At 42.3% G+C, this 45,866-nt stretch carries 35 protein-coding genes and 2 tRNA genes; 12 read left to right on the plus strand and 25 right to left on the minus strand.

All coding sequences use genetic code 11. From position 1 onward, the window contains the following. Nucleotides 1–185 precede the first annotated feature (185 nt). The 4 genes from BLQ87_RS32155 to BLQ87_RS32170 all read right to left on the minus strand — a co-directional run bounded on the left by BLQ87_RS32155 (nucleotide 186) and on the right by BLQ87_RS32170 (nucleotide 2,464). Nucleotides 186–259 (minus strand) — tRNA-Asp (locus BLQ87_RS32155). Nucleotides 260–336: 77 nt separating this feature from the next. Beyond that, nucleotides 337–410, minus strand: a tRNA-Asp gene (locus BLQ87_RS32160). A 77-nt stretch (nucleotides 411–487) separates the two neighbouring features. Then, nucleotides 488–1,561: a peptide chain release factor 1 gene (gene prfA / locus BLQ87_RS32165; RefSeq protein WP_074613012.1), complete on the minus strand. Its 1,074-nt coding sequence runs from the start codon at nucleotides 1,559–1,561 to the stop codon at nucleotides 488–490. 159 nt (nucleotides 1,562–1,720) lie between these two features. Then, nucleotides 1,721–2,464 (minus strand): UDP-2,3-diacylglucosamine diphosphatase, encoded by a 744-nt coding sequence (locus tag BLQ87_RS32170; protein WP_074613013.1) that lies wholly within the window; start codon nucleotides 2,462–2,464, stop codon nucleotides 1,721–1,723. Between the two features lie 129 nt (nucleotides 2,465–2,593). Between BLQ87_RS32170 and BLQ87_RS32175 the strand changes: the two genes are divergently transcribed. Both BLQ87_RS32175 and BLQ87_RS32180 read left to right on the plus strand, forming a co-directional pair. Then, nucleotides 2,594–3,604, plus strand: a complete 1,011-nt coding sequence (locus tag BLQ87_RS32175) for an NAD(P)/FAD-dependent oxidoreductase (protein ID WP_074613014.1) — start codon at nucleotides 2,594–2,596, stop codon at nucleotides 3,602–3,604. 2 nt (nucleotides 3,605–3,606) lie between these two features. Next, on the plus strand, nucleotides 3,607–3,936 hold the full coding sequence (locus BLQ87_RS32180; RefSeq protein WP_073238544.1) for a 2Fe-2S iron-sulfur cluster-binding protein: 330 nt from the start codon (nucleotides 3,607–3,609) through the stop codon (nucleotides 3,934–3,936). Nucleotides 3,937–3,939: 3 nt separating this feature from the next. On the opposite strand, the gene BLQ87_RS32185 is transcribed toward BLQ87_RS32180, so the two are convergent. The 5 genes from BLQ87_RS32185 to BLQ87_RS32205 form a co-directional block, all read right to left on the minus strand. Then, nucleotides 3,940–5,640: a S41 family peptidase gene (locus BLQ87_RS32185; protein WP_074613043.1), complete on the minus strand. Its 1,701-nt coding sequence runs from the start codon at nucleotides 5,638–5,640 to the stop codon at nucleotides 3,940–3,942. 64 nt (nucleotides 5,641–5,704) lie between these two features. Further along, the gene (locus BLQ87_RS32190) at nucleotides 5,705–5,920 is read right to left on the minus strand and encodes a hypothetical protein (RefSeq protein ID WP_074613015.1); all 216 of its coding nucleotides are present in this window, start codon (nucleotides 5,918–5,920) and stop codon (nucleotides 5,705–5,707) included. A gap of 116 nt (nucleotides 5,921–6,036) precedes the next feature. Continuing rightward, nucleotides 6,037–6,819 (minus strand): DUF4397 domain-containing protein, encoded by a 783-nt coding sequence (locus tag BLQ87_RS32195; RefSeq protein ID WP_074613016.1) that lies wholly within the window; start codon nucleotides 6,817–6,819, stop codon nucleotides 6,037–6,039. A 4-nt stretch (nucleotides 6,820–6,823) separates the two neighbouring features. Then, the gene (locus BLQ87_RS32200; RefSeq protein ID WP_074613017.1) at nucleotides 6,824–8,392 is read right to left on the minus strand and encodes a SusD/RagB family nutrient-binding outer membrane lipoprotein; all 1,569 of its coding nucleotides are present in this window, start codon (nucleotides 8,390–8,392) and stop codon (nucleotides 6,824–6,826) included. A gap of 12 nt (nucleotides 8,393–8,404) precedes the next feature. Further along, entirely contained in the window at nucleotides 8,405–11,497 is a 3,093-nt protein-coding gene (locus tag BLQ87_RS32205) for a SusC/RagA family TonB-linked outer membrane protein (RefSeq protein ID WP_074613018.1), read from the minus strand. Nucleotides 11,498–11,729: 232 nt separating this feature from the next. On the opposite strand from BLQ87_RS32205, the gene BLQ87_RS32210 reads away from it, so the two are divergent. Next, the gene (locus tag BLQ87_RS32210) at nucleotides 11,730–12,476 is read left to right on the plus strand and encodes a DeoR/GlpR family DNA-binding transcription regulator (protein WP_074613019.1); all 747 of its coding nucleotides are present in this window, start codon (nucleotides 11,730–11,732) and stop codon (nucleotides 12,474–12,476) included. Between the two features lie 76 nt (nucleotides 12,477–12,552). Here the strand turns inward: BLQ87_RS32210 and BLQ87_RS32215 are convergent, their stop codons facing one another. From BLQ87_RS32215 to BLQ87_RS32225, 3 genes are all read right to left on the minus strand, one after another. Beyond that, entirely contained in the window at nucleotides 12,553–13,860 is a 1,308-nt protein-coding gene (locus BLQ87_RS32215; RefSeq protein ID WP_074613020.1) for a RagB/SusD family nutrient uptake outer membrane protein, read from the minus strand. A 17-nt stretch (nucleotides 13,861–13,877) separates the two neighbouring features. After that, nucleotides 13,878–17,048 (minus strand): SusC/RagA family TonB-linked outer membrane protein, encoded by a 3,171-nt coding sequence (locus tag BLQ87_RS32220; RefSeq protein WP_074613021.1) that lies wholly within the window; start codon nucleotides 17,046–17,048, stop codon nucleotides 13,878–13,880. A gap of 79 nt (nucleotides 17,049–17,127) precedes the next feature. Next, on the minus strand, nucleotides 17,128–18,327 hold the full coding sequence (locus BLQ87_RS32225) for an anhydro-N-acetylmuramic acid kinase (protein ID WP_074613022.1): 1,200 nt from the start codon (nucleotides 18,325–18,327) through the stop codon (nucleotides 17,128–17,130). A gap of 258 nt (nucleotides 18,328–18,585) precedes the next feature. Here BLQ87_RS32225 and nagB point away from each other — a divergent pair, with 258 nt between their 5' ends. The 3 genes from nagB (at nucleotide 18,586) to BLQ87_RS32240 (ending at nucleotide 24,697) form a co-directional block, all read left to right on the plus strand. Then, entirely contained in the window at nucleotides 18,586–20,505 is a 1,920-nt protein-coding gene (gene nagB / locus BLQ87_RS32230) for a glucosamine-6-phosphate deaminase (RefSeq protein ID WP_074613023.1), read from the plus strand. A 61-nt stretch (nucleotides 20,506–20,566) separates the two neighbouring features. Next, entirely contained in the window at nucleotides 20,567–21,724 is a 1,158-nt protein-coding gene (locus BLQ87_RS32235; RefSeq protein ID WP_074613024.1) for an acyltransferase family protein, read from the plus strand. Nucleotides 21,725–21,838: 114 nt separating this feature from the next. Further along, the gene (locus BLQ87_RS32240; protein ID WP_074613025.1) at nucleotides 21,839–24,697 is read left to right on the plus strand and encodes a M16 family metallopeptidase; all 2,859 of its coding nucleotides are present in this window, start codon (nucleotides 21,839–21,841) and stop codon (nucleotides 24,695–24,697) included. A 74-nt stretch (nucleotides 24,698–24,771) separates the two neighbouring features. Here BLQ87_RS32240 and BLQ87_RS32245 read toward each other — a convergent pair whose 3' ends face one another. Continuing rightward, nucleotides 24,772–26,328, minus strand: coding sequence for a glycoside hydrolase family 10-like protein (locus BLQ87_RS32245; RefSeq protein ID WP_074613026.1), 1,557 nt, complete (start codon nucleotides 26,326–26,328; stop codon nucleotides 24,772–24,774). 186 nt (nucleotides 26,329–26,514) lie between these two features. On the opposite strand from BLQ87_RS32245, the gene BLQ87_RS32250 reads away from it, so the two are divergent. Then, on the plus strand, nucleotides 26,515–27,423 hold the full coding sequence (locus BLQ87_RS32250) for a hypothetical protein (protein WP_074613027.1): 909 nt from the start codon (nucleotides 26,515–26,517) through the stop codon (nucleotides 27,421–27,423). Here BLQ87_RS32250 and BLQ87_RS32255 read toward each other — a convergent pair. The 4 genes from BLQ87_RS32255 to BLQ87_RS32270 are packed head-to-tail and all read right to left on the minus strand — an operon-like array spanning nucleotide 27,415 to nucleotide 33,115. Then, nucleotides 27,415–31,131 (minus strand): sensor histidine kinase, encoded by a 3,717-nt coding sequence (locus BLQ87_RS32255; protein ID WP_245723974.1) that lies wholly within the window; start codon nucleotides 31,129–31,131, stop codon nucleotides 27,415–27,417. The genes BLQ87_RS32250 and BLQ87_RS32255 overlap by 9 nt on opposite strands. 7 nt (nucleotides 31,132–31,138) lie before the next feature. Continuing rightward, the gene (gene fabD / locus BLQ87_RS32260) at nucleotides 31,139–32,035 is read right to left on the minus strand and encodes an ACP S-malonyltransferase (RefSeq protein WP_074613028.1); all 897 of its coding nucleotides are present in this window, start codon (nucleotides 32,033–32,035) and stop codon (nucleotides 31,139–31,141) included. Between the two features lie 21 nt (nucleotides 32,036–32,056). After that, entirely contained in the window at nucleotides 32,057–32,692 is a 636-nt protein-coding gene (gene folE, locus BLQ87_RS32265) for a GTP cyclohydrolase I FolE (RefSeq protein WP_074613029.1), read from the minus strand. Nucleotides 32,693–32,704: 12 nt separating this feature from the next. Next, on the minus strand, nucleotides 32,705–33,115 hold the full coding sequence (locus tag BLQ87_RS32270) for a 6-pyruvoyl trahydropterin synthase family protein (protein WP_074613030.1): 411 nt from the start codon (nucleotides 33,113–33,115) through the stop codon (nucleotides 32,705–32,707). 72 nt (nucleotides 33,116–33,187) lie between these two features. On the opposite strand from BLQ87_RS32270, the gene mqnB reads away from it, so the two are divergent. Next, nucleotides 33,188–33,820 (plus strand): futalosine hydrolase, encoded by a 633-nt coding sequence (mqnB, locus tag BLQ87_RS32275; protein WP_074613031.1) that lies wholly within the window; start codon nucleotides 33,188–33,190, stop codon nucleotides 33,818–33,820. 51 nt (nucleotides 33,821–33,871) lie between these two features. After that, entirely contained in the window at nucleotides 33,872–34,717 is an 846-nt protein-coding gene (locus BLQ87_RS32280) for a menaquinone biosynthesis family protein (RefSeq protein ID WP_074613032.1), read from the plus strand. A 5-nt stretch (nucleotides 34,718–34,722) separates the two neighbouring features. Here the strand turns inward: BLQ87_RS32280 and BLQ87_RS32285 are convergent, their stop codons facing one another. From BLQ87_RS32285 to BLQ87_RS32315, 7 genes are all read right to left on the minus strand, one after another. Further along, nucleotides 34,723–35,100: a hypothetical protein gene (locus BLQ87_RS32285; RefSeq protein ID WP_074613033.1), complete on the minus strand. Its 378-nt coding sequence runs from the start codon at nucleotides 35,098–35,100 to the stop codon at nucleotides 34,723–34,725. Nucleotides 35,101–35,104: 4 nt separating this feature from the next. Then, nucleotides 35,105–36,337 carry an ABC transporter permease gene (locus tag BLQ87_RS32290; RefSeq protein WP_074613034.1) on the minus strand — a complete coding sequence of 411 codons (1,233 nt, stop codon included), beginning with the start codon at nucleotides 36,335–36,337 and terminating at the stop codon, nucleotides 35,105–35,107. Nucleotides 36,338–36,351: 14 nt separating this feature from the next. Continuing rightward, nucleotides 36,352–36,993 carry an MBL fold metallo-hydrolase gene (locus BLQ87_RS32295; RefSeq protein WP_074613035.1) on the minus strand — a complete coding sequence of 214 codons (642 nt, stop codon included), beginning with the start codon at nucleotides 36,991–36,993 and terminating at the stop codon, nucleotides 36,352–36,354. Nucleotides 36,994–37,015: 22 nt separating this feature from the next. Then, complete coding sequence (gldD, locus tag BLQ87_RS32300; RefSeq protein WP_074613036.1) at nucleotides 37,016–37,600, minus strand: gliding motility lipoprotein GldD; 585 nt, start codon at nucleotides 37,598–37,600, stop codon at nucleotides 37,016–37,018. A gap of 1 nt (nucleotide 37,601) precedes the next feature. After that, nucleotides 37,602–38,345: a shikimate dehydrogenase family protein gene (locus BLQ87_RS32305; RefSeq protein WP_074613037.1), complete on the minus strand. Its 744-nt coding sequence runs from the start codon at nucleotides 38,343–38,345 to the stop codon at nucleotides 37,602–37,604. Nucleotides 38,346–38,361: 16 nt separating this feature from the next. Then, a complete protein-coding gene (locus BLQ87_RS32310; protein WP_073238473.1) occupies nucleotides 38,362–39,132 on the minus strand; it encodes a phosphosulfolactate synthase in 771 nt (256 codons plus the stop codon). A 67-nt stretch (nucleotides 39,133–39,199) separates the two neighbouring features. Beyond that, a complete protein-coding gene (locus BLQ87_RS32315) occupies nucleotides 39,200–40,603 on the minus strand; it encodes a tetratricopeptide repeat protein (protein ID WP_074613038.1) in 1,404 nt (467 codons plus the stop codon). A 246-nt stretch (nucleotides 40,604–40,849) separates the two neighbouring features. Here BLQ87_RS32315 and BLQ87_RS32320 point away from each other — a divergent pair, with 246 nt between their 5' ends. Both BLQ87_RS32320 and amaB read left to right on the plus strand, forming a co-directional pair. Next, nucleotides 40,850–41,317, plus strand: a complete 468-nt coding sequence (locus tag BLQ87_RS32320) for a hypothetical protein (protein WP_074613039.1) — start codon at nucleotides 40,850–40,852, stop codon at nucleotides 41,315–41,317. Nucleotides 41,318–41,406: 89 nt separating this feature from the next. Continuing rightward, a complete protein-coding gene (gene amaB / locus BLQ87_RS32325; protein ID WP_074613040.1) occupies nucleotides 41,407–42,945 on the plus strand; it encodes an L-piperidine-6-carboxylate dehydrogenase in 1,539 nt (512 codons plus the stop codon). A 345-nt stretch (nucleotides 42,946–43,290) separates the two neighbouring features. On the opposite strand, the gene BLQ87_RS32330 is transcribed toward amaB, so the two are convergent. Beyond that, nucleotides 43,291–44,115 (minus strand): DUF6266 family protein, encoded by an 825-nt coding sequence (locus BLQ87_RS32330; protein WP_074613041.1) that lies wholly within the window; start codon nucleotides 44,113–44,115, stop codon nucleotides 43,291–43,293. A gap of 410 nt (nucleotides 44,116–44,525) precedes the next feature. On the opposite strand from BLQ87_RS32330, the gene BLQ87_RS32335 reads away from it, so the two are divergent. Beyond that, nucleotides 44,526–45,746 carry a peroxiredoxin family protein gene (locus BLQ87_RS32335; RefSeq protein ID WP_074613042.1) on the plus strand — a complete coding sequence of 407 codons (1,221 nt, stop codon included), beginning with the start codon at nucleotides 44,526–44,528 and terminating at the stop codon, nucleotides 45,744–45,746. Nucleotides 45,747–45,866 lie beyond the last annotated feature (120 nt).

Raw genomic sequence — 45,866 nt, forward strand, 5'->3', positions numbered from 1 at the left:
TCAAAAACATTGAATTCTTCCTTTTCAGACTTACTCAACTATATGCTTAAAATCGGAAAAACATATTACTGCTCCACAACATTTGGCATTGATCCGAAAATTTGAATATTTCGGCGGGTCGGTAAAACGAAAAAGCCTGCTATCGTGTGATTTGCAGGCTTTTCAATGTTTTGATCTAAGATTTGCGGACCGGACGGGACTCGAACCCGCGACCTCCGCCGTGACAGGGCGGCATTCTAACCAGCTGAACTACCGGTCCGTGTTTCCCTCTCGGGTGGCCTTTTATAGTAGCGCCTCTACTTATTAAAAATAAAAGCACTCTTCTGAGTGCTTTTGCGGACCGGACGGGACTCGAACCCGCGACCTCCGCCGTGACAGGGCGGCATTCTAACCAGCTGAACTACCGGTCCGTTGTTCCCTTTCGGGATTGCAAATATAGAGCCTTTATTTATATTCACAAACTATTTTTTAAAATAATCGTAAGTCCTTATGCTACAGAACCTTCTTTCATTTTCTCTGCGTTTTCAGCAAACTGTAATGCATCAATCAGCTCCTGAACACCACCATCCATCACGCCACTTAGGTTATAAAGTGTCAATCCGATACGGTGATCTGTTACCCTACCTTGTGGATAATTGTAAGTTCTGATCTTTGCAGAGCGGTCACCGGTAGAAACCATAGTCTTACGTCTTGCCGCAATGTCTCCATTTTTCTTCTGCAATTCGATATCATATAACTTACTACGTAGCATCTCCATCGCAATCACCCTGTTTCCTAGCTGAGAGCGCTCCTGCTGACATACAACCACAATACCCGAAGGTCTGTGTGTCAACTGAACTTTCGTCTCCACCTTGTTCACATTCTGACCACCGGCACCACCCGAACGGGAAGTCTGTAAGTCAATATCTGCAGGGTTCACATAAAGGTCAATCTCTTCCGCTTCCGGTAATACCGCTACTGAAGCTGCCGAAGTATGTACACGTCCCTGAGTTTCGGTATCCGGCACACGTTGTACACGGTGAACACCTGATTCATATTTCAATTGTCCGTAAACATCTTCTCCGCTCACCTTCAGGATCACCTCTTTGTAACCACCGGCGGTACCTTCAGTCACATCAACAGTTTCTACCTTCCAGCCTTTTTGCTCAAAGAAACGGCTGTACATACGGTATAAATCGCCGGCAAATAAAGCTGCCTCGTCACCACCAGTACCACCTCTGATCTCAAACACTGCATTTTTAGCATCCTCAGGATCTACCGGAATCAGCATCAAACGCACCTTTTCTTCCAGCTCGTCCTGTTGCTTCAACAGCAGGTCAAGTTCTTCTTTAGCCATCTCGCGCATCTCAGCGTCCTTCTCGGTTGCCAGGATCTCCTTATTTGCGTCGATATTGCTCATTACATTCTTGTAGATCTTATATTCATCTACAATCTTGCCTAAATCTTTGTACTCTTTATTTAAAGCCGCAAAACGCTTCATATCCTGCATCGTATCAGGATTACTCAACTGCTCTTCTACATCTTCCCAGCGCAGCTTAATTGCTTCTAATTTCTCTAACATATTCTTTTTTCAGAAAATTAAAACTTGTTGCCTTTTCAATTAAAATCCGTCCTGCGGAGATCTATCCTGGCAATTGATTTATTTGGGCAGCAAAAATACGGCTTTTTCAGTTAATGATACTAAAAATTTATTCGTTGCCGGATTCTTTTCCCCCGTTCATTACTTTTCGAAATAGTTCAGTGTTAAATCTTTGCCGTCAAATACTGCATAAGAACTAAAATTAATCCATTCCCCGATGTTTATATACCTGCTTTTATCGGTCAGCTGAATATCCAAAGGCAGGTGACGATGTCCAAAAATAAAATAATCAAAATGCGCTTTTTGCAATTGTTCCTTCGCATAAACAGCCAGCCATTCATTTTCTACACCATTAAAAACCTCTTCAGTGCTATGTGCTAACCGGCTGTTGCCCGACCACCAGTTCGCAATTCCCAATCCAATTCTCGGAGGAACGAGTGCAAACAACCACTGACATACCGGATTTCTAAAAATCTTCCGCAGCACTTTATATTTTTGATCTCCCGGACCAAGCCCATCTCCATGATGAAGATAAAACCGCTTGCCGGCTCTCTCTATTACCAACTCATCACTGATGATCTCAATACCCATCTCTTTTGTGAAATAGTCATTTACCCACATATCGTGGTTCCCCTTGAAAAAATAAATTTTTATTCCCGCATCGCTCATCATCCCCAGTTTACCCTGCAAACGAACAAAGCCTTTTGGAACAACCTCGCGGTATTCAAACCAGAAATCAAAAATATCACCCATCAAAAAAAGCTCACTGCAAGTGCTTTCTATGGCATTTAACCAGCGAATGATCCGATCTTCGCGCTTCCTGCTTTCGGAATGGCTCGGAGAGCCCAGGTGGAAATCAGAAGCAAAATATATGTTTTTTGTCATCAGTATGAACAAAGATAAGTAAAAAAATTATCCGAGTTTTGTCAGAAGTTCTACCAATTATCTAGAATATATCTAAACTACCGCTGTTATTAAAACAAAAGTTCGTAAATTCGCCAAAAATTTAAACACATGATTTCTACTGATATAGCCATTATTGGCGCCGGACCCGTTGGTTTATTTGCAATTTTTGAAGCAGGACTCCTTAAAATGCGTTGTCATCTGATCGATTACTTACCCCAGGTAGGTGGTCAATTGTCGGAAATATATCCTAAGAAACCTATTTATGATATTCCAGGATACCCAACAGTATTGGCTCAGGAGCTCATAGACAATCTGATGGAACAGGGAAAACCTTTCCACCCAGGCTTCACTTTAGGAGAAAGAATCGAAGGTTTAGAGAAACGTGGGGAAGGTGATTTTGTATTGACTACCAATATGGGTACCATCATAGAATCAAAAGTGGTTGTTATTGCCGGTGGATTGGGATGTTTCGAACCTCGTAAACCAGCAGTAGCAGGATTAGAACAATTTGAAAACGGAAGAGGTGTCAACTATATGATCCTTGATCCTGAACAATACCGCGGACAAAAAATGGTAATCGCAGGTGGTGGTGACTCTGCCTTAGACTGGACCATCTTCCTGGCTGACATCGTTGACGAACTGACATTGGTTCACCGCAGCGAAAGTTTCCGTGGTGCTCCGGACTCTGTAAATAAAGTAATGGCTTTGGCAGAAAGCGGAAAAATCAATCTGGTATTAAACAGCAACCTAAGCTCCGTAACCGGAAACGGGAAACTGGAAAATGTAGAATTGGTACACAACCGCAGCCTGGAGAAAAGCAATATCGCTGCAGATCATTTAATTCCTCTATTTGGTTTAAGCCCTAAATTAGGCCCGATCGAACAATGGAACCTAAACATCAACAAAAGTGCAATTGAAGTAAATACTGATGATTATTCAACGAATATCCCGGGTATCTACGCTATTGGCGATATCAATACTTACACGAATAAATTAAAACTAATTCTTTGCGGTTTCCATGAAGCAGCCTTGATGAGCCATAGTGCATATCAATACATGAACCCGGGAATTAAATATACCATGAAATATACTACCGTTAACGGCGTATCAGAATTTTAAGCATGGAAGAAAATAACATTACCCTGCACGTAGAAAATCCGGACGGTAGCAGAACGACACTTGAGGCCCCTGTAGATATGGGCCTCAGCTTAATGGAATACTTAAAAGCATGTGAATATGACATCCTTGCCACCTGTGGTGGGATGGCACTTTGTGCAACCTGCTGTGTAGATGTCCTGGAAGGTGAAGACAAATTAAAAGAAATGAGCGATGACGAATATGCCATGCTCGATACTTTGCCAGATTTGCTTCCAAACTCCAGACTGGCCTGCCAGCTACAGCTAAACCACGAAATGGATGGCCTTGTGGTTAAACTTCATGGCGTAAACTAATTACTAATTTTCTATAGGAGCAGCCGCAATTGTCTTGATTGGGCTGCCTATAGTTTTATATTCGCCCTCCCCTTTCAATATTGCCAGCATCTTGGCACTACTGTTTAAAACAGCTTTTGCTGCCGTCAATTCCTTATCATATTGAAACGCCTGGATCACTTTCCCTTTTTCATAATAATAACGGCTCACAATCTGTGTTTCCAGCACTTTTTTGATCTCTGATTTAAAAGTAATCAGATCCGTTTTCTTCGCCCCCAGCATCTTCGCTTTCAGGTCCTCCAGATCGGCCTTTACCGCAGGAAGTTTATTTTCTTTTTCCGCTTCAGCACGCAGGTCTGACAAGAGTCGCTCGGTACTGGAAGTATAAGAATAATCTTTCCCTTCCAGTGAATTTACAAAAGCAGCATAATCCTGATCCGTTAGCCGGAAACTGGCAGCCGGAGCAATGGTTTTATTGTTCTTTTTATAGCTGTTCGCATAATCAAAAAATAAGCTTTTATTCAATAAGGAGATGGTAATCGGACTAAACTTCGAGGCCTCCACCACAACATCGGGAAACACCCCATTTCCATCATATACATTTCTGCCCATTTTGGTACTGAATCTCGCCATTACCGAATCTGCCACCTTAGGTGTCTTTCCATTTGCATCTTTATGGGCATAATCCAGCGCCTGGATGCACCTTCCTGAAGGCGTAAAGTATTTAGCCACGGTTACTTTAACCAGGCTGTTATAGGGCAGATTAAAGGTTTGTTGTACCAGACCTTTCCCATAACTCCGCTGACCGACAATAATCGCCCTGTCGAGGTCCTGTAAAGCACCTGCAACAATTTCTGAAGCAGAGGCTGAAGAACCTCCAACCAGGATCACCAATGGAATCTGAGGAAGAATAGGCTCGGCCTGAGTTTTATAGGTAATCGTCTTCTGTGGATTCCGGCCTTTCTGAGTTACAACCAGAACGTCTTTATTCACAAAGAGGTTTACAATCTTTACCGCCTCCTGCAAAATTCCACCACCATTATACCTTAAATCAATGATTAAACCTTTTGGCTGCTGTTTGTTTAAATTCAACGCCGCCTCTTTTACCTCCTGGGCCGCATTTTCCAGAAACTTATCCAGACGGATATAGCCAATCTGATCGTCAGTCATCCCGGAATAAGGGACATTAGGCTGTTTAATTTCATCCCTGGTGATGCTTTTGGTAATCACCGAACCATTTCTGATCAACAACAACTCAGCTGTAGAACCTTTTGGCCCTCTCAACAACTGGCTCACCTGTGCCCGCTCTTTTCCTTTCACCTCCACATTATTGATTTTCAGGACCTGATCGCCTGGCTTCAGGTCCTGCTTATCTGCAGGGTAACCTTCAGAAACCTCATTCACGAACAATTTGCCCTCAATAAAAAGCGTGGTTGCGCCTATACCCCCGTATTGAGTACTGACATATTTTAGTTTATAGTCTTCAATCTCAGACTCTGGAATATATTCTGTGTAAGGGTCAAGTTTTTCCAACATGGCATCAATGCTGCTGCGCATCAGATCTGATGGATTGGTTTCCTCGACATAATTGATATTCACTTCCTTATATAGAGAAGCGAAAATATCCAGGTTCTTGGAAACCTGAAACAAATCCTCCTTAAAAGACCAGCTTAAAGAAGCAAAAACAATAAGGGAGAAGGCTGCGGCAAGTTTGTAGTTTTTCATTTTACCCATCTGTTGAAAGGTAAATTTACAAAAAAGCCTTGTAACTCAATAGGCTAATGAAGATTTATAGCCTGTTGCCATCAGGATCAGCCAAAGCCTTCTCGATGGTAAACTCAATATACTTACGGTCCCTTTTCACTAAGTCCATCAATCGCTCCACCAACTGGTCCTCTTGTCCGGGAACAAAAGAAATTTCTACGCTTGCCAAATCACGATATTTTCTAAGAAATTTGATTTTAACCTTTTTCCAGGTCTCAGGAGTAAGTGAAAAACTTGCCATAATATATACTTTGACGCAAAAATAGGAAAATAACTAATAGGACGTGCGCATTAAAATAAAGACGCCAAATAAAAACGCCTCCGGAGTCCGGAGGCGTTTTTATTTTAAAGGAACAGCTATCGGTTAGCCGTATTGTCTATAAACGTCCGGTTCGTAGCCGTAGTCCCTCCAACGGTAATATCGCCACGCAATGTCAAAGTATAAGTATTCGATTTAGTGAAAGAAACTTCCGTTCTGGTGTACACATTGGTATTACTGTTAGGATAACGCAATAGCAGGTCATAAACACCCTGAGGTATTTTCACAAAAGTCCCTCCCGATTTATAAGGCAGATTGCTGGCAATGGTCAGCTCTGCTTTGCTCGTCCTGTTCTGAATGATCAGATCTACAGGATTTGCATTCGGAGAAGTATGAACAAGCCTGACATAAGCTGCTGAAGAATCGACTGCAGGAAGTACATCCTCCAGCATAAAGGCATCACTGGTCTTTGCTACCGTATTATAGAAACCACAGAGGTACAAAGAATAATTCTTGCCCTCCACCAGGGTTGTACTGAGTTTATTGATCACAAGTTTAGGGTCCGCAGCGGCATTAGATGGACGGGTAGCCTTCAGGTCATAAGCCCCACCGGGTAATATTGCATAAGCATTCGTGGCAGGATAAACCGCAGCATAGGCCAATCCGGTTGTTCCACTCTCTGCACCTGTTGTAGACACCGCAGCAGTCACCTTGGTGTCGTTGGCATAATAATTAACCACAGGACTATTGATTGCAAAATTAAAGAACTTCACCGAGGCGCCACTGGCAGGTCCGTCAATCGTCTGGATATCGGTCTTGTCGCAGGAATATATGATGGTCGACAGCAGAAGTACTGCTGATAATAAAAGTTTTCTTTTCATATGATTAAGGTAAAGTAATCCACATTTCTTTGGTATGATAGTCTGTTGTCAGTCCACCGATTTTATCCAACGCCTCTCTGTTCCAGATGTACTCGGAATTGTAGCGCGGACGAATGCGATAAACCAGTTTACCGGCATTATCCGGATATAAACTTGAAGGAGGGTTAAATCCAGCAAAAACCTGTGCCCCGGTTGCAGCATCAAGATCTTTATAATGATACCTTCGTAAGTCCATCCATTGCTCTAAATGCCCATAGCCCCATTGCGCAATATACTTCTGAAGCATGATATTGGTCAGCGTCAGATCATTTGACGAAACAGGAATAACCAGGGTAGAAGCCATATAAGCGGCTTTTTCTGTAGCAGAAATCTGGAGAGGCACTTGTCCATCATCTGAATTTCTTGCATTTACAAAATCGAAATGCGCAGAGATTCCCTTTGTATAGGCATCTAAAGCTGTTGCCTTATCTCCTTTTTTAAAGGCTGCTTCCGCCTTTACAAACTGAAGTTGAGAATAAGTGAACAATGGCAATTTCGACTTGGCGGAGAAGATATACCTTGAGGGTTTCCTCAAAGAAAGATCCAATGTTGGATAGCCCCAAAAATTCTGTGGTTGCTGATTAGCAGTTAGCGCCCCTACACCAAGCGCAATGTCCAAACCTCTGTACTGACCATCTGGTGATGGGGACAACATTCTGCTCATCCTTGGATCGACTAGGCCCGGGTATTGTGTTCCGTTCATTAAACCAAGAATAAATTTAGTCTGACGGTAATTGGTTAAATTATCCCTGTTACTTGCATAAAAATTAATATCATCATTGGCCGTTCCGGTATATGCAAGCAACGGTTGCTCGGCATCACTTGCACCGATTGAAGCATCTACCGCCGCAATCACATCATCAGGCTTATATAAGCCAGTTTTATTGGAGAAATGATTCAATGCCATCGCCTTTAGGCCATTGGCAAATTTGATCCACAGGTCTGTCTTTCCCTTGTAAATGATATCTGTTTTCGCAAGGTATTTATTATCAACTGCTCCATCCGTTCTTTTCAGATTCGCAATGGCGAGGTCTAGCAAACGAAAGGATTCCTGATAAGCAAATTCCTGCGTATCATAGTCAAACGCGGTTCTTCCCTCAAATGCCTGCTTAATTGGAATTTCCCCATGAATATCGGTTAGTGCCAACCAGCCCCAGGCTTTTAAGATCTGTCCTACACCAAGCAAATCCCAGCGCTCCTGCTTTTCGGCAATCGAGTTCATATTTACAAGATTCTGCCCAAGACTCCAATAGACATCCCGAAACAGCTGACCCGCATTATCTGAAGCCGGATCATAACCTTGCCTGTCCCAGGTATTGGCTGTCGTAATGATCGTCCAGTTTTGAGTATAACGCCCGATAAAACGGGAATCATAAGTTGGTGAAGTGACCATCCAGTGAAGCATTGGAGCGAGGTATAAATTTGCTTCCACCACCTGAGGTGCATTTGGATTATCATTTACGTCCAGGAACTTCTTGCAACCACCCAAGGTTACCATTCCGGCCATGATCAATAGTATATATATTTTTTTCATCTTTAATTACCTTTAAAAGCCAACCTTAATACCAAAATTAAATCCTTTCGGAATCGGGAAATTTCCATAATCAATTCCCTGTGAGCCAGAGCCCCCTACTGCGGCAGTATTCCCATTCACAACAGGATCAAGCCCCGTATAATTCGTAATCAGGAACAGATCGGTACCCGTAAAAAACACACTTGCATTCTTTATGAATCCCTGTTTCTTCAGGAACGACGCAGGCAACCGGTATTGAAGTGTAACGTCCTTTAACCTGATCCAGTTGATGTCCTTTTCAATAAACAACTCCTCACTCATCTCGGTATAATACAGGTTCTGATAGAATGGAGTAATACTGATATTATTACGTGTAGGATTCGCGCTGTTTTCCAGACCGTCTCTCATTACACCCTGAACAATTCTCGGTTGCAATCGATCCAGCGTCATCGGCGACAATCCCAATTGGGTCAGTAAACTTTGCGTTGCATTCAGGATGTCTCCCCCTTTTCTAATGTCCAGTAAGAATGACAAAGAGAAATCCTTATACCTGAAAGTATTTGTGATGCCTAAAGAAAAATCAGGCTGACGGTCATAGCCCCCTTCAATAAAAGTCGTAGACCTTACCGGTAAACCGCTCGCAGGGTTAATCAGGATTTCTCCCTGGTTATTACGCAGATAAAAAAGACCGGTCAATGTACGCGTAGAGAACCCTTTAGTCACCCCGTTCCTGACATTCCCGTATAACCAGCTATCTGATACGTAAGATTCCGGAAGAGAGTTCGGCAATGCCAACACCTTTCCTCTGGTCATATCAAAATTAGTCATGATGTCCCAGCTAAAGCTGTTGGTCTTAACAGGTGTTCCCCTTAAACTGATTTCCAATCCCTGGTTTCTGGTTTTAGCACCATTAAGGTTAAACAAAATATATCCGGTAGCATAACTTCCCCTAACATCATTTACAATCTGATCTGTGGTCTGTTTACGATAAACGGTCACATCAAGACCTAGCCTGTCTTTGAAAAATGCGAGTTCTGTTCCCAACTCATAAGAACTTGCAAACTCAGGAACAAGTCCGGGATTAGGCCCTGTAAAACCGTATCCATATCCCCCGCCTACCGTGGTTTTACTTTCCAATGCAGGAACATAAGCATAAGGCCTTGCATCTTTACCAACATTGGCAAAAGCGGCCCTCAACTTACCTGAGGTAAATATTTTACTCAGGCTGTTTTTAAACGCCGGAACCTCAGTAAATACAAAACTTCCAGACACGGATGGATAAAAGAAGGAATTCGCGCCCACAGGAATCGTAGATGTCCAGTCATTTCTTCCGGTTAAAGTAAGGTATAGGTAATCTTTATAGCCTAATGTGGTCCGGGCAAACAAACTGAAAACACGTTGCCTGGCGTCAGAGGATTTTGCATTTCTTAAAGTAGTAGCGGTATTGTTGATGGAGATAAAATTGGGATCAAGAAAGTTCTCTCCATACTGGCTTTCAGTTTTGGAACTCAATGCTTTTATGGCATTACCAAATGTAGCATCAATCGTAATGTCCTTCGTGATGTGCTGCCTGGTTAAGTTAATTAGCGTTTGAGAGTTGATGTTTCTGGTATTGTCGTTGGCAACATCCATAATTCCTCCCTTAAGAAAACCTCTTTTACTTTCAGGATGACTTAAAAGCAATGCGTTATTATTATAAGCATCTATTCCAACATTTGTTTTGATGTTCATCCATTTTACCGGCGTGATGGTAAAGCCTAAATTGGAAATGATCCGGTTATTTTTTGTAGTAGACTTATTTTTATTCACATTGAAATAAGGATTTTCAATTTCCAGCGTTTGATCGCCTCCATTAAGCAATCTTCTTCTGGTTCCGGATGCCGTCAGATAATCCTTTGCATTGTCGTCTTGTGGCCAAACCAATAAGCCAATCAATGGACCTCCATCTCCTTTAAATGCCTGATTATTGGTCGCATAGGAATAGTTCATCGACAAATCCACATCTAGCCACTTATTGATCTTCCCACCGGTTGAACCCGTTAAAGTGAACCGGTTATAATCTGAACCCGGAACAACTCCCTGCTGATCTGTGTAGGAAGTAGATACACGATAATTAACGGCATCAGAACCGCCTTCAACAGACAGATTATGTTTTTGGGTAAATGCAGTCTTAAAAAATCCATCCACATTGTCATAGAACTTGGTTCCATCTGCATATCTCGGCCCAAAATATTTTAACCTGTCACTAACAGGTCCCCCAAAAGAACCCAGATCAAATTCCTTCTGCAGCTCAGGAACGGTAGTTGTTTTCTCTGTGCGGAAGCTGTTGTTGTAATTGATGGCACCAAGACCTGCCTTCCCTCTTTTTGTGGTGATGACAATAGCGCCGTTTGCCGCATCAATACCATACAAAGCCGCCGCCTCAGGCCCTTTCAACACGACCAGGGTCTCTATATCCTCCGGATTGATATCCGCAGCTCTATTGGTAAAATCGACACCCCTGTTGGCAAAAGAAGTCGTAGAACTGTTCTCTGAATAAAAGGCAGAAGTGTTTAAGGTTTTATTATCAATAGGTAGCCCATCGACAACAAATAAAGGCTGATTGCTTCCACTAATAGAGCTGATCCCACGAATAGTAATCGAGGAAGAAGCCCCGGGTACACCAGAAGAACTGGTTACTTCGACCCCTGCAACACGTCCCTGAAGTGCATTAATGAAATTCTCTCTTTGTGTTTCTGCAATCGCCGCGCCGCTCACCTGCTGTTGAGCTGTACCGATAGACCGCTTCGATGCCTTTTGCCCTAATGCAGTAACCACAATTTCATTGAGCGACTGTGCGTCATCCAATAAAACGATGTTCATCACCGCACCGGTCACGAGCTTACTCTGCGTGATCATGCCGATATAAGAAAAGGCAAGCACATCTCCGCTGTTTACCTTAATGCTGAAAACCCCGTTTACGGAAGTTTGAGTCACAGCAGTGGTTGCTTTGGACTTAACAGAAACTCCCGGAACGGGCAACCCGTCAGCAGACTTGACTGTTCCTGTAACTGTAATTTGCTGCGCAAACGTTTGCGTAACAAAGACAGAAAGGCCCATAAAAAGTAATAGTAGTTTTCTTTTCATAAAAGCTTATTTGGTTAGAATTTTAATTTGGATTGTTGGTTCCCCCTGAATTAAACACGCAATTAAACGCAAAATAAGTCAGCATATTAGTAAATATCACAAATGTTTTTCATTGTTTACAGAAATATATATACAATGTCACGATTTTGTTACTACAATTACCGCACAAACACGCATAAACCCGCACCAGTGGTTTTCCTTTTTTTTACTACTTTAGTTCAAAAAAAACCAGATGTTAAAAAAAGAAAGGCACGACTCCATTATGCGACAGATCAATCTGCACAATCGTGTACTGACCTCTGATTTAGTGCAATTGTTAAGTGTTTCAGAAGATACCATTCGCCGCGATCTGCAGGAACTTGCAGAACGTGACCAGCTTTATAAGGTTCATGGGGGTGCCCTTTCCAAATCCTACCAATCTTCTTTTGACGACAGTACCGTATACGCCAAAGAAGCCAAAATCATTATCGCAAAGAAGGCAATTACGTTGATAAAGGACGGGATGGTCATTCTAACCGGAGGAGGGACGACCATTATTGAGATGGTAAAACAACTCCCTGAAAACTTACATGCCACCTTTTTTACCATTAGCCCCTTTGTAGCAATCGAGTTGGCCAATTACCCAAGGGTGGAAGTGATCCTTATCGGAGGCTTGTTTTCTAAAAACTCACAGGTCACTTATGGCGGCCATGTCATCAATCAGTTGTCGGAAATCAGTCCGGACCTTTGCCTGTTGGGAACAAGCGCACTTCATCCAAATGATGGCCTTACGGATACCGATTGGGAAATCAATCAATTAAAAAAAACAATGCTCAATTGTTCAAAAAAGACGGCCGTATTGTGCATCTCCGAGAAATTAAACATTTCGTTAAGACTCAAAGTCGCCCCGATAACGAATATTCAATACCTGATTACAGAACTGCCAACTACCGACCCTCAGCTGGACGATTATCAAATAAAAAGCCTTCAAATCCTATAAACTCCAGATATTTTAAACAAAACAACCCTCCTGAATTTAGTTCAGGAAGGTTGTTTTGTTCATCCTAAAAATCGGTCTAAAATGCCGGATCAGCAGGAACGTTTAGATTCCCACCATCTCTTTCCACAAAAGGATAAGGGAAGAAGTTTCTTTTACGGTCTGTGAGCGGTTTGGCAAACCTCCTCATATCTTCGATTTTTAAACCAGAAAGATAAAGCTCAATACAGCGGTGTTTATAAATTAAGGCCAATAGATCGTCTTGAGAATAAGTTCCGGTTAATTCGGGCAAAGCTGCTCCCAATCCAAAAACATCGAGTGCTGCAGTCTTCGTCACCACTTTATTCAACTCAATTAAAGCATTCCCCGGATCAGGCTGGCGCGCAAGCGCCTCTGCTTTAATCAGGATCATTTCTCCCGGCAGATATACCGGAATAACAGCAGCCGTAGCATTACCAAAACCATTTAAACTAATCAATGGTGCTTTGGATGCAAACAGGATGTGAAAAGGAACGCGCTTATCATTGACATCAGGCACATCAGTTCCTTTTAAGCCCAAAGTTGCATTTAAGGGTTGAAATACGTTATTCGTAGAAGTTGCAATGTCGTAAATTGGGTTTGGCGCATTCCCGTCAAAACCGAAATAAGACTTTACATTCAGGTCTACACTACCTGCCGAAGTCAAGGCAAGCGGATAGTTTTCCGAAAAGAGGGCATAACGCGCCTTTAAAGCGTAAAGCGTATTTTTGATGTCAATCCCTTTAGGAATATTGGCTAAAAATGCACTGCTGACCGGATTTGCTGTAATGACCGACAATGCATTATCGATCACAGAAATCGCCTTTATAAAACCATCTTTCCTGCTCACAAAGGGAACCTGCTGACCGATTCCATTGGGTACCTGCTGCCAATATTGAGATAAATTACCAATAGCTAAAGCTTTAAAGATACTGGAATAGGCAATCAATCCGGAAGCATAGGATTTGTCGGCCAGGTTTGCGGCATTATTGATCACATTGTCTGCATCAAAAATAATCTTACTCGAATTCGCCCATAAATTGGTCAAGATCGAATTGGTGCCATCTACTTTAGCCCCGCCGGTAAACAATTGCAATTCAGGAATATTCCCTGCATTGGAAAGAAAAAGCTCATTGGTCACAAAACCATTTGCCGTAATGGAACTAAAAAATACGCCCGGACGTCCTACGGAATAGACTCTTTGTAAACCAACAGCCACACCCGTCAGTCCTTTTGCTGATTTCAACACATCGGCAGCCAATGCCCCATTGGGATCTTTAAAATCTTGCTTACAAGAAGTAGCCGTCATGAACAACATCAGGACGAGCGCCGTTTTTAGCGAATAAAATTTTTCTATATAATTTTTCATGTCTGATCTTTTTAAAATTAAAACTTAACCTGTACGCCTAGGGTAAAACTACGTGGAATCGGCACTGAACCGAAGTCAATGTTACGAAGGATGGTCGACTGCCCTCCGGAATTTAACTCCGGATCATACCCTTTATATTTGTCCCATGAAACAAGATTCCTACCACTTAGGTTGATAGTTAAGTCGTTGATAAATTTCACTTTACCTACATTATAACTAAGGGCAACTTCCCGTAATTTAACAAAAGAACCATTGTCTATCCGCCATTCTTCAGTCGCATATACACCGGCAACATAACCTCTTGGCAACAATCCCATCTGTTCCTGTTCTGCAACTTTACCATTTCCAACTCCCTGACGTGTCCGCCAATCTGCATTCCAGACATCGGAGCCCTGAACAGCGTCCAGCTGGACATGAAGGCTCAGTTTTTTATAGGTAAAATCATTTACGAACGACATGGTATAATCCGGATTCGGATTACCGATCACTTTTCGCAAGGTCGTTCCCGTAGGCATACCATTCGCATCCCGTTGAGGGATATAAGTGGTCGCTGAGCTTTGAATTCCAGCCTCTAACTGAGGGATCCCTGCTGCATTTGTCAGCAAACTTCCATCTTGATTTCTGGCGAAGAAAGTACCGTAAAAAACACCGATAGGCTGTCCGTCAATAATGGCAACCGGCGCTCCTGGATTAGTAGAGATCAGCCTCAATCCACCTGTACCCACTGCCTTATTTCTATTTCTGTTGAATATAAAAGTGGTATTCCATTTAAAATTTTCTCCGGAAACAGGCATCCCGGTCAGCATTAACTCTATACCCTTGTTCTCCAATGCCCCGTTATTGTCCAATAAACTGGAGTAACCAATCGTAGGTGAAATCACCACAGGAATTAACAAGTCTTTAACTTTCTTGTTGTACCAGTTAAAAGTAAGTCCCAAACGGTTGTTGAAAAAGGCCATATCCGTTCCGATTTCCGATTCCCGCTGGCGCTCAGGTTTTACATTTTCATTAGCCAGCGTCGCGCTGGATACAAAGGCACCCTGTTGCAATAGCGGATTAGAAGCATATTCATTAAAACGGTCATACGCACCAATTCCGGTTAAATTGCCCGATTCTCCATAAGCAGCCCTTACTTTGAAAGCGGTCCACCATTCCGATACCCCCAGGTTTTTCCAGTAATCGGCAGAGGAAAGCACATAACTGACATTCGCTTTCAGATATTCCTGCGTTCTATGTTTCACACCAAATACAGACGATTGATCCACTCTTAGCGCTCCTGTTACAAACAAATGATCTCTGTATTTGAAATTTTGCTGTAAATAAGCACCCATAATGGTGAATTCAGATCTGCGGTCACTGTTGGGAAGAACCGTACTTGCGGCATTTACCGTTTCAATGAAAGGAGCCAAACCACGGCCATTCAGTAAAGAATACAGATCTTTCTGGTATTGAAAAGATCCCCCAAGCTGTGTGGTAGACAACAAGCCTTCAGCAATCTTTGAATCATAAGTAAAGTTCAATTCGTTGTTAAACATCGTGGTGGTCGCATTGGCTGCACTGGCATAACCATTCAATGCCGGAGTTTGTGCAGCTCCTCCTCCATAAAAGCCTGTACTCACATTATAGGCAAAAGGTGGAATGAGCGTCGTTCCGTTCTGAATGGTATTGTCAACACCCATGGTATAATCAATGGTTAGATTTTTTACCGGAGTCAGCTTTAAGCCAGTATTGGCCATAATGCGGTTCGTGAACTGTCGTTGCTTGATGTCCTCAATCACAGATACGGGGTTTACCCTACCCCGCTCACCAACAGATTTCAGATTCCCAAAAACATCTCTGGTAAAAAGGTCATGAAAGTTCCCGATAATGGTAACCGAGTTCATAGGAGAGAAAAATGAATTTCCATCCGGTTTCTCGTCTGCATCACTATGTACATAGTTAAATCCTACGGTCAATTTCGCCCAGTCAGCGATCTTCTGATCTACATTTGCACGGAAATTATACCGCTTAAAATTAGTATTCTTAATGATCCCCTGATTTGAAAAATAACCTGCGGAAGTGTAGAACTTAGTGTTGTCATTTCCTCCTGATAAGGAAACCGCATTATCGGTTCCCAATGCAGATTGGAAAATATAGTCCTGATAGTTATACCTCGTTACATTAGTGATCTCTTTTGACAGCGCCGGAGGATCGCCTACCAATTGGATCACATCCTGAGTAGCAGCATCCACAGAGCCACCAAATTTAGTTGGCGACTGGTTTACTTCTATTTGCTTACGCAACTTACTGGAAGTAATACTGGAAGAAAAACTTAGTACCGGAGTACCGCTCTTACCTCGCTTGGTAAAAATCTGTACCACCCCCGAATTTGCTCTGGAGCCATAAATGGCAGCAGCAGCAGCACCATTTAAAACCTCAATCCGCTCAATATCATTGGGATTGATATCGACCATTCTGTTCTGACCGATGCTGCCCACAAAATTTCCGTTTTGCCCGACAGCACTTCCGGAATTGTTACCCCCATCATAATTTGCAGAGGTATTCGTCACACGGGTGGTCGAATTGTTCACGATCACACCATCAATAATGTACAATGGCTCTGAAGAGGAATTGATGGAACTTACGCCACGCAATCTTACCGACATTCCACCTGCAGGATCTCCGGAATTCTGACTAATCTGCGCTCCGGCTGTTTTTCCCTGTAAAGAGGAAAGTACATTTCCACTCGGGGCTTTGTTCAGGTCATCTCCTTTAACGGTGCTGACGTAACTTCCCATCTGCTTCCTCGTTGTTCCCTGTGAAGTTCCGGTCACGATCACTTCATCAAGGCCAATGTTGTCGGTCGCCAGTTCTCCATTGATCACAAGCTCAGTTTTTTCCCCGAAGGTGATGCTCTTTTGTTGTGAACGATAGCCTATGGAAGAAAAACCAACCTGATAGGTTCCTGCCGGAAGGTCTGCAGCGAAGCTAAATTTTCCATCTCCATTCGTCGCAGCTGCGAATTTCGTGTTTTGTATCTTGACAACCACGCCGGGAATCCCCTGACCCGAAGGTCCTTCTGTTACCTTGCCGGTTAAAACGTACCGCTTGTTCTGCGCATATGCAACCTGGCTAAACAGGATTAGAAAAATTGGTAACCAGAAAGCCAACAGGTTTCTGGAGAAACCAAAAACGTAAAGTTTTTTCATAAAATTTGGTTTAGTTTACATAAATATAGGTTTTACCCCTCTTATTTAAACAAACAACCAAATATGTTACCTCAAAAAACTATTCCGGTAAGCAAATTTTACCCATGGTAATGGAAGGTACCCCTTCCCGGTTTCCGAAGTTAGTTTTCTCACCTACAAGTGTTTCATTGGCCAGCACAGCAAAAAGTACCGCCTCTTTTGCATCCGGATTAATGTCGAGATCATCTGTGGTATAAAATGCTGCATTTGGCAAACCGTTCTTCAATGCCGCCACCAATAAAGGGTTGTGCATTCCTCCGCCACTCATGAATATAGAAGGCGTCTCTGCTTTACCGAAACATTTCTCTACCGCAGCCACGATCACTGTTGCAGAAAAACGACATAAGGTGGCCAGAATAGCTTCGTTCCGCAATCCTTTCGTCCCGGACCTTTCCTGAGCCTGCTCCAGGTAAGGAAGATTGAACAGCTCGGGGCCTGTTGTTTTTGGAAAATCTGCATTTAGAAATTCTGCCTGCATCAACGCAGCCAATAAGTCCTTATTAACTTCCCCGGCACTCGCAATTGCGGCATTTTCATCGAAATACAATCCTTCATAGTGCTTTTGAATGAACTGATCCATCAAGGTATTCCCTGGTCCTACATCCGTAGAAAACACTTTTGAAGCATCATTATCTGCCGGCAGATAGGTGAAATTGGCAATCCCTCCGATATTTAACATAATCCGGTCTTCTCCTTTTTTTGAGAACAATAAATAATCACCATAAACGGCCAAAGGAGCACCTTCTCCACCCGCAGCGATGTGTTTTTGCCTGAAATCACTAATGGTGATGATTCCGGTCTTAACCGCAATATGATCTCCATCTCCAATTTGAAGGGTAGCATTCGGATAGTCCGTCAGACCATGCAATGATGCCGGAGCATGGAAAATCGTTTGCCCATGACTGGCGATAACATCCACTTCTTCGGGCTTTCTTCCCCAACTGCTCAAGGCTTCCAAAATCATCCCTGCATGGAGCAGGCCAATCTTTTCATTCATCAGACACACCATTTGCAAATCTGCATCTCTCCTGGAAAAAATAGATTTCACTTCTGCCTTTAAAGCATTTTCATAAGGAATCGTGCTAAACTCCAGCACCCTGACCTTCGTTTCCGCTCCACTGCCCTGGATGGCGCAAAGCGCGATATCCAGACCGTCTAATGATGTTCCTGACATTAACCCTATGATCAGGCGTTCCTGCTTTTCCAGCATTTGAAATATTTTCTTCCAGTTTGAATTCATATCTGCAATTGATGAGCTTAACACTATAAACAAAAGTAAACAATCCCGACAACCAATGGCCATTTGCAACAAAAAACAAGAATGCGGACCGATTTCGTAAAAAATTAGTCCAAATCATCGTAAAAACTACCAAATTCACAAAAAAGACCAGTCCAAATTATCGATTTTAAACAAAAAACCGCTTCGGGTTAAAAAACTTTGATTAAGTCAATAGAGTCACTATATTTACTGCTCCGTACAAAATTTAAGAACAATTAAATGGCAAGATTAAATCTTCTGGAAGAAACGCGCTTTGAAAAACTGCCCGTTTCTGTCTTTGAAAATCCTAAAGCAGCATCTTTAAGTGTTGCTCACCGCATCGGGGACCTTATTAAAGAAAAACAAAAGAACAATTCCAAGGCTGTCTTAGGCCTAGCTACCGGAGCTACACCAATAGCGGTGTACGCGGAATTAGTTAGAATGCATAAGGAAGAAGGTTTGAGCTTTAAAAACGTAATCACGTTCAATCTCGACGAGTACTACCCTATGCAGCCAGACGCTGCACAGAGCTATGTATCTTTCATGAATGATCACTTATTTGATCATATCGATATTGACAAAAACAATGTTAACATTCCTGATGGAACATTAAAACTGGAAGATATTCCTGCTTTTTGTCTGGCTTACGAAAAGAAAATCACCGACGTTGGCGGATTGGACATTCAGATTCTGGGTATTGGTCGTACCGGTCACATTGGTTTCAATGAGCCGGGATCAGCACCAAATTCCGGAACACGTTTAGTAACCCTGGATGACCTGACCAGAAGAGATGCAGCCAGAGACTTTGGTGGTAAATCTTTTGTTCCTACAAAAGCCATTACCATGGGTATCGGTACCATTTTCAAAGCCCGTGAGATCATCCTGATGGCATGGAACAAGAAAAAAGCGTCCATCATCAAAAAAGCAGTAGAAGGCGAAATCTCAAGTGAAGTTCCGGCTACTTACTTACAATTATCCGATCATGTAGAGTTTATTTTAGATCAGGATGCAGCTTCTCAACTTACCCGTTTTGATACACCATGGTTGGTAAAAGACTGTGTATGGGATGATGTCCTTACAAGAAAAGCAGTAATCTGGCTGGCAAACACGCTCAGCAAACCGATCCTTAAACTTACTGAAGACGACTTCAATAACAATGGCATGGCTCAGCTGGCTGTTGAAAAAGGACCCGTATATAACATCAACATTCATATTTTCAATAAACTACAACACACCATCACCGGATGGCCGGGAGGTAAACCTAACGCAGATGATTCTCAAAGACCTGAGCGTGCGGAACCTGCTAAAAAACGTGTAGTGCTCTTCTCTCCACACCCTGATGATGATGTAATCTCTATGGGTGGTACTTTTATCCGCCTGGTAGATCAGAAACATGATGTACATGTCGCTTATCAGACTTCCGGAAATACAGCAGTATGGGATGATGACGCCCTTCGTTTCGTAGAATTCAATATTGACTTCTCTGAAAAAATGGGAATGGGTCAACAGGGAATGAAAGACCTGTACCAGAACATGCGTAAGTTCATCGAAAAGAAACAACCTAACCAGGTAGATACTCCGGAGATCCAATCCGTAAAAGGACTGATCAGAAAAGGAGAAGCAATTGCAGGTGCGAGGTATTGTGGATTAGAAGATGATCATATCCACTTCATGGCGCTTCCTTTCTATGAAAGTGGTAAAAATCAAAAAAATCCGGTTACGGAGAAAGATATCGAACAGACCATGGAGCTTTTACAAAAAATCAAACCAGAGCAGGTATTTGCTGCCGGAGATTTTGAAGATCCACATGGCACACACATCGTATGTTTTAACATCATCTTAGCAGCCTTGCAAAGATTGGCAAAAACAGAAAGCTGGGTGAAAGATTGCTGGTTATGGTTATACCGTGGTGCATGGTTGGAGTTTGAGACCTATGAGATCGAAATGGCAGTTCCATTGAGCCCGCAGGAAGTAGAACGCAAGAAATTCGCGATCTTCAAACACCAGTCGCAAAAAGACCGCGCCGTATTCCCTGGTGATGACGCCAGAGAATTCTGGAAAAGAGCTGAAGACAGAAACAGAGAAACTGCCCAGGCTTATGACAACCTGGGATTAGCAGAATATGAGGCGATGGAAGCCTTTGTTCGTTACAAGTTTTAAATTATATTTATAGCCGCTACTGTTCAACCAGTAGCGGCTTTTTTGTTTTAAAACCATTGATATGACCTCTTCTCCAAGCCTGCAGGATGCCCCTGCCAGATTACTATCGCTAGATTTTTTTAGAGGCGCAACCGTTGCAGCCATGATCCTGGTGAACAATCCCGGAGACTGGGGGAATATATATGCACCTTTAGAACACGCCAACTGGAACGGATGTACACCAACAGACCTGATCTTTCCATTTTTCCTGTTCATCGTAGGGGTTTCCATTGCTTATGCTATGGGCAGCAAGAAAACAGATCCGGCAACACATCAAAAGACAATTTTTAAAGCCGTAAAAAGAGCGCTGACTTTATTTGCACTGGGCTTATTCCTCTCCTTATTTCCAAAGGTATTTACCGACCCGATCGCTGCGTTCCAACACGTCCGCATCCCGGGCGTCTTACAACGGATTGCGATCGTTTTCCTCATCTCTTCCATCCTTTTTCTGAAGAACTCTGAAAAAAATATCTTTAGAATCATGATCATTCTCCTGGCCGGATACTGGGCAATCATGACCTTTATTCCTGTTCCGGGTGTGGGATATGCCAACCTGGAGAAAGAAACAAATTTAGGTGCATGGATAGACCGTGGCCTGCTTACCGAAGCACACCTCTGGAAATCTTCAAAAACATGGGATCCTGAAGGATTGCTGAGCACCATTCCGGCAATTGCGACGGGCTTATTTGGCGTCCTGGCAGGCATTTACCTGAAACGTAAAGACCTGGATGCCCCAACCAAAATAGCCTGGTTATTTTCTGTGGGATGCCTTGCTGTGGCGCTCGGATTGGTTTGGGACTTACAGTTCCCCATCAACAAACAATTATGGACCAGCTCTTTTGTATTGTATACGGGCGGACTGGCAACCGTAATTCTGGCCCTATGTTACTGGATCATAGACATCCAGCAGTACAACCGGTTCACCAAACCATTTGTCGTTTATGGCGTCAATGCCATTACTGTATTTTTCCTTTCCGGCTTAATCCCACGCATCCTGCACATGATTAAGCTCGATCAACCCGATGGAAGCCAGATTGATCTTCAGGCCTGGTTATATTCAGGATTTACGGCCAGCTTCTCGCCAGTCAATGCTTCTCTGGCCTGGGCAGTTACTTTTATCCTTTTCTGGCTCGTGATTCTTTGGGTGATGTATATCAAAAAAATCATTATAAAAGTTTAATTTAGCAAAACTTATTATCTATCCATCCTGAAGCCAGCAATATTATACCGCTCATACACAGCAATGTGTCTGCTCATAACGGCTTCTTATCCATAAAAAAACAAACAATTACCAATGAAAAAGAACCTTCACATTCTGGCCATAGGACTTGTTGCTCATCTGGCTGTTTACAGTCCGGGTTACGCGCAAAAGAAACCTGTTGCCACAAAAAAAACAACAACCGTTCAAAAAAACGACGGCAATGTCATTCCAAATGACCCCAATGTAAAAATAGGAAAGCTTGCCAATGGGCTGACTTATTACATCCGAAAAAATACGGAGCCTAAAAAAAGAGCGGAGCTCTACCTGGCTACCCGGATTGGCTCCTTAATGGAGAATGACGACCAGCAGGGACTGGCGCATTTTACGGAACACATGGCCTTTAATGGTTCTAAAGATTTTCCAAAGAACGAAATGATCAATTACCTGCAAAGAGCAGGAGTACGTTTCGGTGCCGACCTGAATGCCTATACCGGTTTCAACCAAACGGTCTACCAATTGCCTATCCCTACAGATAGTGTAGCAGTATTCAAATCCGGATTTAAAATCCTGGCCAACTGGGCAGGAAAAATCATCATGGAGGGTGAAGAAATTGACAAAGAACGTGGGGTAATTATCGAAGAAGACCGTCAGCGTGGAAAAAATGCACAGGAAAGAATGAGCAAGCAATTGCTGCCATTGCTCCTGAAAGGTTCCCGCTATGAAAACCGCATTCCAATTGGAAAAATTGACTTGCTTAAAACCTTTAAACATGATAAGATCAGGGATTTCTACAAAGACTGGTACAGACCGAACCTGCAGGCAGTTATTGCAGTAGGTGATTTTGATGTCAATGAAGTAGAACAATTGATCAAGCAGAATTTCTCTGAACTGACAAACCCTGCAAATCCAAGACCACGTTTGGCCTATGATCTTCCTGACAATAAGGAACCACTGGTTAAAGTCATTACAGATCCTGAGCAACCTTACAATGTAGCAATGGTGATCTATAAACAACGTGGTGGGGTAACTAAAACAACCGCTGATTTCAGGAAAAGCCTGGCGTATTCTATGATCAACAGCATGCTGAGTGCCAGATTCCAGGAAATTCTTCAAAAAGGAAATGCACCGTTCCTATTTGCTCAAACTAGTTTTGGTCCTTACCAGGGGGGCTTGGTATCCAACATAAACGCTTTTCAAACCACGGTAGTTTCAAGCACCGGTGCGACCTTGGAAAAAGCCCTGACCGCAGGTCTTGCTGAAAATGAACGCATAAGTAAATTCGGATTCCTGCAGTCAGAACTTGATGTCGTAAAGAAAAATATCGCTGCCGGTAATGAGCAACGTTTGAAAGAAAAAGATAAAACACCTTCTTCCAGCTTTGTACAGAAATACCTGAACAACTTCCTGGAAGGAAGCAGCATCGCATCGACAGAATATGCTTACGAATTAACGAACAAAACTTTGTTGCAAATTACACTTGCAGAAGTGAATGCCCTGGCAAAAACGCTGATCACCAAAGAAAACCGCATCATCGTGGTTCAGGCGCCGGAAAAAGATAAAGCAACACTTCCTACAGATGCCCAGTTACTCACTGCCTTAAAAAATTCAGGCAATGGCGTGACCGCTTATGTAGACAATTCCGTAAACAAGCCCCTGTTGGAGAAAAAACCTGTCGCAGGTAAAATCCTTGCCGAAAAGAAAGTTGAGGTCATAGGCGCCACCGAATTGACGCTCAGCAATGGAATAAAAGTAATATTAAAGCCTACTGATTTCAAGAATGATCAGATTATTTTCAACTCTTTCTCTAAAGGGGGTACCTCTTTAGCCGGAAATGACGATTATCAATCTGCAGAAATGGTAAGCCTGATCAGCCAAAGCGGGGTTGGAGAATTTAATCCTTCACAACTCAACAAACTGCTTGCCGGAAATACAGGAAGTGCCGGTTCTTACGTAAGCGAACTTTATCAGGGTTTTAGCGGTAGCGCAGCACCTAAAGATCTGGAAACTGCCTTCCAATTGGTTTATGCTTATGCAACCAACCCTAGAAAAGATGTAGACATCTTTAACAAAAACATCAGCGATTACAAAGTGGTACTGGCCAACAAAAATGCCAATCCTTCCAGCGTATTTGCAGATACGGTTCAGGCAGTACTTGCTTCCTACAATAAACGCGGAATGCCAACCAGCTTAGCTGACCTGGATAAAATCTCCCTGGACAAAGCATTCACGTTCTATAAAGACAGATTTGCAGACCTTGGTGAACAAACCTTTGTCTTCGTTGGTAATTTTGAGGTCGACAAGCTAAAGCCATTGATTGAGACTTATATTGCCAGCCTTCCTACCGCCAATAAAAAACAAAATTTTGTAGACAACGGGGTCAATCCTCCGGTAGGAAAGATCAGCAAAACAGTATACAAAGGACTGGAAGATAAAGCAGCGGTAGAACTATACCTGCATGGCGATTACGACTACACTCCGGAAAACAATATACAGCTGGAAGCACTTAAAGCAGCCCTGGAAATCAAAATCCTGGAACGCCTGCGTGAGAAAGAAAGCGGTGTTTACAGTCCTAATGTTGGCCTGAGCGTGAACAAAGACCCTAAAGCACATTACTATTTCACGATCTCCTTTAGCTGTGCAACAGCAAACGTAGAAAAACTGATTGCTGCAGCTTTAGACGAGGTAGAGAAAATTAAAGGCAGCGGAGCAACACCTGACGACATCAAAAAGTTTAAATCTGAAGAACAACGTCAGATGGAGCTTAGCCTGAGAAACAACAACTACTGGTTAAGCTACATCAGCAGCCGCCTGAAAAACGGCGAAGACCTTGGCTTGTTTTTACAGGAAAAACAAATGATAGAAAAAGTGACCGTAGAAAGTACTAAAGCAACTGCGGAAAAATACCTGAACGAAGACAATTATATTCGTTTCGTATTGGTGCCACAGAAATAAAAAAGGAGCCCTTTTAATAGAAAAGGCCTGATGAGTAATAGATCATCAGGCCTTTTTTTGTACATACTAAAATTTTATTCCTCATGGCTGGCCAGCTCTTTCGTCTGAATCCCTACCGGACCACTGGGATCACTCTCGTTCTTCAAACGGTCCAATGCCGTCACCAGGTAGTTATATCTTTTCCCTTTTTCGGTTGTCGTATCTAAAAAGAAAGTAAAGTCTTCAAAACTGATCTTTAAAATGTTCCTCGCATCCAGGACATCGATCTTTTCGCCTTCATTAAAACGGTAAACCACATAGCCCGATGCTGTCTCTCCATCACTCGCTACAAATGGTTTCTCCCACTTTAGATGTACACCATCATTTTTAGATTCTGCGCTCAGCTGCTGAGGCTTATTAGGCACCACATCATCCAGCCAGGGCATTTGAGGTGGAAGGGCCGGATATTTATACAAATCATTTCTCAGGGAATCACCCGCAGCACGGGCTACGGTAGAAAAAGACTTTGAACTGAAAAACACACTTCCCTGAACCCGGTTATTATCCCGGATGTACCTGATCTGTGAAGGAAGCTGATTTGGCAGTCGCCATGCCGCTTCTCCCCTCTGGTTCATCAGATAAGCAGCCTGTCCAATATAAAGGTGCCTTCCATAGGCATTGTTTCCCCACCAGTCTACCAAAGTGCCAAAAGGAGCAACCTTGCGCGTAAAGCTGAAATAAATCTGCGGATTGATGTAATCTACCCATCCTTCTTTTACCCATTTTCTGGAATCGGCAAAGAGCTCATGGTAATTGGAAAGTCCTCTCGTTGCAGAACCCTGACTGTCCTCATTGTCGTTTTTCCAGATCCCGAAAGGGCTGATCCCAAACTTCACATATTTCTTATGGTGATGAATACTGTCATCCAGCTGTTTGATCAATAAATCGACATTATTCCTTCGCCAGTCGTTGATATCGGTAAAGCCATTCGAATATTTACTAAATGTAGCTTCGTCATTGATCCGCTGACCTGCAATCTTATAAGGGTAGAAGTAATCATCAAAGTGGATTCCATCCACATCATAACCTTTTACCACATCCAGGATCACCTGAATAATATAGTCCCTTACTTCAGGAATTCCGGGATCGAACTGTTTCTTTCCACCGTAAGTAAAAAACCAATCGGGGCGTTTTCTCGTCATATGGTCAGGACTCACCACAGTATTCACACTCATCGTTGCGCGATAAGGGTTAAACCAGGCATGTAATTCCATCCCTCTTTGATGGGCTTCTTTAATCGCAAATGCTAAAGGATCATAACCCGGTCCCGGGGATACCCCCTGCCTGCCCATCAGCCACTGGCTCCATGGTTCTCTCGATTTCGCATAAAAAGCATCCGCTGCGGGCCTTACCTGCAGCAAAATCGCATTCATACCATTTGCTTTATGCATTTCCAGAATGCCAATCAGTTCCTGTTTTTGCTGGTCCGGACTCAGTCCGGGTTTGGATGGCCAGTCAATATTCGCTACAGTCGCTACCCAGACCCCGCGAAACTCTCTTTTTGGAGCAATTTTTGATGTACTCTGAGCGTAAAGGATCGTAGGAGTTATTATGATTAGGGATAATAGCGCATAGATAGTGGTTTTAAACATCTTATGTAGTTTGTGCTTTATTTAAATAAGTTTCATTTGTGGTCATCAGCATACACTAATATCTGAGACCCTAGCAAGTAAACGATTTTTTTTAAGGTCTCATACAAATAGGGCTTTTTTTTTACTATTTCCTATATTTTTATACTATGTTCGCGTTTTAAACACATTTAGAGAAGAATTTAAGAAATGTCAGACCAGAATGAGATGGTGAATAAGGGAGACCGCAATAAGATTTATTTCCTGATTGTGGTTATACTTGCGCTCCTTGGCACAAATGCTTACCTGTACTTTAAAGACAGACATCAAAGTCAACGCTTTGTTACGGTGAATACCGAAAAGGACAGGTTAAAACTTGAAGTAGAAAAAATTGAAGCAGAACTTGATAAAGTAAATGCGATCAACCTCACCCTAAGTGAAAAGCTTCAGGAGGAACAAAAACTCGCAAGGGCGAAAATTTCGGAATTGAAGCTTGCCCTTCAAAACGGGAAACTGACGCAGGGCGACCTCCTGGTTGCGCAGAAAGAAGTCAAAGAACTCCGGGAATTTGTAAAGAACTATAGTGAGGAAATTACCCGTCTCGAGAAGGAAAATACCTCACTCAGAACGGAAAGAGACAGCTTAAAGGAATTCGCATACACCGCCAATCAGAAAGCCCAGGACCTGGAGAAAAAAAACACCGCATTAAAGGAAAAAGTTAAAACCGGTGCAGCCCTGAAAGCAGGTAATGTGCAGGTGATCGCTTATAAAGTTAAAAACAGCGGTAAGAATGTCGAAGTGACCCGTGCCAGTACCGCAAAAAAGTTAAGCGTATCCTTTACTATAGTTCCCAATCAACTTGCTCAAAAAGATTACCATAAGGTTTATTTACGGGTGTTTGACCCCGCTGGGAATCTGATTGCCGACGGAGAAAACATGTTTGAAGCAGATGGAGAACAGATGCAATACAGCTCTTCTACTTCCATCTCTTATAATGACGACAATACTTCCTATACCATGGACTGGGTAAACCCTAATCCTTTTATCAAGGGCATTTACTCCATTATTTTATACACCGATGGTTTCACTATGGGGAGAGCTACGATTTCCTTAAGATAAAGGGAAACTCAGATAAAAGGTAGTTCCTATCTCTGCAAAAGATTTAAAGGACACTGTTCCCCCGGCATTCTCTACTGCCTGTTTTACAAACGCAAGCCCTAACCCCGTTCCAGACGATTTAGTCGTGAAATTAGGGACGAAGATCTTATCCTGCTGATCAGGATCAATTCCCTTACCATTGTCTTCTACCTCCACAAATACGTTTTCCTCATCGTTCATCAGGTTGATTTTAATCACACACCTGGATTCCGGATCCGCAGCCTCAATGGCATTTTTAAGGAGGTTATTAAAGGTTCGCAGCAGCTGATCTTTATCTCCAAGCACGATTACTTCAACCGTCGTATGGTTAAAGATATAGATCTCTACATTTTGTGTATTGGTAAAAACATCCCTTGCCTGTTGAATAATCGGCAGTAAGGTCAGTTTTTCCAGTTTGGTATCGGGCATTTTCGCAAAATTCGAGAACTCAGAAGCAATCGATGCCAGACTATCGATCTGCTCTATAAATGATTTATTAAAACGTTCAAATTTCTTCTCAAAATTAGGGTCCTGTTCTCTCCAGGATTTCTCCAGCAACTGCACCCCAAGCTTCAGCGGGGTCAAAGGATTTTTGATCTCATGTGCCACCTGTTTCGCCATCTCCCGCCAGGCAATCTCCCGCTCTGAACGGGCAAGCTTACTGGCACTTTCTTCCAGTGCAGCAATCATTTTATTGTACTCTTTGATCAAAGAGCCGATCTCATCATGCCGGGACCATTGAATAGGCTGATTTTTCTGCCCCAGCTTAGTCTTTCTGATGCTATCCTGAATAAAGGTAAGCGGACTCGTGATCTGATTGGCCAGAAATACCGCCAGGATTCCTATCGCCACAAAGACCAGTGCATAAATGTTAATCAGCGTATTGATATAAAGCCCTATTTTACGTTGGTAATCCGCTTCATTGGCATAATAAGGCAACCCGATATAAGCAACCGTCTCATTCATTGAGTTCCGGATCGGTGCATAAGCAGAGGAATAGGTAAAACCACCAATCCGCTCATTAGGGTCGATATATTCAGACCGCTGCATCTGGCTGAGGTAAATGTAAGCGTCAGCCCCCATTTTACGCCCTATGATCCCAAAATCATAAATCCTGGGCAAAGAAGTATACAAAAGATTTCCCTGTACATCAAAGAGGTTTAGATAGGCTGCATTGATATCCGCAAACTGATTGAAATCGCGGATAGACTCATCATTGCTTTTTGGAACACCGGAATTAAAAATACTTTTCTCATAAGAAAGCTGCACTTTTCTTATCTTCTCCTGGATAAAATCTTCCTGTTGCCTGCGGTACTCATCCCTGATGTAGAAATAGGTAGTCCAGCCCACAATCAATAAGGTCGCCACTACAGAAAGGACAATAGAAAACTGAATCCTGGTCTTATAGAGAATCTTATTCGCATTAATCATCAGGGAACGGTTGATGTTAAACCAGCCTCCCCAACTCTCATCAATATTCCTCAACACCCAGATCAGGGAGTATAAAGTGACCGAAAAAATGATAAAGACCAGAAAGAAGAAAGACAACGTAGCCAGACGCACCACATAAGATACCTTTTCCTTGCTCACCACGATCATTTTAGAAGCAATTGGCATATACACCAGATGCGTATATCCGAGGCTGTCTGTGATGATCTGAGGCTTTTTAGGCTCTGCCCGGAACTCTGACCCGGAAAGCTTATAGGTATATTTCCCGGATTGATTGGCCAGTCTGCCATAATTGTAAAAGGCAAAGGAATAATTGCTGTAATCCTCCTCACTTTTATTCTTGCGGTCGATCAGGATATCCGGAAGCTGACTGTTGTAATTGTATTGCTGGGATTTAAGCTCAATTACCAGCGTACCCAAAATATGGTTGTCCTGAAAAATAGGAATAATTCCAAAGTAATTCTGATAACCAAACGTATCATTCAGGCGGTAAAAGAAATTAGATTCAGAAGCTTTTACTGAACCAGACTGCACGAGTTTCTTATAATAGCTCAAAGGCACCCCCTGCCCATTGATCGACGAATCCAGGTTATTGTATTCGTAAAGGTTGTATTCAAACTTAGAGAGGTATCCGCCAAGGAACTGTTTATTGATGTGCCTTTGTAGAATATCAGACCTTCGTAATGCCGGTTGCTTGAAATAATCAGCCACAAAACTATCCGTATAAATACCAACCTCAAGGCTTTCAATAGAACTGATGATTTTTGGATCATCCGTGGATTCCAGCTTCTGAGCAATGGTATACCGTTTAAGCTTCTCCTTGGAATCAATAAATTTCAGGTATTTTATGGACGACATAAAAGCCAGACAAAAGAATATTGCCGTAAATACCCCGATAGAAAAGCGGTTGTTCTTTACGTATACATTCCAGCCCACAATAAAAATAAAGAAAGCATATACGATAAAGAAGATGCTGAACGTAGTGGCCAGTCTGTAGATCAGATAACCGGCAAAAACCATTAAAAACAAGATCAGACGCTCTCTGTTCGTCACATTCAGTGGCCGGGTCTGCTCCAGAAAAATAATGATGATCAGGTAAATATTAAACCAGACCAGACACAGAATAACGATGCTGATCCAGCTAATCCAGCCCAGATTGATGATATTGGTTATGTCAAAATTGATTTTAGAGTTGATAATGAGCCCCAGAAAGATCTGGTCACTTACAAAAGCCATTAAGCCAAAGATGACGATCAAAACAAAATAAAGCAGCAATCCCGCCACTTTACTCCGGATCAGCCAGGAAGGCAGCAGGTATTGATCCCGGTGTTTGTACACAAAATAAATCAGCCAGGTCAGCGCCATGACATTGAGCAGAAAATCTCCTAAAGAGGGCAAAAGGAAACTTTCCCCATAAATGGTCGGACTGAATATCAACAGGTTAAACTGATGATTAAACCAGCCGTACTCCAGATCAGTTACCCTTAACGTGACGAAGAACAGGGCCAAAAGAAAGGTTGCGGGAATCAGGTTTCCTCTTTTTGCCAGCCATACGCAGAAAGAATTGAAGAATAAACAAAAACTAAAGATCCCGATTGCCCAAAGCCAAACTTCGATAGCAGCATAGATACTTTTGGAATACCCTTGTTTCAGCTTAACCTCAAACAATAAGGTCCCGTCAAACTTATTAATGCCATACACCTCCGTATCGGTAAAAGAAGCAAGAGATAAAGCGTTGGAAGGCGACAGGTACGGAGAGATGTCATTGTTTAGAAACTGATTCTGAATCCCATACTGGCTTTTCACTTCGATCAGAAACACCAGTGCATAGTTGCCCTTGGTTTTCCGGATCACCTCATACCAGCCGTTGGGAAGCTGCAAAAAAGAAGAGCCCTCCCTGATCCCATCCAGACCGGTTGGAAATGCCGTAAAAGAACTCCAAAACTTCAGCTCGGAGTTCTCGTAAGTCAGCAGGTTAATCCCGATATTCCGATAGAAATTGATAAAATCAAGTCCGTATTTTTCATTCAGGTGGAACTGTTTCGCCTGCTCAATCCGTTGTGAATCCGAAAGAAAGTCATAAACAATATCTTCCTTTTGATGCAGGCGTTCCTGAAGTTCAGCAGCTTCGTGGGTAAGTAAGTCTTTTTTACTGATCGTGTTTTTTAAAGATAGGGCCGTACCAATACAGCAGGCCCCCAGTATCAATAATAAAAATCTGATTTTACCCGCGATGCTCACGTTAATATTAAGCTGTAGTAGTTGCGGAAGTAGTTGCAGAACTGGTTGGAATTGCCCTGTTCACCTTTTTTACAAGGCCTTGTAAGACATTCCCGGGACCAACCTCAACAAATTCAGCAGCGCCATCAGCAATCATACTTTCAATCGTTTGTGTCCATTTCACCGCTCCGGTTAACTGTGTAATCAGGTTGGCTTTAATTTTAGCAGGGTCTGTATTCGGCGTCGGATCTACATTCTGATAGATCGGGCATACCGGAGAAAGAACCGTTACATTTTCAATGGCTTCCTGTAGCTCTACTCTCGCAGGCTCCATTAACGGAGAATGGAAAGCACCACCTACATTTAGCTTCAAGGCACGTTTTGCTCCGGCCTCTGTTAATTTCTGACAAGCGATGTCTACTCCTTCAATGCTTCCGGAGATCACAATTTGCCCCGGACAATTGTAGTTTGCCGCCACAACAACTTCGTCAATCTCTGCGCAGATTTGTTCTACCACTTCATCGGCAAGGCCTAAAATAGCCGCCATGGTAGAAGGCTGCAATTCGCAGGCTTTCTGCATCGCATTTGCTCTGGCAATCACCAGTCTTAAACCATCCTCAAATGATAGTGCAGATGCCGCTACCAGTGCAGAGAATTCTCCTAAAGAGTGACCTGCCACCATATCCGGCTTAAAGTTATCACCCAATGTTTTAGCCAGGATCACCGAATGAAGGAAAATAGCCGGTTGAGTCACCTTGGTTTCTTTCAGCTCCTCATCAGTTCCGGAGAACATGATGTCACTGATGCGGAAACCAATGATCTCATTTGCTTTTTCAAACAGTTCTTTAGCGACTTCATTTTCGTACAATTCTTTACCCATGCCCGAAAACTGAGCGCCTTGTCCTGGAAATATATATGCTTTCATTTTTATACTTAGTATGATTGGTTAGTGTAAGTTGGCAGTGATTAACCTCAAAAACTCTGCCCTAGTTTTATCTTTTGCAAATTCTCCTGTAAATGCAGAGGTGGTCGTCACAGAATTTTGCTTCTGAATTCCGCGCATGGCCATGCATAAGTGCTTACACTCAATCACAACGGCTACTCCTGCAGGATTTAAAGTTTCCTGAATACAATCTCTGATTTCATTTGTTAAACGCTCCTGTACCTGCAACCGACGGGCGAAAGCATCTACAATTCTCGGGATTTTGCTCAGTCCAACAATATGACCGTTTGGAATATAGGCCACATGTGCTTTACCAAAAAATGGCAGCATATGGTGTTCGCACATAGAGAAAACCTCGATGTCCTTCACCACCACCATTTGGCTGTAGTCTTCTTTAAACATTGCTCCTTTAAGGATCGCTGCCGGATCAAGGTCGTAACCATGGGTAAGGTATTGTAATGCCTTAGCCACTCGCTCAGGCGTTTTGATCAGCCCCTCACGGGAAGGATCTTCACCCAGTTGAGTTAAGATATCGGAATAATGATTGGCTACGGAAGCAATCTTACCTTCGTTATAACGGTCTATTTTGATATAGCCGTTCTCTGTTTCATCTGGATGATCTGTATGATTATTATTCATTTCTAAAGGTTATTAACCGAAGTACTCCACAAAGTTGTTTTCAGTTTCGTAAATTTTAATGCAATGAAGTTTGGCACCCGACTCTTCGATAAAGGGCAGCAATTCATCCCATATGGCAATCGCTAAATTTTCTGTTGAGGCCAGTTTACCTTTCATGAAGTCAACATCAAGATTCAGGTTCCTGTGGTCAATTTTATCCACCACATAAGTATTGGTCACATCTTTCAACCACTTCAGGTCTACAAGAAATCCTGTTTCAGGGTTGATTTCTCCCTTAACAGTCACATACAACTGATAGTTGTGCCCATGCCAATTTGGATTGGCACATTTTCCGTAAACTTCTGTGTTTTTATCTTCAGACCAATCGGGTCTTGACAATTTATGTGCAGCGTTAAATGATGCTTTTCTGGTTATGTATATCATTCTCTGTTATATTGTTGACAAATATACGCAGAAAGCTTAAAGTAGAAAGGTTTAATATCTAACTTAGACTTTATGAAGATACTTTTAGTAGCGGCAACAAGTGCAGAAATATCCATATTAACGGAACATTTTCGATTGGCGGAAGCCGAATTCATGCAAACAGAAAAGTTCGACATCCTTGTCACAGGGGTAGGAATGACCGCCACCGCCTTTGCCCTGGGTAAACACCTGACCGAGCACTACAACCTTGTACTGAATCTGGGGATTGCAGGTAGTTTTGATCCCGGTATTCCCCTCGGAACTGTATTAAACGTGACCACAGACGAACTTTCAGAACTCGGCGCAGAAAATAAAGGCGCATTTCTTTCCATCGAGGAGCTTGGTTTTGGAAAGAGCAGCCATCAGGCGCACAACAACCTGCTTCACTCCGATCTGTCCGAATTGAGAAAAGTAAAAGGAATCACTGTAAATACCGTTCACGGAACATTGCAAAGCATTAACGAGATCAAAAAAAGGCTCAACCCTGTTACAGAAAGCATGGAAGGTGCCGCGGTACTTTACTGCTGTGAAAAAGAAGGAATTCCATGTTTGCAGATCCGCAGCATCTCGAATTATGTAGAACCCCGGAATAAAGACAGCTGGAAAATCGGCCTGGCCATTAAAAATCTAAATGAATGGGCCATCAGATTTTTGACAAATACCTAACCAAGTCATTTTGGATAGTCCGTACATTTGAAACCGACAAAATAGAGAAAAATGACCTTAAGCCTTGGATTTTCCCCCTGCCCGAATGATACCTTTATCTTTGATGCCCTTATTCATCATAAAATCGATACCGAAGGATTAGATTTCAACGTATCATTCGACGATGTGGAAACCCTCAATCAAAAGGCAATTAAAGGAGAACTGGACATTACCAAATTAAGTTTCCATGCTTTTGCTTACGTGTATGAACAATACGCTTTATTGGATGCCGGTAGTGCCTTAGGCTTCGGTGTCGGACCTTTATTAATTTCCAAAAACGAATGCCTGGCCAATCATCCGGACAACTTAAATAAAGACCTGAGGGTTGGAATACCAGGAAAATATACCACAGCCAACTTCCTGTTAGGCATTGCCTTTCCCCATTTAGTCCAAAAGCAGGAAATGGTTTTCTCAGAGATTGAGCAGGCGGTTATTGACAACCGCATAGACCTTGGCCTGATTATCCATGAAAACCGCTTTACTTATATGGACAAAGGGTTGCACAAGGTGATGGACCTGGGCAATTACTGGGAACAGTTAACCGGATGTGCCATCCCTCTGGGCGGCATTGTGATCAACAGAAATCTGGACCAGGAGACCAAAGAAAAGGTAAACAGGATCTTGCGTAAGTCGGTGGAATATGCTTTTGCCCATCCGAAATCAGGAATTGAGTTTATCAAACAACATTCCCAGGAAATGAGTGAAGAGGTCATGTACAAACACATTGAACTCTATGTCAACAAATATTCCATTGACCTGGGGCCGGAAGGCCGGAAAGCAATCGATGTATTATTTACAATGGCACAGGAGAAAGGATTGATTCAACCGATTCAAAAAGACCTTTACCTGGTCCCTTAAAAGCCTTAATTACAAGGCCCGTCCGGAATTTCTTTAGTAATCTTCAAGAGTTTTGTCACCACCAGCGTGGAATCAAAATCTGCAGACACCATCAGGCTGTCGGATTTGATCACATGACATTCTACTTCGATATATACCGGCTCGTAAGGTTTTTCAAAATTGAAATTGCTGTAAGCGAGTTCCAGTGTCTTGGCACTATCGGCCACCCAGTATTCGTTTCCCTCCTCGCAATCTGTAAAAGATTTCATCTCAGGACCATAGGTATATAGCCCCTTAATTACCCGGCTTGTACGTTTTTCAACAGATACAGGTTTGGTATTACAGGCTACGATGACAACAGCCAATAAAATCAACAGGGGTAATGGTTTTATAGATATATTCATGATGTTAGAGATCTTGATTTAAATGGTCTATTTTCTTCACGCTCAGATTAGATGACAAAGCTGATGCCATAAAAGAAAATACCGTTACTGTTAAAAATACTAATAAAAAATCCATCCATTTTAAGCCAATCGGATAGCCATTGGTGAGGATCGGATTGTCTTGCGCCATTTTGACAAAGCCGAATTCCTGTTGAAGCAGACAGAAAACCAGTCCGGCGATCAGACCCAATATACATCCTGTCATGGTGATCATCATCCCTTCCAGCAGAAAGATCCTTTTGATCAGGCTCTTACCTGCCCCAAGGCTACTTAAAACGGCAATATCTTTCAATTTATCAATCACCAGCATCGTCAATGAACCGATGATATTAAAGATAGCAATAATTAAAACAAAAGTCAGGATGATATAAACGGCCCATTTTTCGGAACCCAATATATTGTGTAGTGCTGTATTTTGTTCAATCCGGTCTTTCACCAGGAAACCTTCCCCGATTTCTTTTTCCACGCTGGATTTAAACTTATCCGCATTGACGCCCTTATTTAAAAGGATTTCTATGGAGGAGACTTTCTGCGGCTCTTCCAATAACTTCCTCGCAAATGCCAAAGGCACTACCGCCACATTGTCAAAATCCTGCTGCACTTCAAAAACCCCTGAAACAGGAATGGAGAGCACCGTAAAATCATCGCCCGGATTTAAAGAGCTCGTTGACCTTCCCTTTTTTGGAGAATACACCTGTAAAGGAAGAAAAGGATCTGTGGTATTCACCATCAGAAAATTCTGAATGGCAGAACCAATCACAGCAAAATGGCCGCTGGGGTTATCCAATATAAAATGACCGTCGATAATGGTGCTATCCAGGCTTTTATTTTTTAAATAATCAGGGCTTACCCCTTTGATCAGCCCTACAGACTGTTTATCGTTATATCGGAGCAGCGCATTTTCTGAAAGGACTTCCACATAAGAGTAAATACCTTCTGCTTTCTTCAACTGGTTAAAATAAACGGTATTGGGCTCAAAAGTTTTCCCTTTTACCGGCATGATGACCAGCTGTGGGGTCATGGTATTGAACATTTTCAAAACCAGGTCTTCCAAACCGTTAAAGGCCGACAATATGATGATCAATGCAGCACTTCCCACAAACACCCCTACCACAGAAATTGCGGAGATGATGTTAATCGCATTGGTAGATTTCTTTGCAAAAAGATACCTGCGGGCTATGTAAAAGGCTGTATTCAAATCTATTCAGGTAATTAAGACTGTAAAAAAGGATTGTGTTGTTTTTCGAAACCGATGGTCGTAGACTGGCCATGTCCCGGATAAACGGTGCAATCATCAGGCAATATAAACAAGTTATTCCTTATGCTATTGATCAATTGCGAATGATTTCCACCAGGAAGGTCTGTACGGCCGATACTGGTATAGAAAAGCACATCTCCACCGATCAGGAAATTATCTGCTGCTGCATAGAAACACAAATGGGCAGGGGAATGACCAGGTGCAAAGATCAGTTCCAGCTGACTGTGTCCGAATTTAACCGTTCCAGTCTCTCCAAGGAAGACTTCCGGCTCCGGAGAAAGCTCATAATGGAAACCCATCTGAGGTGCATATCCGGGAACAGCCTGCAGGATTTGCAGCTCTCCGGCATGAAACTGAGGCTTCAGGCTCCAGTTGTCAAAAACAAACTTATTTCCCAGAACATGGTCAATATGGCAATGTGTATTTAAAAGCAACACCGGTTTCAGTTTATTGTCTTTGATGAAACGAACCAATTGATTTTGCTCCTCAGCATCATACATTCCAGGATCAATAATCACACATTCTGAGGTTTCATCGAACAATACATAGGTATTTTCACGGTATGGATTAAAAGCAAACTGCTGAATACTGATCATAAAATTTAAATATTAAAAGGTATTAATTTTTCCATTTGAAGGTATTGATCATTCGGTCAATGTCCTTTTTTATAAAAGTGACCACTGGCTGAATCGAGTCATATTGCGGCCGTTCATTAAAATACAAAGCGCCACGAAAATAATGCTTCACACTATCTGTCAAAAAGAACTGTACCGAGGAAGCCGTATTTCCTTCTATGGCATAATATATTCCATATACTTTCTTCTCCGGGTAACTGATCAGCTTCTGATCGATCGCGTTGGCCTTCACGGTATGTTTAAAAGCAAATGTCCTGGCATCTTCTACCAGTCCTTCATACTCCTTTTTCGAGGAAACATCGTAATAGGTCAGGTGTAGCCGTGCGTTAAACTGAGGAAAGGAAAGGTTGTTCCAGCAAGGCTGAGTATCTTTACTACTGTCCGGGTTTAAACTCGCATATACCGGGTAATCGAAAGAAAAAGCACATCCCCCGTCATAATTTTTGTAGGCCTTCTTTGGAAAATCAATGTGAAAATACCCCCTTGGTTTTGGTGCATAGTCATTGCTATGACAAGCAGAGAAAGCCAATATGATGGCAAAAAGGCAAACTGGAAGGTATTTTTTCATATTAAGAATTCCAAATATACCAGGAACGTTCTGCCTGAAGATATAACATTTCTAATCCATTTTTAATGGCTGCACCGCGGGCACTGGCCTCGGCCAGAAATTTTGTCACATCAGGATTGTACACCAGGTCATAGGCCAGGTGACGGTCCGATACAAATTCATAAGGGATTTCCGGATAAGTATCCGGATTCGGCGACATGCCCAATGGCGTGGTGTTCACCAACAAGGTATGTTCCTTAAGGATTTGTTCAGTTACCTCTTCATACAAAATACTGCTGTCTGTAGGCTTCCTTGTCACAATCAGGAAAGAAATCCCCAGCTTATTCAACACATATTTAATGGCTTTTGCCGCGCCTCCATCTCCGAAAATCAGGGCTTTGGTATGGTGTTCCTTCAGAAAAGGCTTCAAAGATTCTTCAAATCCATAAGCATCAGTATTGTATCCTTTGAATATTGCTTTTCCGTTTTCTCTACGGATATCGATGCAATTGACTGCTCCGATTTTTGCCGCAGCATCATCGAGGTCTTTTACATACGCCAAAACACTTACTTTATAGGGAATGGTGACATTTATCCCGTAAATCTCTTCATCAGAAGAGATCAGGTCAGGGAAAATTTCAATATTATCTATCGGATACAGCTCATATTGACAATTGTCAATATGTTCCTGTACGAATTTCTCTGTAAAGTGCTTCTTTGAAAAGGAATGTGATAATGGGTAACCAATTAAGCCGTATTTCTTCATTTGTATAAATGTACGATTACAATTTATCCAAATTTAAAAAATGATCAAAAGTATCACCTCTTAAACCCAAACGGATGGTTTCCAAAGGAATCGTTTCCGCCGGTGCGATATTTCCAAGGTTTACATTTGCTCCTAAAAGCTTGATAAACCATACCTGTTGTTCCTTTTGCGGAGCTTCCCAGATGATGGTTTCTTCGGGGATTTGTGTCAGAATCTCATCTACTAATCCCTCTCTCACCTCTCCTGAACCTCTGTAAATGCCTACATTTCCACCTTCCCGGGCTTCGGCAATTACTTTCCATGAACCGGCTTCAATTTCCGCATTCATCAATTTGATCCATTTGTAAGGAGCGAAAATCTTAGCTGCATCTTTAGATCCAACTTCCGAAATTACCGTTACCTGCGTGGATAATTTCCTGATGAACTCGCATTTAAGGTCGTGTTCAATCGTAATAGAGCCATCGGAAACTTCAGCATACTCCATATTGAACTGATCCAGCACTCTTCGGTAATCGTCAAACTGATTACGGATGGCAAATGCTTCGAATAATGTCCCTCCAAAATAGGTAGGAATTCCTGCATCTCTGTAAATCGCCAGCTTTTCTTTTAGATTAGGGGTAACAAATGAGGTTGCCCAGCCAAGTTTTACGATATCAGTATGTACTCCGGCAACCTCTATAAAATCTTCGGTTTGCCTTAAGCTTAGTCCTTTATCCATGACCATTGTAATGCCTTTACTTCTTGGCTTTACTGATCTTTCGGGTATATTATTTAATGGGTAGTTCATATTGCTCACAAAGGTGGAAAAAAAACGGACAGTTTTTATCAGCTATTTCTAATAAAAAATGGTACAATTATTTAACATAACGGTTAATTACTTCTATTATTGAGCCGTTGTCCTGCAATTGTGGTAAATATTCAAATAAAATGTAATGCTTATCCGGATCGGTCACCAATGCGGTTTCCAGATAGGCGAGCGCATCGTTCTTTTCTCCCAAAGCAAACAGGTAAGCCACCATACGGTAATACAGCTCTGCGGCATCCGGATTGTTCTTGATTCCATCTAAAATGGTCTCCGAAGCTTCCAGCAACCTCCCTTGCTCATACAATACCGTAGAAAAATCCAACCAGGCTTCTATATCCACCGGATTAAATTCCAGCACTTTATAATAAGCTTCAATAGATTGTTCTATCTGTCCGAGTTTATAATAGGCATCCGCCATAGCGAACCAGAAATCCGGATTTTCCCCATCAAGCTCTAAAGCTTTACGGTAAAAATGAAGCGATTCAAAATAGCGTTCTTCAAAATTCAGCGTCACACCGATCCCAAACCAGGCATCAGCCATCTTATGGTCCATCTTCACCGATTTCTTATAATACGCACGGGCTTCGTCCATATGCTCCAGCTTTTCATAGCATTCCCCGATTGCACAATACGTATCTGCATTAGGTGGTTCATACTCAAAAGTCTGTTTATAGACCTCAATAGCCTCGGCATAACGGTCCAGTTGAACCAATGCATTTCCTTTATTGTAATAAGCGGAAGCAAAGTTATCCTTAATCAGAATGGCATAATCATAGGCATCAATCGCTTTTTCAAAGAGATCGAGCTTATGGTAAGAATTGGCCAGGTTATACCATGCGGCATAAGAATAAGGATCGTTGTCGATATATTCCTGGTAAAACTGAATACTTTCCTCCTGTTTGTCTAAGATATCATAACAAAATGCCAGCTCATATAAGCCGTCTTTGTTTTCCATATTCTGCTCCAGACTTTGCTTGATATAAACGATGGCCTGTTCATAATCGAGCATATTCTGATAGACATAAGCAATCTGTAACAGAATCTCATCTGTAGTTTCCGCGAAACCCAAAGCGATCTGAAAATTATCCAGTGCTTCCGAATAACGTTCCAGACTGTTATAGATATTTCCGCGTAAAATATAGATCTCTGCTTCTGAAGCCTCCAGCATCTCGGCCTTTTGCAAAGCGAGAAATGCCCTTTCCGTCTGGTCGGTCACAAAGAACAATTGCGCCTGTTTTACCAGGAAGACCGCCGCATAAGGGTGTTGGTTTAGGGCGTACTCAATTACCTGAAGTGCCTTGACAGGATCACTCTTGTCAATGTAATAATCAATAATATTTTCAAAAGCCTGGGCATCAAAAAAGTATTGATCCTCGTTACGTATCATCTCCTCGTAACGTTCTACCGAACGTTGCGCGTCATCACTAAAATCAAATAAAAACTCCTCTTCCATGTCGCGAATAATTAAAGAACAGATCCCATATTTTTAAAACACAATATAAGTTTACAACATTTATGAATAGCATAAACGAAATAATTTTCAACATACACACACCCGCGCCCCTAAATGACTGATAATATTAATTTTAGCAAAAGCGTCGGGAGAAATTAGCTGACTTATTTTTTTGCATAGAGATAATGATCTGAATTATAATGCAAAATAACATAACTTTAATTGAAAACCAGTAAAATTCAAGTCATGAAAAAATATAGCGGTCTGACTTTCTTCCTATTGATCTTCTTTTTTAGTGCCGCTGCGCAGGAAAACAAGGCCGAAGAAGCACTTATTAAACAATGCATAAATCAACTTTTTGAAGGAATGAAAAAGGGAGATAGCAGCCTTACGCACACCTCGTTCTCCGATCAATGTATCATGCAGACCATTGCGACGCCTAAAAATGAAGCCCCGATCGTAAAAACCACCAGCCTTAGTGATTTCCTTAGATTTATTGGAAGTCCACATAAAGAACGCTTTGATGAGCGGATTGTATTTACCAAAATCCTGATTGATGGCCATCTTGCCAGCGTATGGACGGATTATAAGTTTTATGTAGATGATCAATTTAGCCACTGTGGCGTAAATTCATTCCAGCTTTTCAAAGGTAAGGATGGCTGGAAAGTGATTTACATTATAGATACCCGCAGAAAAGAAAATTGCGGAGCTTAAGGTGACATTCCTTCCATTATTTTTTGTTGATTTGTAATATTACATGACAGCTCTTGCTAGCATTATTATCATTAAAAAACCAAATATTAATGAAAACAAACATCAGTTCCGTTTTAAAAAACTTAGGGATTCAGGAATTAAATCCTGCGTACAGCACAGGTAATCACTGGGCTGCTTCATCAAATGCAAAAACTATAGACAGCTATTCTCCGGTTGACGGAAAAAAGATCGCCAGTGTACAGGTCGCTACTGCAGATGACTATGAAACCGTAATGAAAAAAGCGGAAGAGGCATTTGTTTTCTGGCGTGGCTTACCAGCACCAAAGCGTGGCGATATTGTACGTCAGTTTGGCGATGCTTTAAGAGAAAGTAAAGAAGACCTGGGGACCTTAGTATCGTATGAAATGGGTAAAAGTTTACAGGAAGGATTTGGTGAAGTACAGGAAATGATCGACATCTGCGATTTTGCAGTAGGACTTTCCCGTCAGCTTTACGGTTTAACCATGCATTCTGAACGGCCAAACCACCGCATGTATGAGCAATGGCATCCGATGGGTATTGTTGGTATCATCTCTGCATTCAACTTCCCTGTAGCTGTTTGGGCATGGAATACTGCTTTGGCATGGGTATGCGGTAATGTGTGTGTATGGAAACCATCTTCAAAAACGCCTTTATGTGCCGTTGCCTGTCAGCACATCATTGCAAAAGTATTAAAGGCCAATGACCTGCCTGAAGGCATTAGCAGCTTATTGATTGGAAATGCAGTTGGCGATATGATGAATAACGACAAACGTATTCCTTTGGTTTCCTTCACCGGATCTACCAGAATTGGCCGCATGGTATCTACAGCAGTTGCCGGCAGATTCGGAAGAAGCATTCTGGAATTAGGTGGAAACAACGCCATCATTATCTCGAAAGATGCAGATTTAGACATGTCTATTATCGGAGCGGTATTTGGAGCAGTGGGAACAGCAGGACAACGTTGTACCTCTACCCGCCGTCTGATTATCCATGAAGATATTTACGAAGACTTCAAAAATAAACTGGTAAAAGCTTATGGCCAGTTAAGAATAGGCGATCCTTTGGATCAGCACAACCATGTAGGTCCGCTAATTGACGTTTATGCAGCGGATATGTATACTGACGCCATCGAAAAAGGTAAAAAAGAAGGTGCCCGCTTTGTGGTAGAGGGTGGTGTACTTAGTGGTGATCAATACAGTTCAGGTTGTTATGTAAAACCTTGCGTAGCCGAAGTAGAAAATCATTTTGATATTGTACAGGAAGAAACCTTTGCTCCGATCTTGTACCTGATCAAATATAAAACGCTGGACGAAGCGATAGCTTTACAAAATGGTGTTCCTCAGGGACTATCATCGGCCATCATGACGCTGAACCTGAGAGAAGCAGAACAGTTCTTATCAGCAGCAGGATCTGACTGCGGAATCGCCAATGTTAATATCGGAACTTCAGGTGCCGAAATTGGTGGCGCTTTTGGTGGTGAGAAAGAAACCGGTGGTGGCAGGGAAAGTGGTTCTGATGCCTGGAAAGGCTATATGCGCAGACAAACGAACACCATCAATTACGCAAATACACTTCCTTTAGCACAGGGAATTAAGTTTGATCTGTAAACGACAAAAATAGAGTTAAAACAAAAAGTCCTGACTGTGTCAGGACTTTTTGTTTATAAGCATACTTATGGTGTGCCTGCCCTACACGGATAACCCGTTCACAGGACTTTTTTATCAAATGGGATTAAAATTTCACCTATACTAATTTACGCATAAATTAGATTTATCAGTGTACAATTTTTATTAACAAATTCACAATTTATTGTTATCGACAAAGCTCCTGTTATGACATAATCCATATGCGCAAAACCAATGATGATTTTTTGACACAGAACTCCCCTTGCGGAATTGAATTTTAATTCGTCAACAATGAAATATGACAATGCGGAGTTATATTTTGAGTAATTATCCGCCTGGCTTTCCAGGAAGGTGCTCTAGTTTCTTTTTCAACACCTCGTATTCTCTTTCCAGATTCCGGAAGGCTTTGCTATCGACGGGATTCCCCCGATTGTCTGTTATTTGCTGCAAATAGTCGGCTTTCACAACATCAAAACGCTGTTTTACCGAGGCGTATTTCTCTTTCTGCTCCCGCTCTTCCTTGCTTTCCATCTCTCCGTTCAGGTTGCCGATGTATTGACTATCTGAAATCGCCTTGCCGTTGGCTGCTCTGAAGCAGATATAAGCTTCTATTGGTTCTTCGACAAGCTCCTGATGTAAGTCCACAAAATAGCTCCCTGCATCTCTGCGACAGGCATTAATAATGGGCGTCGCCATTTTTTTCAGGGGGTGATAAAGCAGGATCATGACGATATCATTGTGACGATCCCTGGAATCCCAGCTCACTAAAACCCCTTTTTCGTTCTTCTCAATTTTCAGGTCATTTGCACCAGGCAAAGTACCATTGCTTAGGATCACCTTCGCATAATCCACAGAGAGATTGGGATATTCCCCTTTAACCGCGTGTTTTTTAATGTAAGAAGTAGCCAGGTTGTGCGTATTTCTAACCGTTCCTTTTACTTCCAGCTCAAAGCTGACATTTGTAAACTCAGAGATTGTTCGTACCATATCCATCGTCACGGACATTGCCTGACGGTTAGCCAGCTGGTTCCTGCTTGGTTTACCTGGATCGCCAATAGTGCGAACTACCGGTTGTCCATTCAGTATATAGAAAACCAGGTTGCTCAATTTTCCATTTAAGGCGCCCAGAGGGCCATTTGGTGCTTTTGCCATATTCAATAGATTAATTACTAAACAATAAGAAGTTAATATTTTCAATATTAACAATACCAATATAAGCAATAAGTTTCATTAAAGCCAATATCAAGCTGATATCATGTTACCGATTACTTTTAGGTTGCGACTAAATTTCAGCTTAGAATAATCGGGATTGACAGGGCTATAGACCCTATAGGGCCCTAGCAACCTACTATCAATAAAGAAGCAAAATAGCAGCAGTTGGAAGCCTGGCGTAAGCTATACCTAAGGAAAGGCATTACTTCATGCATGCCCGCTACGGATATTCGGCATTGTATCTCTTATTTATAGCGCTGAAGAAAGAAGCTACAGTATCAAAAATGACATTTGTAGTTCATAGAGACATGTTGATTCTGTTAACTTTACATAGATCAATAAAAACAGACATGGTAAAGAAATACGGACTTTTTGGTTTATTTATGGCCTTTTCTCTCTTCTGCAACGCTCAGCTTAATCTCCAACCCGGGAAATGGAAGGGAACTTTGCAGCGACAAGACGGGCACCATATCCCTTTTGAACTGGAAATCGAAAAACAAGGCAGAAAGCATGTCTTTTATATCATCAATGATACGGAGCGCATGAAAACAGAAGACGTTATCGTATCTAAGGATTCTATTTTGATCAAAATGCCGGTATTTGAATCCTCGTTCAGGGTTAAGGTCATCAGCAAAGACAGTTTAAATGGCGTCTGGATTAAAGGGGGCTCAACAAAGGATCTTGTGATGCCTTTTTACGCAGTAAGCGGGGTAAGCCGTTTTCCTAAAAAAGCCCCGGGAAACCTCCAGCAGGTAGCTGGTAAATGGAAAATGGAATTCACCAGGGCTGACCAGACGAAAAGACCGGCCATCGGCGAGTTTAGTCAGCAAGGGCAACAGATTAGAGGTTCCGTGTTGACTCCTGCCGGAGACTACCGCTACCTTGTCGGAACCCTCGCAGCAGATTCAATGTTCCTTTCTACATTTGACGGTGTACATGCCCTTTTCTTCGCTGCCAAAATTACTTCTGGAGAACTTAAAGGCAATTATTACAGCAGTGCATCAGTACCAGAATCTTTTGTAGCAGTGAAAGATGCAAACGTAACCTTAGATCCCCCGGTTACCACCCTGAAAGAGGGTTCCAGTGGATTTCTGGATTTCAGTTTTAAAGATCTGGAAGGAAATATGGTATCCCTCAAAGACAAAAGGTTTAAAGATAAGGTGGTTATTCTACAGCTGATGGGATCATGGTGCCCCAACTGTATGGATGAAATGGCGTTTCTAAGTGCCTATTACCGTAAAAATAAGCACAGGGGCATCGAGATCATTGCAATGGCTTACGAGCTGAGTACAGATGAAGCCCGCTCAAGAAAAAGTCTGAAGAAGTTCCAGCAGCAATTTAAGGTAGAATACCCAATGTTGATTACCGGGGTAACGGTGAGCGATCCCCAGCGCACGGAAAAAACATTGCCTCAGCTGACGCAGATTAAAGTCTTTCCAACGACTATTTTTTTAGATAAAACGGGAAAAGTAAGTAAGATCAATACTTCATTTTATGGTCCGGGAACAGGAACCTACCACACGGAATATAAACAGGAGTTTGAGAAGACCATCACTAAGCTTTTAGAATAACACCACCCAATAAAAAAGCGGCAGGATTTGAAGTGAACCCCAAAAGTTGGACAAAAACTTTTGGGGTTTATCATTTATGGCAAAACACACATTTGAGGAGAAGCTCGATATAGTTTCTCA

Origin of the sequence: Pedobacter steynii, from assembly GCF_900103665.1 — a bacterium.
Taxonomy (GTDB): domain Bacteria; phylum Bacteroidota; class Bacteroidia; order Sphingobacteriales; family Sphingobacteriaceae; genus Pedobacter; species Pedobacter steynii.

Coding starts and splice junctions, on each gene's coding strand:
- prfA (WP_074613012.1), bottom strand. CDS start 1,561: ATGTTAGAGAAATTAGAAGCAATTAAGCTGCGCTGGGAAGATGTAGAA.
- BLQ87_RS32170 (WP_074613013.1), bottom strand. CDS start 2,464: ATGACAAAAAACATATATTTTGCTTCTGATTTCCACCTGGGCTCTCCG.
- BLQ87_RS32175 (WP_074613014.1), top strand. CDS start 2,594: ATGATTTCTACTGATATAGCCATTATTGGCGCCGGACCCGTTGGTTTA.
- BLQ87_RS32180 (WP_073238544.1), top strand. CDS start 3,607: ATGGAAGAAAATAACATTACCCTGCACGTAGAAAATCCGGACGGTAGC.
- BLQ87_RS32185 (WP_074613043.1), bottom strand. CDS start 5,640: ATGAAAAACTACAAACTTGCCGCAGCCTTCTCCCTTATTGTTTTTGCT.
- BLQ87_RS32190 (WP_074613015.1), bottom strand. CDS start 5,920: ATGGCAAGTTTTTCACTTACTCCTGAGACCTGGAAAAAGGTTAAAATC.
- BLQ87_RS32195 (WP_074613016.1), bottom strand. CDS start 6,819: ATGAAAAGAAAACTTTTATTATCAGCAGTACTTCTGCTGTCGACCATC.
- BLQ87_RS32200 (WP_074613017.1), bottom strand. CDS start 8,392: ATGAAAAAAATATATATACTATTGATCATGGCCGGAATGGTAACCTTG.
- BLQ87_RS32205 (WP_074613018.1), bottom strand. CDS start 11,497: ATGAAAAGAAAACTACTATTACTTTTTATGGGCCTTTCTGTCTTTGTT.
- BLQ87_RS32210 (WP_074613019.1), top strand. CDS start 11,730: ATGTTAAAAAAAGAAAGGCACGACTCCATTATGCGACAGATCAATCTG.
- BLQ87_RS32215 (WP_074613020.1), bottom strand. CDS start 13,860: ATGAAAAATTATATAGAAAAATTTTATTCGCTAAAAACGGCGCTCGTC.
- BLQ87_RS32220 (WP_074613021.1), bottom strand. CDS start 17,048: ATGAAAAAACTTTACGTTTTTGGTTTCTCCAGAAACCTGTTGGCTTTC.
- BLQ87_RS32225 (WP_074613022.1), bottom strand. CDS start 18,327: ATGAATTCAAACTGGAAGAAAATATTTCAAATGCTGGAAAAGCAGGAA.
- nagB (WP_074613023.1), top strand. CDS start 18,586: ATGGCAAGATTAAATCTTCTGGAAGAAACGCGCTTTGAAAAACTGCCC.
- BLQ87_RS32235 (WP_074613024.1), top strand. CDS start 20,567: ATGACCTCTTCTCCAAGCCTGCAGGATGCCCCTGCCAGATTACTATCG.
- BLQ87_RS32240 (WP_074613025.1), top strand. CDS start 21,839: ATGAAAAAGAACCTTCACATTCTGGCCATAGGACTTGTTGCTCATCTG.
- BLQ87_RS32245 (WP_074613026.1), bottom strand. CDS start 26,328: ATGTTTAAAACCACTATCTATGCGCTATTATCCCTAATCATAATAACT.
- BLQ87_RS32250 (WP_074613027.1), top strand. CDS start 26,515: ATGTCAGACCAGAATGAGATGGTGAATAAGGGAGACCGCAATAAGATT.
- fabD (WP_074613028.1), bottom strand. CDS start 32,035: ATGAAAGCATATATATTTCCAGGACAAGGCGCTCAGTTTTCGGGCATG.
- folE (WP_074613029.1), bottom strand. CDS start 32,692: ATGAATAATAATCATACAGATCATCCAGATGAAACAGAGAACGGCTAT.
- BLQ87_RS32270 (WP_074613030.1), bottom strand. CDS start 33,115: ATGATATACATAACCAGAAAAGCATCATTTAACGCTGCACATAAATTG.
- mqnB (WP_074613031.1), top strand. CDS start 33,188: ATGAAGATACTTTTAGTAGCGGCAACAAGTGCAGAAATATCCATATTA.
- BLQ87_RS32280 (WP_074613032.1), top strand. CDS start 33,872: ATGACCTTAAGCCTTGGATTTTCCCCCTGCCCGAATGATACCTTTATC.
- BLQ87_RS32285 (WP_074613033.1), bottom strand. CDS start 35,100: ATGAATATATCTATAAAACCATTACCCCTGTTGATTTTATTGGCTGTT.
- BLQ87_RS32295 (WP_074613035.1), bottom strand. CDS start 36,993: ATGATCAGTATTCAGCAGTTTGCTTTTAATCCATACCGTGAAAATACC.
- gldD (WP_074613036.1), bottom strand. CDS start 37,600: ATGAAAAAATACCTTCCAGTTTGCCTTTTTGCCATCATATTGGCTTTC.
- BLQ87_RS32305 (WP_074613037.1), bottom strand. CDS start 38,345: ATGAAGAAATACGGCTTAATTGGTTACCCATTATCACATTCCTTTTCA.
- BLQ87_RS32310 (WP_073238473.1), bottom strand. CDS start 39,132: ATGAACTACCCATTAAATAATATACCCGAAAGATCAGTAAAGCCAAGA.
- BLQ87_RS32315 (WP_074613038.1), bottom strand. CDS start 40,603: ATGGAAGAGGAGTTTTTATTTGATTTTAGTGATGACGCGCAACGTTCG.
- BLQ87_RS32320 (WP_074613039.1), top strand. CDS start 40,850: ATGAAAAAATATAGCGGTCTGACTTTCTTCCTATTGATCTTCTTTTTT.
- amaB (WP_074613040.1), top strand. CDS start 41,407: ATGAAAACAAACATCAGTTCCGTTTTAAAAAACTTAGGGATTCAGGAA.
- BLQ87_RS32330 (WP_074613041.1), bottom strand. CDS start 44,115: ATGGCAAAAGCACCAAATGGCCCTCTGGGCGCCTTAAATGGAAAATTG.
- BLQ87_RS32335 (WP_074613042.1), top strand. CDS start 44,526: ATGGTAAAGAAATACGGACTTTTTGGTTTATTTATGGCCTTTTCTCTC.